Annotated in this window: 58 protein-coding genes and 1 pseudogene (2 of these 59 cut by a window edge); 22 read left to right on the top strand and 37 right to left on the bottom strand. The window is 32.4% G+C overall.

Annotated elements, in window-relative coordinates; all coding sequences use genetic code 11:
* Together J2W48_RS14030 and J2W48_RS14025 are read right to left on the bottom strand one after the other, a co-directional pair.
* Positions 1 to 501 (bottom strand): annotated as a pseudogene (locus tag J2W48_RS14030) (DUF2400 domain-containing protein) (its annotated part extends 6 nt beyond the left edge of the window); the annotation flags it as partial.
* Positions 502 to 610: 109 nt separating this feature from the next.
* Positions 611 to 1,276 carry an ABC transporter ATP-binding protein gene (locus J2W48_RS14025; protein ID WP_310282265.1) on the bottom strand — a complete coding sequence of 222 codons (666 nt, stop codon included), beginning with the start codon at positions 1,274 to 1,276 and terminating at the stop codon, positions 611 to 613.
* 172 nt (positions 1,277 to 1,448) lie between these two features.
* Here J2W48_RS14025 and J2W48_RS14020 point away from each other — a divergent pair, with 172 nt between their 5' ends.
* Positions 1,449 to 1,739: a hypothetical protein gene (locus tag J2W48_RS14020; protein ID WP_310282264.1), complete on the top strand. Its 291-nt coding sequence runs from the start codon at positions 1,449 to 1,451 to the stop codon at positions 1,737 to 1,739.
* Between the two features lie 243 nt (positions 1,740 to 1,982).
* Here the strand turns inward: J2W48_RS14020 and J2W48_RS14015 are convergent, their stop codons facing one another.
* The 7 genes from J2W48_RS14015 to J2W48_RS13985 form a co-directional block, all read right to left on the bottom strand.
* Entirely contained in the window at positions 1,983 to 4,754 is a 2,772-nt protein-coding gene (locus J2W48_RS14015) for a T9SS type A sorting domain-containing protein (RefSeq protein WP_310282263.1), read from the bottom strand.
* A gap of 301 nt (positions 4,755 to 5,055) precedes the next feature.
* Positions 5,056 to 5,358, bottom strand: a complete 303-nt coding sequence (locus tag J2W48_RS14010; protein WP_310282262.1) for a DUF6787 family protein — start codon at positions 5,356 to 5,358, stop codon at positions 5,056 to 5,058.
* A gap of 32 nt (positions 5,359 to 5,390) precedes the next feature.
* Complete coding sequence (locus J2W48_RS14005; RefSeq protein WP_310282261.1) at positions 5,391 to 5,822, bottom strand: DUF6146 family protein; 432 nt, start codon at positions 5,820 to 5,822, stop codon at positions 5,391 to 5,393.
* A gap of 196 nt (positions 5,823 to 6,018) precedes the next feature.
* Positions 6,019 to 6,585 (bottom strand): DUF937 domain-containing protein, encoded by a 567-nt coding sequence (locus J2W48_RS14000; RefSeq protein ID WP_310282260.1) that lies wholly within the window; start codon positions 6,583 to 6,585, stop codon positions 6,019 to 6,021.
* 101 nt (positions 6,586 to 6,686) lie between these two features.
* The gene (locus J2W48_RS13995) at positions 6,687 to 7,637 is read right to left on the bottom strand and encodes a D-2-hydroxyacid dehydrogenase (RefSeq protein ID WP_310282259.1); all 951 of its coding nucleotides are present in this window, start codon (positions 7,635 to 7,637) and stop codon (positions 6,687 to 6,689) included.
* A 265-nt stretch (positions 7,638 to 7,902) separates the two neighbouring features.
* Entirely contained in the window at positions 7,903 to 8,973 is a 1,071-nt protein-coding gene (gene serC / locus J2W48_RS13990) for a 3-phosphoserine/phosphohydroxythreonine transaminase (protein WP_310282258.1), read from the bottom strand.
* A gap of 94 nt (positions 8,974 to 9,067) precedes the next feature.
* Positions 9,068 to 10,138: an acyl-CoA reductase gene (locus J2W48_RS13985; RefSeq protein ID WP_310282257.1), complete on the bottom strand. Its 1,071-nt coding sequence runs from the start codon at positions 10,136 to 10,138 to the stop codon at positions 9,068 to 9,070.
* A 158-nt stretch (positions 10,139 to 10,296) separates the two neighbouring features.
* On the opposite strand from J2W48_RS13985, the gene J2W48_RS13980 reads away from it, so the two are divergent.
* From J2W48_RS13980 to J2W48_RS13970, 3 genes are all read left to right on the top strand, one after another.
* Positions 10,297 to 10,647: a 4Fe-4S dicluster domain-containing protein gene (locus tag J2W48_RS13980; RefSeq protein WP_310282256.1), complete on the top strand. Its 351-nt coding sequence runs from the start codon at positions 10,297 to 10,299 to the stop codon at positions 10,645 to 10,647.
* A gap of 170 nt (positions 10,648 to 10,817) precedes the next feature.
* Positions 10,818 to 11,972, top strand: coding sequence for a hypothetical protein (locus tag J2W48_RS13975; protein ID WP_310282255.1), 1,155 nt, complete (start codon positions 10,818 to 10,820; stop codon positions 11,970 to 11,972).
* Between the two features lie 183 nt (positions 11,973 to 12,155).
* Complete coding sequence (locus tag J2W48_RS13970) at positions 12,156 to 13,679, top strand: leucine-rich repeat protein (protein ID WP_310282254.1); 1,524 nt, start codon at positions 12,156 to 12,158, stop codon at positions 13,677 to 13,679.
* Positions 13,680 to 13,736: 57 nt separating this feature from the next.
* On the opposite strand, the gene J2W48_RS13965 is transcribed toward J2W48_RS13970, so the two are convergent.
* Positions 13,737 to 16,439, bottom strand: a complete 2,703-nt coding sequence (locus J2W48_RS13965) for a TonB-dependent receptor (RefSeq protein ID WP_310282253.1) — start codon at positions 16,437 to 16,439, stop codon at positions 13,737 to 13,739.
* A gap of 291 nt (positions 16,440 to 16,730) precedes the next feature.
* On the opposite strand from J2W48_RS13965, the gene ychF reads away from it, so the two are divergent.
* From ychF to J2W48_RS13945, 4 genes are all read left to right on the top strand, one after another.
* Positions 16,731 to 17,825, top strand: coding sequence for a redox-regulated ATPase YchF (gene ychF / locus J2W48_RS13960; RefSeq protein ID WP_310282252.1), 1,095 nt, complete (start codon positions 16,731 to 16,733; stop codon positions 17,823 to 17,825).
* A gap of 287 nt (positions 17,826 to 18,112) precedes the next feature.
* Entirely contained in the window at positions 18,113 to 18,790 is a 678-nt protein-coding gene (locus tag J2W48_RS13955) for a TIGR02117 family protein (protein WP_310282251.1), read from the top strand.
* A gap of 7 nt (positions 18,791 to 18,797) precedes the next feature.
* A complete protein-coding gene (locus J2W48_RS13950; RefSeq protein WP_310282250.1) occupies positions 18,798 to 19,469 on the top strand; it encodes a hypothetical protein in 672 nt (223 codons plus the stop codon).
* Positions 19,470 to 19,580: 111 nt separating this feature from the next.
* A complete protein-coding gene (locus J2W48_RS13945) occupies positions 19,581 to 20,495 on the top strand; it encodes a YihY/virulence factor BrkB family protein (protein ID WP_310282249.1) in 915 nt (304 codons plus the stop codon).
* Between the two features lie 53 nt (positions 20,496 to 20,548).
* On the opposite strand, the gene J2W48_RS13940 is transcribed toward J2W48_RS13945, so the two are convergent.
* The 9 genes from J2W48_RS13940 to murQ all read right to left on the bottom strand — a co-directional run bounded on the left by J2W48_RS13940 (position 20,549) and on the right by murQ (position 27,187).
* A complete protein-coding gene (locus J2W48_RS13940) occupies positions 20,549 to 21,175 on the bottom strand; it encodes a 3'-5' exonuclease (RefSeq protein ID WP_310282248.1) in 627 nt (208 codons plus the stop codon).
* 1 nt (position 21,176) lies between these two features.
* Complete coding sequence (locus J2W48_RS13935; RefSeq protein WP_310282247.1) at positions 21,177 to 23,096, bottom strand: DUF294 nucleotidyltransferase-like domain-containing protein; 1,920 nt, start codon at positions 23,094 to 23,096, stop codon at positions 21,177 to 21,179.
* A 90-nt stretch (positions 23,097 to 23,186) separates the two neighbouring features.
* Positions 23,187 to 23,957, bottom strand: a complete 771-nt coding sequence (locus J2W48_RS13930; protein WP_310282246.1) for a TerC family protein — start codon at positions 23,955 to 23,957, stop codon at positions 23,187 to 23,189.
* Positions 23,958 to 23,984: 27 nt separating this feature from the next.
* Positions 23,985 to 24,356 (bottom strand): DNA topoisomerase IV, encoded by a 372-nt coding sequence (locus J2W48_RS13925; protein WP_310282245.1) that lies wholly within the window; start codon positions 24,354 to 24,356, stop codon positions 23,985 to 23,987.
* A 291-nt stretch (positions 24,357 to 24,647) separates the two neighbouring features.
* Positions 24,648 to 25,223, bottom strand: a complete 576-nt coding sequence (locus tag J2W48_RS13920; RefSeq protein WP_310282244.1) for a DUF1572 family protein — start codon at positions 25,221 to 25,223, stop codon at positions 24,648 to 24,650.
* A 2-nt stretch (positions 25,224 to 25,225) separates the two neighbouring features.
* Positions 25,226 to 25,798 (bottom strand): pentapeptide repeat-containing protein, encoded by a 573-nt coding sequence (locus tag J2W48_RS13915; protein WP_310282243.1) that lies wholly within the window; start codon positions 25,796 to 25,798, stop codon positions 25,226 to 25,228.
* Positions 25,786 to 26,019 (bottom strand): hypothetical protein, encoded by a 234-nt coding sequence (locus J2W48_RS13910; RefSeq protein ID WP_310282242.1) that lies wholly within the window; start codon positions 26,017 to 26,019, stop codon positions 25,786 to 25,788. Before J2W48_RS13910 ends, J2W48_RS13915 begins: the two co-directional genes overlap by 13 nt.
* Positions 26,020 to 26,046: 27 nt before the next feature.
* Positions 26,047 to 26,268, bottom strand: coding sequence for a DUF6095 family protein (locus J2W48_RS13905; RefSeq protein WP_310282241.1), 222 nt, complete (start codon positions 26,266 to 26,268; stop codon positions 26,047 to 26,049).
* Between the two features lie 106 nt (positions 26,269 to 26,374).
* Positions 26,375 to 27,187 (bottom strand): N-acetylmuramic acid 6-phosphate etherase, encoded by an 813-nt coding sequence (gene murQ, locus J2W48_RS13900; RefSeq protein ID WP_310282240.1) that lies wholly within the window; start codon positions 27,185 to 27,187, stop codon positions 26,375 to 26,377.
* A gap of 104 nt (positions 27,188 to 27,291) precedes the next feature.
* On the opposite strand from murQ, the gene J2W48_RS13895 reads away from it, so the two are divergent.
* Positions 27,292 to 28,434, top strand: a complete 1,143-nt coding sequence (locus tag J2W48_RS13895; RefSeq protein ID WP_310282239.1) for a helix-turn-helix domain-containing protein — start codon at positions 27,292 to 27,294, stop codon at positions 28,432 to 28,434.
* Between the two features lie 156 nt (positions 28,435 to 28,590).
* Complete coding sequence (locus J2W48_RS13890) at positions 28,591 to 30,975, top strand: TonB-dependent receptor (protein ID WP_310282238.1); 2,385 nt, start codon at positions 28,591 to 28,593, stop codon at positions 30,973 to 30,975.
* A gap of 159 nt (positions 30,976 to 31,134) precedes the next feature.
* On the opposite strand, the gene J2W48_RS13885 is transcribed toward J2W48_RS13890, so the two are convergent.
* A complete protein-coding gene (locus J2W48_RS13885) occupies positions 31,135 to 31,803 on the bottom strand; it encodes a ZIP family metal transporter (protein WP_310282237.1) in 669 nt (222 codons plus the stop codon).
* A gap of 15 nt (positions 31,804 to 31,818) precedes the next feature.
* Entirely contained in the window at positions 31,819 to 32,583 is a 765-nt protein-coding gene (locus J2W48_RS13880) for a class I SAM-dependent methyltransferase (protein WP_310282236.1), read from the bottom strand.
* A gap of 154 nt (positions 32,584 to 32,737) precedes the next feature.
* On the opposite strand from J2W48_RS13880, the gene J2W48_RS13875 reads away from it, so the two are divergent.
* The 3 genes from J2W48_RS13875 (at position 32,738) to J2W48_RS13865 (ending at position 34,942) form a co-directional block, all read left to right on the top strand.
* Complete coding sequence (locus J2W48_RS13875) at positions 32,738 to 33,901, top strand: THUMP domain-containing class I SAM-dependent RNA methyltransferase (protein ID WP_310282235.1); 1,164 nt, start codon at positions 32,738 to 32,740, stop codon at positions 33,899 to 33,901.
* 90 nt (positions 33,902 to 33,991) lie between these two features.
* The gene (locus tag J2W48_RS13870) at positions 33,992 to 34,228 is read left to right on the top strand and encodes a hypothetical protein (RefSeq protein WP_310282234.1); all 237 of its coding nucleotides are present in this window, start codon (positions 33,992 to 33,994) and stop codon (positions 34,226 to 34,228) included.
* A gap of 18 nt (positions 34,229 to 34,246) precedes the next feature.
* The gene (locus J2W48_RS13865) at positions 34,247 to 34,942 is read left to right on the top strand and encodes an aspartate/glutamate racemase family protein (RefSeq protein ID WP_310282233.1); all 696 of its coding nucleotides are present in this window, start codon (positions 34,247 to 34,249) and stop codon (positions 34,940 to 34,942) included.
* A 67-nt stretch (positions 34,943 to 35,009) separates the two neighbouring features.
* On the opposite strand, the gene J2W48_RS13860 is transcribed toward J2W48_RS13865, so the two are convergent.
* The 3 genes from J2W48_RS13860 to rlmD are packed head-to-tail and all read right to left on the bottom strand — an operon-like array spanning position 35,010 to position 37,752.
* On the bottom strand, positions 35,010 to 35,819 hold the full coding sequence (locus J2W48_RS13860; RefSeq protein ID WP_310282232.1) for a DUF6048 family protein: 810 nt from the start codon (positions 35,817 to 35,819) through the stop codon (positions 35,010 to 35,012).
* Entirely contained in the window at positions 35,791 to 36,327 is a 537-nt protein-coding gene (locus J2W48_RS13855) for a DUF6452 family protein (RefSeq protein WP_310282231.1), read from the bottom strand. Before J2W48_RS13855 ends, J2W48_RS13860 begins: the two co-directional genes overlap by 29 nt.
* Positions 36,328 to 36,339: 12 nt before the next feature.
* A complete protein-coding gene (rlmD, locus tag J2W48_RS13850; protein ID WP_310282230.1) occupies positions 36,340 to 37,752 on the bottom strand; it encodes a 23S rRNA (uracil(1939)-C(5))-methyltransferase RlmD in 1,413 nt (470 codons plus the stop codon).
* Positions 37,753 to 37,943: 191 nt separating this feature from the next.
* Between rlmD and J2W48_RS13845 the strand changes: the two genes are divergently transcribed.
* Positions 37,944 to 38,957, top strand: a complete 1,014-nt coding sequence (locus J2W48_RS13845) for a sensor histidine kinase (protein ID WP_310282229.1) — start codon at positions 37,944 to 37,946, stop codon at positions 38,955 to 38,957.
* A 150-nt stretch (positions 38,958 to 39,107) separates the two neighbouring features.
* On the opposite strand, the gene J2W48_RS13840 is transcribed toward J2W48_RS13845, so the two are convergent.
* The 4 genes from J2W48_RS13840 to J2W48_RS13825 form a co-directional block, all read right to left on the bottom strand.
* On the bottom strand, positions 39,108 to 39,548 hold the full coding sequence (locus tag J2W48_RS13840; RefSeq protein WP_310282228.1) for a hypothetical protein: 441 nt from the start codon (positions 39,546 to 39,548) through the stop codon (positions 39,108 to 39,110).
* A gap of 123 nt (positions 39,549 to 39,671) precedes the next feature.
* Positions 39,672 to 40,658: an aldo/keto reductase gene (locus tag J2W48_RS13835; RefSeq protein WP_310282226.1), complete on the bottom strand. Its 987-nt coding sequence runs from the start codon at positions 40,656 to 40,658 to the stop codon at positions 39,672 to 39,674.
* Between the two features lie 181 nt (positions 40,659 to 40,839).
* Positions 40,840 to 41,727, bottom strand: a complete 888-nt coding sequence (gene cysM, locus J2W48_RS13830) for a cysteine synthase CysM (RefSeq protein ID WP_310282225.1) — start codon at positions 41,725 to 41,727, stop codon at positions 40,840 to 40,842.
* Positions 41,728 to 41,730: 3 nt separating this feature from the next.
* A complete protein-coding gene (locus tag J2W48_RS13825; RefSeq protein WP_310282224.1) occupies positions 41,731 to 42,522 on the bottom strand; it encodes a serine O-acetyltransferase in 792 nt (263 codons plus the stop codon).
* Positions 42,523 to 42,716: 194 nt separating this feature from the next.
* Between J2W48_RS13825 and J2W48_RS13820 the strand changes: the two genes are divergently transcribed.
* Positions 42,717 to 43,418: a DUF1003 domain-containing protein gene (locus tag J2W48_RS13820; RefSeq protein ID WP_310282223.1), complete on the top strand. Its 702-nt coding sequence runs from the start codon at positions 42,717 to 42,719 to the stop codon at positions 43,416 to 43,418.
* A 16-nt stretch (positions 43,419 to 43,434) separates the two neighbouring features.
* Here the strand turns inward: J2W48_RS13820 and J2W48_RS13815 are convergent, their stop codons facing one another.
* On the bottom strand, positions 43,435 to 43,719 hold the full coding sequence (locus tag J2W48_RS13815) for a DUF2752 domain-containing protein (protein WP_310282222.1): 285 nt from the start codon (positions 43,717 to 43,719) through the stop codon (positions 43,435 to 43,437).
* 105 nt (positions 43,720 to 43,824) lie between these two features.
* Here J2W48_RS13815 and J2W48_RS13810 point away from each other — a divergent pair, with 105 nt between their 5' ends.
* Both J2W48_RS13810 and J2W48_RS13805 read left to right on the top strand, forming a co-directional pair.
* Positions 43,825 to 44,010 carry a hypothetical protein gene (locus J2W48_RS13810; protein ID WP_310282221.1) on the top strand — a complete coding sequence of 62 codons (186 nt, stop codon included), beginning with the start codon at positions 43,825 to 43,827 and terminating at the stop codon, positions 44,008 to 44,010.
* Positions 44,000 to 44,551, top strand: coding sequence for a Smr/MutS family protein (locus J2W48_RS13805; RefSeq protein WP_310282220.1), 552 nt, complete (start codon positions 44,000 to 44,002; stop codon positions 44,549 to 44,551). Before J2W48_RS13810 ends, J2W48_RS13805 begins: the two co-directional genes overlap by 11 nt.
* A 132-nt stretch (positions 44,552 to 44,683) precedes the next feature.
* Here J2W48_RS13805 and J2W48_RS13800 read toward each other — a convergent pair whose 3' ends face one another.
* Positions 44,684 to 45,649, bottom strand: coding sequence for a hypothetical protein (locus J2W48_RS13800; protein ID WP_310282219.1), 966 nt, complete (start codon positions 45,647 to 45,649; stop codon positions 44,684 to 44,686).
* Positions 45,650 to 45,735: 86 nt separating this feature from the next.
* Between J2W48_RS13800 and J2W48_RS13795 the strand changes: the two genes are divergently transcribed.
* Positions 45,736 to 46,860: a cysteine desulfurase family protein gene (locus J2W48_RS13795; RefSeq protein WP_310282218.1), complete on the top strand. Its 1,125-nt coding sequence runs from the start codon at positions 45,736 to 45,738 to the stop codon at positions 46,858 to 46,860.
* Between the two features lie 52 nt (positions 46,861 to 46,912).
* Here J2W48_RS13795 and J2W48_RS13790 read toward each other — a convergent pair whose 3' ends face one another.
* From J2W48_RS13790 to J2W48_RS13780, 3 genes are all read right to left on the bottom strand, one after another.
* Positions 46,913 to 47,473, bottom strand: a complete 561-nt coding sequence (locus tag J2W48_RS13790) for an L-threonylcarbamoyladenylate synthase (protein ID WP_310282217.1) — start codon at positions 47,471 to 47,473, stop codon at positions 46,913 to 46,915.
* A 32-nt stretch (positions 47,474 to 47,505) separates the two neighbouring features.
* Positions 47,506 to 47,829 carry a hypothetical protein gene (locus J2W48_RS13785; RefSeq protein ID WP_310282216.1) on the bottom strand — a complete coding sequence of 108 codons (324 nt, stop codon included), beginning with the start codon at positions 47,827 to 47,829 and terminating at the stop codon, positions 47,506 to 47,508.
* 133 nt (positions 47,830 to 47,962) lie between these two features.
* Positions 47,963 to 48,394, bottom strand: coding sequence for a hypothetical protein (locus tag J2W48_RS13780; RefSeq protein ID WP_310282215.1), 432 nt, complete (start codon positions 48,392 to 48,394; stop codon positions 47,963 to 47,965).
* A 25-nt stretch (positions 48,395 to 48,419) separates the two neighbouring features.
* Between J2W48_RS13780 and J2W48_RS13775 the strand changes: the two genes are divergently transcribed.
* Positions 48,420 to 49,616: a glycosyltransferase gene (locus J2W48_RS13775; protein WP_310282214.1), complete on the top strand. Its 1,197-nt coding sequence runs from the start codon at positions 48,420 to 48,422 to the stop codon at positions 49,614 to 49,616.
* A gap of 24 nt (positions 49,617 to 49,640) precedes the next feature.
* Entirely contained in the window at positions 49,641 to 50,855 is a 1,215-nt protein-coding gene (locus J2W48_RS13770; protein WP_310282213.1) for a glycosyltransferase, read from the top strand.
* A gap of 4 nt (positions 50,856 to 50,859) precedes the next feature.
* Here J2W48_RS13770 and J2W48_RS13765 read toward each other — a convergent pair whose 3' ends face one another.
* Entirely contained in the window at positions 50,860 to 51,819 is a 960-nt protein-coding gene (locus tag J2W48_RS13765) for a WaaS/CpsH family glycosyltransferase (protein ID WP_310282212.1), read from the bottom strand.
* A gap of 249 nt (positions 51,820 to 52,068) precedes the next feature.
* On the opposite strand from J2W48_RS13765, the gene J2W48_RS13760 reads away from it, so the two are divergent.
* The gene (locus tag J2W48_RS13760; protein WP_310282211.1) at positions 52,069 to 52,953 is read left to right on the top strand and encodes a hypothetical protein; all 885 of its coding nucleotides are present in this window, start codon (positions 52,069 to 52,071) and stop codon (positions 52,951 to 52,953) included.
* Here J2W48_RS13760 and J2W48_RS13755 read toward each other — a convergent pair.
* A complete protein-coding gene (locus tag J2W48_RS13755) occupies positions 52,950 to 54,026 on the bottom strand; it encodes a glycosyltransferase family 4 protein (RefSeq protein WP_310282210.1) in 1,077 nt (358 codons plus the stop codon). The genes J2W48_RS13760 and J2W48_RS13755 overlap by 4 nt on opposite strands.
* A 78-nt stretch (positions 54,027 to 54,104) precedes the next feature.
* Between J2W48_RS13755 and J2W48_RS13750 the strand changes: the two genes are divergently transcribed.
* Positions 54,105 to 54,872: a lipopolysaccharide kinase InaA family protein gene (locus J2W48_RS13750; protein WP_310282209.1), complete on the top strand. Its 768-nt coding sequence runs from the start codon at positions 54,105 to 54,107 to the stop codon at positions 54,870 to 54,872.
* Between the two features lie 314 nt (positions 54,873 to 55,186).
* On the opposite strand, the gene J2W48_RS13745 is transcribed toward J2W48_RS13750, so the two are convergent.
* Together J2W48_RS13745 and J2W48_RS13740 are read right to left on the bottom strand one after the other, a co-directional pair.
* Positions 55,187 to 56,257 carry a glycosyltransferase family 9 protein gene (locus J2W48_RS13745; protein ID WP_310282208.1) on the bottom strand — a complete coding sequence of 357 codons (1,071 nt, stop codon included), beginning with the start codon at positions 56,255 to 56,257 and terminating at the stop codon, positions 55,187 to 55,189.
* A 139-nt stretch (positions 56,258 to 56,396) separates the two neighbouring features.
* Positions 56,397 to 57,671: the 3' portion of an LTA synthase family protein gene (locus J2W48_RS13740; protein ID WP_310282207.1), read on the bottom strand. Its footprint extends 231 nt past the window's final position; the window shows 1,275 of its 1,506 coding nt (coding positions 232-1,506); its start codon lies beyond the right edge, outside the window; it ends in the stop codon at positions 56,397 to 56,399.

The raw sequence follows: 57,671 nt of genomic DNA, 5'->3' as shown, positions 1-57,671 counted from the left end.
AATTCTTTTTGCGGCAGAGTTATTTAAAGGATCTGAAATATGTTTTTGGGTTCTGGGTAAATGATCGATTTCAAAAAATATTTTTTTAAACTCATGAATGCTGTTCTGAATACTGTTGTTTTGCTGGTTTTTTGAAAAGACAGCTTCTAAACCAGCGTGATTTTTGTAAATATGTTGCAAACCTTTTATAAATCCGGTAAAATCTTTACCGTTGAAGGTACGATGTACAAAATTTTCTAATCGCTCCAGATCTCCATCAGAATGTGACATCACAAAATCATAAGGTGTGTTGCCCATCAGATTCACCATCTGATGTGAGTTTTTGATAATCATTTTGCGATTTCCCCAGGCAATGGTAGCGCTTAAAAATCCGGCAATTTCGATATCTTCTTTTTGGGAGAATAAATGGGGAATCTGAACAGGGTCACTTTCAATAAAATCGAGATTATTGTATTGATTGACTTTTTCTTCGAGAAATTCTTTGAGTTCTGTTTTATTCATAATTCAAATAAAGTGCTTGTTATCCATAAAGTGCCAGCCCGGATGGAAGTGGCATCCTTTTGGGGCGGGGTTTGCCCTAAAAGATATAACGGACAGCCGGAAATAGCTCCTAATTACTAATTAGACCATCGACCATTATTAACTTTCTGTCTGCCATATTAGCAAGTTCTTCATTATGTGTTACAATGACAAAAGTCTGTCCAAATTCGTCACGAAGCTGAAAGAATAATTGGTGCAAATTTTCGGCAGAATGAGTGTCCAGGTTTCCGGAAGGTTCGTCGGCAAAAATTACATCAGGTTTATTGATCAATGCCCTGGCTACGGCAACACGCTGTTGTTCTCCTCCTGAAAGTTCATTGGGTTTATGATTTATTCTGTGGGATAAACCTAAATAATCTAATAATTTTTTGGCCTCGGCTTCAGTTTCAAATGGTTTTTTACCTGCGATATAAGCGGGAATACAAATGTTTTCAAGAGCTGTAAATTCAGGCAGAAGTTGATGAAACTGGAAAATAAATCCTAAATTCAGGTTTCTGAATTTTGATAAGGCTTTATCATTAAGGCCTAAAATATTTTCTCCGTTTATAGTCAGAGAAGTTTCTGAACCTGATTTTGAAGGTTTGTCTAATGTTCCTAATATTTGCAATAGAGTTGTTTTTCCGGCACCTGAAGCACCAACTATCGAAACAATTTCTCCTTTTTTTATATGTAAATCAACTCCTTTTAAAACTTCAAGCTGATCGTAGAATTTATGTATGTTTTTTGCGTGTATCATTAAAAACTGTTTTTACAAAGAAACAAAGATTCTGTCGATATTGAAATGCGTTGTAACAGAAATTTATGACGTAAGCAACAAATGGAAATTAAGCAACAAATTTAACTAATGGAATAATTTTTGTTTGTGATTTCTTTTATACCTTTTCGGATAATATCTAAATATTTTTAAAATGCAAGACGTTAGAGTAATGAATGATGACAGGGTTAAAAAACTGCTTTTGGGTTTGCTTTTTGACGGAATTGGAATGGTTTCGTTTAGTATTCCGCTGTTGGGAGAGTTTTCAGACGTGATTTGGGCGCCTATTGCCGCATTTTTAATGACTAGAATGTATAAAGGCAGGGTAGGGCGTGTTGCCAGTATCCTGACTTTTATAGAAGAGATTATTCCTTTTACAGATATTATTCCGTCGTTTACAATTACATGGATTTATACGTATTATTTTCAGAAGGAAAACGATTAGGTTACAAAGTTATAGTTAGGGTGAATGAGGAAAATTAAAAGTTTATGGGGCTCAGACAGAGTTTACAATTATGTTCTTTAGTCAATTTTTCTAGCTTCTAAAAAATATTAGCCACAAATTACACGAATTAATTAGTGAAAAATTTGTGGCTAATGAATAGTGTTACAACCTTAAAGACTTTCAGTCTGCCAACCAAATCATGGACTGAAAGTTCATAATGGTTTAGTTATAATCATAAAAGTTCTATTGTACTATAATCTTTTTTATGCGCAATACTTCTTTAGTTTCTGGATCTGAAACTTTTAATATAAAGACCCCCTTAGATTTTAAATTGATGTTTTCCTGAGTTTTTCCGCTAATATTTCTCTTAATTACTTCTTTACCTAAAACATCAAATATTTTAAGTTCTGCATCGCTGCCATCGTTTTCCATCAAAATAGAAAAAGAACCATTATTTGGGACAGGCCAGACTTTAAAAGATGTATCTTCTTTGATTGGTTTTTCTATTGATAATGCAGAGCTGTATCCGCTAACAATATTAATCTTACGGGTCATTGTTCCGCCTTCATTATCTGTAACGGTAAAATCAAAAGAACATAAACCGGTTGCTGTTGGTGTAAATTCGACTACATCCGAATTAAGTGTAGTGTTTCCGTTAACAATATTAGATAAAGAATAATTCACACCACTTGTAAATCCTCTTGAAAGTCTCTGGATATTAATATTTATTTTATTTCCGGTTGGAGAATCATAATGAGGCTGAGACATCCATTGTAGATATTTATCTAAATTAGTATATCCATCCAGGTCGGTATCTGCATTAGAATCTGAGAAATCGCCTGTACCTGAATTTGTATTTGTCCCGATGATAGTTTCCCACCAATTAGGTAATCCGTCCTGATCGGTATCCCAATTTACATCTCTGGTTATTTCAGGATAAGATTCGTAACCTCCCACATCAGATTCATTATCCGGAAATCCGGGTTTATTGGTTACACTTCCTTTGTAAGTATAGGTTCCGTTTAATGTTTCTGTAATGATTCTTTGGTCATGTTCATCAAGTTCAGGTTGTATGCATCCTACATCAGAAAGTACAATTTTATAGGCATTTACTGCCGATTGTGTTGTCACGTATGAAGGAAAAAAAGGTGTATTTACAAAATTTTCGAATGTAACAGGAACTCCTGTAATTCTTCTTCCATTTACTTGGTTACTTTCATTAAAATACCCAGGCATTACGTTACCATTAAAATAACATTGTTGTGTCCCTGTTCCCTTTCCTTCATTATCAGCGCTAAAAGCAATAAATATTTTTGAACCGGCTCCGGGTTTATAATAATTATTTACAAAATTGACTTCTTTGGTTCCGCCATCAGTAGTTCTGGAGCCCCAATTGTAAACTACATTATTAGTAATATCCATTTTGCCTGCATAAGCACCGCTACCGTCTAATCCACCACCTAAACTCCAATTTCTCCCATAGCAATGAGCCAAAAGATTGTGATGAAAACTTCCAATATCACCGCCTATAGTTGCTGCATAGCCATGTTCAGTTCCGGCTGGATAATTTTTATGCCCTGCTGCGTTTAATGCTTCTGATATTAATGTTCTTTGTAATGTGATATTCTTTCCGGAACGTGAACTAAAAGCTTCGTCAATAGTCCAACTGATCGAGCAATGGTCAATTATACTGTTATCGGCACCAGTTAAACCCATTCCATCAAACGTTTCACCTCCTCCTAATCTCACTCTTATGTTTTGAATAATAACATCATTTCCAGTAATTCCAAAAGGTGCTGTACGTATACAAATTCCTTTCCCGGGGGCAGTTTGACCAGCTATTGTTACATAAGGCTGATTTAAAACCAAACGAGAGTTAAGCTGGATAATTCCGGATGTATTGAAAACGATGGTTCTTGGACCAATATCATTGGTAACAGCTTCACGTAAACTTCCAGGACCGCTATCATTCAAATTGGTTACGGCTACTATTTTTCCGCCTCTTCCTCCACGGGCAAAACGTCCATAGCCTTCTGCTTCAGGAAAAGCAAGTTGTGCAGGTCGAAAACGCCAGGTATTACCTTTTATCACCTCATTATCTGCTAAAACTTCATCGATTCTCCAATAGTAAGTTGTTCTGGTATATAATCCATTTACCTGATACGAAACATTTGTTTGAATTTGATTGCCTTTGTACTCCGGCGATGAAGTTCCGGCAGCTTCCAGGGCCACTATATCAGTACCAAAATAAACATTGTGTGATATGGCATTGATTGCTGAAGTCCATGTCAATATTTTACTGCCTGAACTTAATTCTACATGTTCGTCATTATGTTTGGGTACCGGATTTGTTGCCTGATTAAAAATATTAGGTGTATTTAATTCAAACCCATTCAGCATAATGTTTTTAATATTTTCCGTACCTGAAGTTTCGGCAGCAAATACAATCACCACATCTGTATTTGCAGTTGCCTGAAACGTCAGATAAGCTGATTTTGCATCGGCTGTTTTTAAAGCTCTGACACTCGGAATCAGATTATCAACTATTTTATTGCCATCTATAAAAATATCAATTGGACTAAAATTATTACCTGTAGGGCTGTCTACAGCATTTAAAAAAGTTAACAGGGTATGAGTACCTGTTTCTAAACCACTAATTCTTACTTCTATTTGACCACCTTCATTTGCAGTACCATTTTTTACAGTAACTCCATCAGAAACCAATCTGGCATAATATGGTAATGAAATTCCAGATTTGTACCAATTGGTTCCTAATACCTCTCCTTTATCACCAATTCGTGTTAGTGTAAATGTAACTCCGTTTTCTGTTCTGCTGGCAGTATTTGTGGTAATTACCCAAGGGACATATCCAGATTCACTTACTTCTGCCGATTGTCTTCCTGATTGGTCAAAATCAATTTTTACTACTGGATTTTGAGCAAAAATATTTGTCGTTGTCATTGCAAGGCAGACTATTGCCATTACAAGTGAGAATTTCATAGAATTGTTAAACATTTTTTATAGGTTTGGTTAGTTAAGTTAATTAAGGTGAAATTTTTACTTGTAAAGATTAAGAAACCTTAAAATAAAACTGTCCTGTACCATCCTGTTTCAGTAATGTTATTGGTAATTAATTTTGATTATTTTTTAGTATAATTCAAATTTATTCTTAAAAAAAAATATATTAACTGCAAAGATTTGTTTTTTTTGATATTTATTGTTTTAGTGTTGATAGTGAGGAAGGAAAGGGGTAGCTGTTTAAAAATTTAAAATTCCCGTGTGCATCCCTTAAGGCTTAATTAAAAAAAAGGAGAATTTAATCTTTAAAAAAAAATCCTAATCCCATACTTTTAAGCATTTTCTTTTCAAAGTTCCAGAAAAAGCGGAATTGCCCAAATAAGGTTCCAATAGCAACCAGCAAGATTTGATAAATGGGAAAAATGACCAATAATCGAATTAAAGTAAACCAGCCGCCAAAATCCGCTTTAGTTATATTTAATAATTCACAAAAAGGTTTAGATAACCACGCAGATGCCGATCCAGTGATGGCAAATACAATAAATATTATAACAAGTTGAAAATTTGAGGTAATTCCCCAGCGTTGTTTTAATCGGTTCATTTTAATTTATAGAAGTTACAAATATAATAACATTATCGTATTGGTACATAACCAGCCAACTTTTGTTTGTATGTATTTTGAAAATAAACCATGTAATTGTAGATCAGGTAATTTACCTCGTATCCATAATTAATGCTGGAATTATAGTCAATTGTCATTTCATATAAATTAGGGTTGTAACGCTGAGGCTGTAAAACACGGTTATTCCATTCTGTAACGTAAAATTGATTTTTATTTTCTAAATATGTTTGGGGATAATAATTTCTGGGTAATGCCTGCGAAGCAAGCCAGAAACTAAACCCATTGTCGATAATAATGACTTCGTATTCTAATGAATCATTTGCAATTCTTACGGTGTCATTAACAGCCATATTTTGTTTAATGTCTGCATTTATTGTTTTTTGTGATGTTGAACACGCAATTATAGTAAACAATACAATTAATATGTAAAGACAATTTTTCATGGTTTGAAATTTTGAATTTTAAATTTACAAAAAAATGTGCGGTCACATTTATTATTTAACATTTGTCGTAACGAAGAATTTTATTCTTCATTATATTCTTCAAATTCAATAAAAGAAAAAGCTATTTACATTTAAGTAAACAGCTTTTTAATGTTTAATAAATTTTAGATTAATGAACTCAGAAAGCTATATAAAGTTATTTTTTACTTTTAAATAATTTACCAATAAATCCTGATATTCCGCCACTACTCTTAGCAATTACCACAACGTCTGTTACATCTACCTTTCCATCAGCATTCTGATCTAAACCAAATTGCATCCCGTATTTAGAAATCGTATCCATAATACCGGATGCCTGGCCACTATTTCCTGAAATAGCACCAATAATATCCGAGATTTCAAAACTCTTATCATTTGGATCTTTTGCTTTATTCACCAGTGAGTTCAATATTTGTGGTATCATATCTGAAGCTATCCCTGAGGAATCAGCAGTACTCAATCCAAATTTTTCTCCCAGGCTTCCTGTTAATTGCTGTGTTATTTCCTGTATAACCGGATTAGAATTATCTATTGGAGAAGCTCCGTTAAATAAGTTTGACAATTGCTCCGTACCTCCTTCTGAAGCTATTTTTTGCAAAGTAGAAAAAATAGAATTGCTTGTCTCGTTTATAACACCGTCATTATGTTCGTTAGGTACGGTATTATTATTAACAACAGCTGTATTTCCGTACTGTTGCACTAATTGAGTTAATTGTTCCAACATGATTAAAGGATTTAGATTTAAACTCAAATTTAGTTAAAAAAATAAAGGGATTTATTAAACGATGTTAATAAATCCCTTTTAAAATATTTATTTACAGCTAATTAGCTTAATAAAGTAATGATTTGTGATGCTAATTCAGTACCAATCCTGTCCTGTGCCTCACCTGTAGCAGCTCCAATATGTGGGGTCAGCGAAATTTTAGTATGCATTAAGATTGCCATTTCTGGTTTTGGTTCACTTTCAAACACGTCTAAGCCTGCAAAAGAAACTTTTCCTGAATCTAAAGCTTTTATCAGCGCCACTTCATCAATAACACCTCCACGGGCACAGTTTACGATTCCAACACCGTCTTTCATGATTTCAAATTCTTTCTCGCTAATGATATAACCATTCTGAGCAGGAACGTGAAGTGTAATAAAATCAGATTCTTTTAGTAGTGATTCAAATGATTGAGGAACAATAGTCGTTGTAATAGACTGCCCATCAAAAAACTCTACTTTTACATCTACTGACGGAATAAAACTATCGGCAGCAATTACTTTCATCCCTAAACCAAGGGCCATTTTTGCAGTAGCCTGACCAATACGGCCAATACCAACGATACCAAGAGTTTTTCCTCTTAATTCAGTACCATTTGCGTATGCTTTTTTCAAACCGTCAAAGTTTGAATCTCCCTCAAGAGGCATATTTCTGTTAGAATCGTGTAAAAAACGAACACCAGAAAGTAAGTGTCCAAACACTAATTCCGCAACTGATTCAGATGATGAAGCAGGTGTGTTGATTACATGAATTCCTTTACTTTTTGCGTAGTCAACATCAATATTGTCCATACCAACACCGCCACGGCCAATAATTTTAAGTCCCGGACAGGCATCAATAATATCTTTACGAACTTTGGTAGCACTACGAACCAAAACTACGTCTACATTGTTTTCGTTTACAAAATTGGCTACTTGTTCCTGTGCTACTTTTGTAGTTATAACTTCAAATCCACCTTTCTCTAAAGCTAGAATTCCACTTTTAGAAATTCCATCATTGGCTAATACTTTCATTTTAGTTTATTTGTTTTTTGGTTATTTTTTAATCGTTTAAATTAAAAATAACGTGAATGATATTAATTTTTCTTTTTTCTTTAGAAGCTAATCTCCCGCTATCCATTACAAACGAAGTTCACTGAACTCCAATTTAAATAAATATTTAGTGAAGTGATCTTTTATTTTTTTAAAGGAAAAAAATAAAAGGATTTCCATTTCTATCGGGGCTAGGGCTCCAGTATTTAATTGATGTTTTCTGAAAACCAGAAACTGCGACTGAAAATTAAATTTTAGTTTCCAATGCTTTCATTACATCCACTAAAACCTGAACACTTTCGATAGGCATTGCGTTATAAACAGAAGCTCTGTAGCCCCCAACTGAACGGTGACCCGGTAATCCTGAAACACCGGCTTCTTTCCATAATTTATCAAATGCTTCAGTATGGTCAGGGTTTGTCAGCAAGAAAGTCACATTCATGTTTGAACGATCTTCTACCGCTGCAGCACCTTTAAATAATGGGTTTCTGTCGATTTCAGTATATAATAAAGCAGCTTTTGCGTCATTTAATTTTTCAACGGCTGCAACTCCGCCTTTTGCTTTAATCCATTGCATAGTTAGTAACGAAACATAAACTGCAAAAACAGGAGGTGTATTGTACATGCTTTCTGCTTTGATATGTTTGGCATAGTCTAACATGCTAGGAATCGCTCTTCCGTTTTTTCCTAAAATTTCTTCTTTAACAACTACCAGAGTAGTTCCTGCAGGACCCATATTCTTTTGAGCTCCGGCATAGATTAAATCAAATTTAGAAAAATCTAAATCGCGGGAAAAAATATCAGAACTCATATCGCAAACAACTGGAATTTTAGTTGCAGGGAAGTCTTTTAGTTGAGTTCCAAAAATGGTATTGTTACTTGTACAGTGGAAATAATCAGCATCAGCCGGTATTTCGTATCCTTTTGGAATATGGTTGTAATTTTCTTCTTTTGAAGAAGCTACAATAACGGTTTCTCCAAAAAACTTAGCTTCTTTTATGGCGGCAGTTGCCCAGGTTCCTGAATCTAAATAAGCTGCTTTTCCGTTTTCTTTCATCAGGTTGTAAGGGGCCATTAAGAATGCGGTACTAGCTCCGCCTTGTAAAAACAATGCCTGATATCCTTTGCCGGTAAGCCCTAATAATTCTAAAGCTAATGAACGGGCTTCGTCCATAACAGCAACGAAATCTTTACTTCGGTGCGAAATTTCGAGAATTGATAATCCGGAATTGTTAAAATCTAAAACTGCTTTTGATGCTTTTTCAAAAACTTCCTGAGGTAAAATACTTGGTCCTGCGCTGTAGTTGTGTTTTTTCATGGTATAGTTAATAGTCCAAATTTTAAAAACGCAAATTTCGGGAATAGGACTCGAAAAAGCGTTAAATTATTCGCAATAATTATAAATTTTTAACCTATGTTATTAACAAAAACGATATAGTATCTACATTGTCTGCATAATCCCATAATTTGGGAACTTGCGTTTTACCAAATGGAATACTGTTTTTTATCAAATTATTGCTCGCGATACACTGAATTTGCTCAGCATCAGCATCAAGTCGGTTTTGCAAATCTTCTATGTTTTCATAAAATTCATAAAAAACACTCGAAATAGGGGAGGCGTAGCTGGAATCTTCTTTTATGGTCAAAAAGCCATTGTCAAGTAATTTAAAATTACTCATTAAAAAAACAGCTTTGTTGTAATCATAATTGTTAGCATACTTTTCGTAATAAATAACATCCTGATATTTGAAAATCGCTTCAAAAAAAGAATCAAATTTATAGCCTTTCGGAACAAAAAGTTTTGAAACGTTTCGGCATCCTAAACCAAAATATCTAAAAATATCCTCACCTAAAGCTTCTAAATCTTCTTTAGTTTCCTGTCCGTTTAAAACAGCCACAGAGTTTCTGTTTTTGCGAATAATTGACGGCTTATCTTTAAAATAATATTCAAAATAACGTGCCGTATTGTTGCTTCCGGTAGCAATTACAGTATCAAAGTTCTCAAGTTTTCCTTCCACGAAAGTGATTTTATCTTTTAGGCTTTCATCAACAAAAAATAAATATTTGGCTAAGAAAGGTAGTAAATGCTGGTCATTTGATGAGGTTTTGATCAAGGCTTTATTTCCAGTAATCAAAACCGATAAAAAATCATGAAATCCAACCAAAGGAATATTACCTGCGAGAATTAAAGCTACTGTTTTTTCGCTTTTATCTTTTTGAGAAAACTCAGTTGAATAGTTAGAAAGCCACTTGTCAAGATTTTCTTCGGTTAAGGCGTCTGCCCAGGATTTTATAGCAAAATACACTTGTTCAGGCGTATACCAGCCATTATGTGATTGCGAAAGCTGTATTAATTTTATGAAATCATCAAAAAACAAATCATTGCCTAAAACCGATTCATTTTTAGTGTTTTCCTCTTCAGAAAACTGACTTAAAAACCGACCTAGTGCTATAAAAGATTGTTTTTTTTCGTTTTGTAACATAAGTAATTTGTTTATGAAAGGTTTTGATTGTAATTTTGCACAAAAATAAGGATAAATAAGTCGAAAGTCAAAAGTCATCAAGTCAAAAGATTGAAATGGCTTTTTTAAAATTTTTGACTTGAAGACTTTAAGACTTTTAACTTTAAGACTAAGAACAAATGGCAATAATTATAACAGACGAATGCATAAACTGTGGGGCTTGTGAACCAGAGTGCCCAAATACAGCAATTTATGAAGGAGCTGATGATTGGAGATACAAAGACGGAACAAAACTTACTGGAAAAGTAATTTTACCAGACGGAACTGAGGTTGATTCAGATGATGCTCAAACACCAATTTCGGATGAAGTATATTATATTGTACCTGGAAAATGTACAGAATGTAAAGGTTTTCATGACGAACCTCAATGTGCTGCAGTATGTCCTGTTGATTGTTGTGTTCCGGATGATAACCATGTTGAAGATGAAGAAACCTTGTTGAACAGACAAGCGTTTTTACATGGTGAATAACTAAAAAAATATTTCTGTTAATAATAAATCCTGAGTTTAAGCTCAGGATTTTTTTTTGATGGTTTGTGTTAGTTATCTGTATTGTTCTGATATTTAATGATTTGTTGTTATTAATTTAATTTTATGACAATATTTTTAATACTTTAGTCGAAAATTTCTAATCATAGCCTATGAAAGGACTCATATTTTTATTTCTTGGATTCTTTAATTTTGGTGTTTTTGCCCAAAACACAGAGTATTCTATTGTTGTAAAAGATATAGAAACCCAGTTGCCTGTTGAAAATGCAACAGTATTTATAATGAAAACCAAACAAACCTTAATAAGTAATAGAGAGGGAAAAGTAACTTTTATCCTGAATGGGGCTTCAAATATTCAGGTTTCAGAGACAAATTATGAAAATATAACGCTCCGTTGGGCATCTTTAAAAGAAAATGAATTTGTAGTTTATCTAAAAAACAGAGACAATAAATTAGATGAAATTGTATTATCAAAAGAAAACCCACAAAAAATACTTCAGAAAATTGTTTCTAATTCGGTAAAAAAGCTAACAGATTCTTACAGGCTTAAAGTATATGTACGAGAATTTTTTATGCTTGATAATAAATATTCATACTATAATGACGGACTAGTTAATTTTCAGTTCTCAGGAAAGGGCCCCACTACACTTTTGGTTGAACAAAACAGGGCGTACGGATTACTGGAAGCAGATGTCAGTGCCGATTTAAGGGGATATGATTTGAATAATATCATGCATAATTATTCTGATTTAAAATATTTTGAACCACTTTTAGAGCCAAAAGCAAAAAAAGAATATGACTTCATGATAAGGGGACATGCTAAAAACAAGGATTATTACGTCATGACTATTACTCCCTTGGATAAAGTTAAAGAAGCTGTGGATAATTTTGAAGTTATTTACGATCCTGAAAAGAAACTTATAGTCGAATTTACAATTGACATAACACCGCAAAACCTTGATAAAATTGAAGAAAAAACAAGTGTAAATTCTAAAAACATCACAAGATCATTTGTAAAAGTAGATTATAGATTAGATGGTGAGGATTATTATTTATTGAGTTCAAATGAGGAAATTGCTTATAATCTTATTTTAAAAGGTGAAATGAAAAAAATTCAGGTTCGAAACAGTTTTACGACAACAAATTTTAACAGACAAAACTTTACGTATAAAGAAAGTGATGTTTTTAAAGAGAAATCTCTTTTTAATAAAAAAAACAAAGTTCTGACTAATTACTGGGATATTTCCGGTTTTACTGCCACTGATGAAGAAAAAGCAATTGTAAGTTCATTAGAGTTTAAGTTGTAGTTTTTTATGACGACAATTTTTAAATGATTTTCATGTAGATGATGAGAGTAAATAGGATACAAGTCTGTAGAAACTCATCAGCTTAAATATACCTATTTATAGTGATTTTTTTATTCCTTCGAATAATTAGTTTTGTCTCGTTTTAATTAAAGAACGATGAATTTAAACTAAAAGAAAAACACTATGGAATTTAATTTTAAGAAATGTATATTTTTAATACTTGCTTCACTATTACTATCTTGTAGTAACGATGACGATATTGATCCTGCAAATACTGCAGATTTAAGCATTGTGGTGGCGGCCAGTACAAATAGTCCGATAGCAAATACCAATTTAACATTTACGCTTATAGCAACTAATAGAGGACCACTAAATGCAACAGATGTTATAGTAGAAAATGAGATTTTTTCAGGATACATATTTGTTAGTGCTGAATCTTCTTTGGGATCTTACAATGATGAAACAGGTATTTGGATTATAGGTGATTTGGAAAACGGGGCAACTGCTATGTTAATTATCAAGGTAAAAGTGAATGAGACAGGTGAATACAATAATAAAGCAACGATCTCGGGAGAACAGACGGATATTATGATGGCTAATAATGTTTTAACAAGTATGATTAGCCTGAAGCCACTTACAAATGACCTTTTATTTACGTATAAAATATCAGAAGGATCAAATCCGGAAGTAACAATTACCGGATTATCTCAGCTTTGGAAGGATTTATCATTTCCTTCAAAATACGATTTGATTATACCGGAAAGCATTGAAGGTTATCCTGTTACGGTAATTGGTGACAATGCATTTCAAAGTAAAAGTGACCTGCTTAGTATAGTCATTCCAAATGGTATTAAAAGTATAGGTTCATATGCATTTGCATATTGTTATAAATTAGCAAGTATAAATATACCAGATAAAGTTACCTATATTGGCAGTTATGCATTTTCTTATTGCCAGAGTTTAAAAACGATTACAATTCCTAATGGTACTGCAAAACTTGAGTCTGGTGTTTTTGATAAGTGTTCAGGCTTAACAAATATTATTTTGCCTGATAATCTTGAGACAATTGACTACTATTTGTTCAATGGCTGTACAAGTTTAGTCAATATAAGCATTCCAAATACAGTTGAATACATTGGGTATGGCGCTTTTGAGAGCTGTACTAATTTAGCAAGTGTGGCAATACCTAATAATTTGAATTACATAGATGCTGTTGCTTTTAAAAATTGTCCTGCTTTAACTTATTTTACAATTGAATCTAATTCTCATTTTAGTGTAATAGATGGTGTCTTATATGACAAAAACGTTAATACCTTAATCAATTATCCAAATGGAAAAACAGGATCTTTCTCTATACCGGAAAGTGTTACAAAAGTGGGTCAGGCATCTTTTGCATACAGTGGAGGGTTAACAAGTATTTCTATTCCTAATAGTGTTGTTACAATTGAAGCAAATGCTTTTGAATACTGTAAGTTATTAACAAGTGTTACTATTCCAAGTAGTGTAAAAACTATTAGTTCATACGCTTTTAGTAATAATACAGGTTTGACAAGTGTAATAATGAATCCGATTGTTCCACCTACTACACAACAGCCTTTCTATAATTGTAAAAACCTTAAAGTGATAAAGGTGCCTGGCAATAGTTTAGAATTTTATAAACAAACTGAACGATGGTCTGTCTACAAAGATATTTTTGAAGTTCAATAAACTAAAAAAAATCCTGAGCTACAAAAAGTTCAGGATTTTTTTACTTATGTTTAAATTTTAAAAATTAAGTCCAAGTCTCGCATAGTAATAAGCTCCGCTAAAACCCATTTGCACGGCATCCCAATAACCTCCTGCTTCAACCCAGTCGTCTTGCTGATCAGGGTAAATATTTAGCAAATTATTGGCTCCAATACTTATTTTTGTTGATTTTGAAAGTTTAAAGCCTAATGTTAAATCAGTAACTATTTTGGCTCCATAGGTATCTGTAGCAGCTCTCTTTTGATTTGCGAATAACTGTTCATCCGTTTCAGAAGGGTCTAGTCTGTAATCTTCAGGATTTTCATCCATTTGATAATCGAGTAATTTTACTTCACTAAATCGTGTAAATGCCAATCCTGCATCAAACCATTTTCTGGCATAATTCAGGTTTAGGGCAAATTTACTTTCCGGTGCAGAAGCTAATAAAAAGGCTTTGTCACGTTCTCCAAAGAATGTTTTTTCATCTAAGTCGGCATTTTTTACCTTATCGATTTTCATATTGTTAATGTTGCCTAATAGAGTTGCCCCAAATCTATTTTCTCCTATCGTCTTTTTCCAAGTAAAGACCAAATCAAGTCCCGTAGTTTTTGTATCTACACCATTTACAAAAAATTGTGCTTTATCAACGCCAAGGTTAAATTGTGTTGCATCAAAATAACCGGTTAATACAATCCTGTCTTTTACATTGATCATATATCCATCAACAGTTGCGGTAAAATCACCAAAATTAGCTGTAAATCCTAATGAGGCATTTATCGCTTTTTCTTCGTTTAAATCCTCAATACCAAATGCCTTGGTTACCGGACTGTTGTTTGGTGAAAGTAATACTTCTGTTGCGCCACCTGAACTAAAGTTTGTAAAACGTAAGTTGTAATAAATTTGGGCTAATGATGGTGCACGGAAACCGGTACTTACAGAACCTCTTAAATTAATGTTGTCAGTAATTTTAAGTCTTGAAGCTAATTTTCCGTTTATGGTACTGCCAAAATCGCTGTAGTTTTCAAAACGAACAGCACCACTTACCATTAAAGCTTCTGAAATATCTAACTCAGCATCAGTATATAAAGAAAAATTGCTTCTGCTTTCATTTACTTCATTGGCAGGACTGTATCCGGGAAAACCTTGTGAACCACCAGGTCTTGGCTCACCAGAAACAGGGTCAATCGGTGCGCTTTGGGTTGTTGGATCTGTAATTGGGACTCCATTGGTATCATACGTAGCATAAGAACCTTCTTCACCTGCAAAGATTTTAAATTTTTCCATTCTGAATTCTGCCCCAAAAGCTAAATTTAATCCACTAAGTATACCTTCATAATTTTTTGAAATATCAAAATTAGTAGTGTTCTGAAGCAAGCTGTGTCCACCTGCATCAAATTCTGTTGGAGAATTTTCCTCAAGAGAAGCATTTATAGTTCCCTCGATATTATAATGAAATTTATTTTGTCCCAAGGTATTGCTCAAATCCAGTTTCCATCCACCGCTAGTTTCTGTTCTAATTCCGGCGGCAATAGAATTGTCATTTATTTTTGATGTAATTCTTGGAGTGTATCCACCGGGATAAATGGATTCTACTACTCTTTCTCCATCATTTCTTGTAAAAGCATAAGCATCAGTATCTCTGAAATTGCTTCCGCCAAAAGCATAAATTTCTGTTTTATCATCAATTGGAACAGCTAAATTTACAAGTAAATTGATTCCTTGAATTTCAGCTTCTCCAAATCCCTTTCTAAAATCAAAACCAGGTCGTAATGTTTTATTTTTATTCAAAAATTCACCAGTAATATTAGCGTAGCCACCTTTCGTTCCAATACCAACCCCATAATTGGTCCCTACTTTTATTGACCCGCCGTCAAAGGCCTGGTCTTTTCCAAAAGTATTTCCATTACCATTTTTGTCTAATCTATAGCCATCTGTATTAGCCGTTCCTTCCGGAAAATCGCCTCGGGCATTGGTATTAAAAGCACCATAAGTTACAAATCCGGTAAATTCATCAACATTGTCATTCAATACAATATTAATTACCCCTGCAATGGCGTCAGAACCATATTGTGCTGCTGCACCATCTCTTAATATTTCAATTCTTTTGATAGAAGAAGCCGGAATTGCATTCAAATCTGTTCCGGTATTTCCTCTACCACGAGTTCCGAATAAATTAATAAGTGACGATTGGTGTCTTCTTTTCCCGTTGATTAAAACCAAAGTCTGGTCAGGTCCCATACCTCGTAAAGAAGCAGGATCTACGTGATCGGCCCCATCAGAACCTGATTGCTTAGTGGCGTTGAAAGAAGGAGCTACATATTGTAATAATTCATTGATTTCCAGTTTTCCGCTTTGCGTTGTTACCTCTTTAACGTTAATTATATCTATAGGAACTGCCGAATTTACTACGGTTCTTTTAGCATTTCTGGAACCCACTATAACTACGTCATTAAGAAGCTGGCCACCGCTTTCGTCTAAAGTAATGTCAATTTTATTGTTATTGGCTGTTTTTTCAATTGTACCATAACCAACATAACTAAATACTAAAGTAGCGCCGTTTTTCACTTTAATTATATAACTACCTTCAAAATCGGTAGAGACTCCGTTTGTTGTTCCTTTTTCAACAATGTTTACGCCAGGCAGTGGTGTACCTGTTTTATCTGTGACGACACCCGAAACTTCCGTTTGAGCAAAAAGAAATGCTGAATTCAGCAGAAATAAAAATAATGCAATCTTTCTCATGTTGTTGTATTTTTTTGGTTTGTTTTTTGTTGGTTATTTTTATAAAATTAATATTTTTTAACAAAAACATAACAAAAAGTTTAAAAATTTTTAAGATTAACCTTTAAATTGTATTAATGCACATTTTTACTTCGGTTAAGAGCTATTATATCTTATATTTGCAAAATTTTAAAGCCAAAAATTATCATTTTGGCAGAAACAAAAAAAACGTAAATTATAATCCATTAAATTTCAAGAGTTAATGGCAGACCTGATTAATTCAGTGTCAAATAAAACAAATATTATCTACAGATGAAAGCAGGAATTGTAGGATTACCAAATGTTGGAAAATCAACATTATTTAATTGTTTATCTAATGCAAAAGCGCAGAGTGCCAACTTTCCGTTTTGTACAATCGAACCTAATATTGGTGTTGTAAATGTTCCGGATCCGAGAATCAACAAGTTGGAAGAATTGGTAAAACCAGAGCGTGTACAAATGGCAACAGTTGATATTGTTGATATTGCAGGTTTGGTAAAAGGGGCAAGCAAAGGGGAAGGCCTTGGAAATCAGTTTTTAGGAAACATCAGAGAGTGTAATGCTATTATTCACGTTTTGCGTTGTTTTGACAATGATAATATTGTTCACGTTGACGGAAATGTAAATCCGATTCGTGACAAAGAAACGATTGATATCGAATTACAGTTAAAAGATTTAGAAACCGTTGAAAAACGTTTGGAAAAAGTAAATCGTGCAGCCAAAACAGGAAATAAGGAAGCCCAAACTGAAAAAGCACTTTTAGACAGAATAAGAGAGTCATTATTACAAGCCAAATCCGCTCGTACTATTGTTCCTCAAAATAATGATGAAGAAGTTTTAATGGAGTCATTTCAGTTAATTACTGCAAAACCGGTTTTATACGTTTGTAATGTTGACGAAAACTCAGCTGTAAACGGAAATAAATATGTAGATCAGGTTCGTGAATTGGTAAAAGACGAAGATGCAGAAGTTATTATACTTTCAGTAGGAGCAGAGGCTGATATCACCGAATTAGAAAGCTACGAAGAGCGTCAGGTTTTCCTTGAAGATATGGGATTAACTGAGCCGGGTGCGTCAGTTTTGATCCGTGCAGCTTATAAATTATTGAAACAGCAAACTTATTTTACCGCTGGTGTAAAAGAAGTTCGTGCCTGGACTATCAACATTGGTTCAACAGCGCCTCAGGCAGCCGGAGTGATCCATACTGATTTCGAAAAAGGATTCATTCGTGCCGAAGTTATCTCTTACGAAGATTACGTTCAATACGGTTCTGAAGCAAAAGCAAAAGAAGCAGGAAAATTCAAAGTCGAAGGAAAAGAGTATGTGGTAAAAGATGGTGATGTAATGCATTTCCGTTTTAACGTGTAATTTTTTTTAGAGAATAGAATATAGAATAAAGAAAATAGACTTGAACTGCTGGAGAAATTCAGCAGTTTTTTATGTGAAAAATAATCTGCAGAATCTGCGTGAAACAAAAAAGACAAATCAAAAAATCCGTTTAAATCCGCGTTTTCGCCGTAGCGAATCAGTATCATCCTCGTGCTGTTTTTTAATGCGCTGAATCTAAAATAAAACAAAATTCAACATTTAAAATTTTTTGGCTTAAAAATTGGTTACAGAAAATCAACCAATAACTAAATCTAAAACTAATCAAAATGCTAAAAAAAACGTTTAAATTTTTAGGCTGGACACTTCTCGGAATTTTGAGTTTTCTTGTTCTTTATGTAATTTCAGTTTATCTTATTTCTAAAATCACGGTCAATTCAGATCTTGCAAAAATTGAAGAGGAAGATGCAATTCCAATTTATATTCTCTCAAACGGCGTTCATACCGATATTGTCGTTCCCATACAAAATGATATCAAAGACTGGCGAAGCCAAATCCAATTTAATCAAACTAAGTCAAAAGATTCCCTGATGAATTTCATAGCCTTTGGCTGGGGCGACAAAGGCTTTTATCTTGACACGCCTGAATGGTCAGATTTAAAAGCAAGTACGGCATTGAAAGCTACATTTGGTATAAGTTCATCCGCCATGCACACCACATTTTTCAAACAATTGAAAGAGGGTGATGACTGCAAACGCATTTTAATTTCAAAAGATAACTATCAAAAATTAGTCACTTTTATTTCAGAAAGTTTTAGTGATCCAATACATCCCCAATGGATTGAAGGCCACAGCTACGGAAAAAAAGATGCTTTTTATGAAGCAAAAGGAAGTTACAGTCTTTTTTATACCTGTAATACCTGGGCAAACAGCGCTTTAAAAGCAGCAAACCAAAAAGCAAGTTTATGGACGGTTTATGATAAAGGGATTTTTTGTCATTATAAATAATTGAGCTATGAAAAAAGTGATTTTCATTTTAATAATAATGGCATTAATTATTTCTTGTAGAAAAGCAGATGTATGTGCTGACTGTTTGACTTTTTATTTTGAAAAGCCACAGCCAGATAATGATTCAGAGTTAGATCATTTTCCTAATAAATTTAGAGGATTGTATATGAATCAGGATTCTATTTTTATCCGAATTCAGGAAGATAGAATTTTGAGAGAACAGTTTTATAAAAATACAGTTCATAAACTCGCTTTAGATTCGTTAAAAGGAGAATATGATATTATCGATGGAACATTAGTTATTAAGGATTTTAAAGCGAAATATGATTTGAAGCCAAAAGGAGATTCGATAGAATTAATTCAAAAATTTATTGACACCTTATTTAGATTTTCATATAATGAAAAGGCAAAAAGAATAGATGGTCAATTAGTTTTAAGCAGGAGAGATTCACTATTTTGGGAAGTCGAATTCGTTTCTATAACTAAGAATAAAATAAAATTCAGAAATATGAATTATCGTGAAGATCTAAAAAATCTTGATTCAATGACAGCGATTAAAAGTAAAATGTTAGATTCTCTTTCCTATTTAATTAGACCAACCAGAAGCGAATTTAAAAAAATACTTAAAATTAAAAAGTCAGGATTCGATCAGGAATATATAAAAGTTGCAAAATTGTAATTTTAATTACAAAATATAACATGGAAAAAATGTAAAATGTTTTCAAAATATGAAATATAAAAAAATTCATTTTAGCTTAAATTTGGAAAGAATATATAAATTTTGAAACCCGTGCAAAAACGAAATATCTTATCCAAATCGTGGTACTTGCTAAAAAGAACATTTTTAGAATTTATAGAAGATGACGCTATAAAATTAAGTGCAGCCTTATCGTACTATACTATTTTTGCATTACCACCATTATTAATCATTATCATAACCATTTGTGGTTTCTTTTTTGGAGAAGATGCTGTTACGGGTCAGCTATATGGACAAATAAATGAGCTGGTAGGAAATGATGCAGCCAAACAAATTCAGGAAGCCATTAAAAATGTACAGCTTTCAGACAGTAATGTTTTTGTTACTATTTTTGGTATCATTATGTTGCTGATAGGGGCATCAGGGGTTTTTGCTGAGATTCAGAGTTCGATTAATTACATTTGGGGATTACGTGCGAAGCCCAATAAAGGCTTTAAGAAATTTGTTCAAAACAGGCTAATGTCATTTTCAATGATAGTTTCAGTAGGTTTTTTAATGTTGGTCAGTTTAATGTTAAATGCTGTTTTGGATATCCTGAATGCCCGATTAAAAATCTACTTTCCGGAAAGTACAATCTACTTTTTTTATATTATCAATATATTAATTGTATTGGCAAGTATTACACTTCTTTTCGCTATTATTTTTAGAACATTACCAGATGGAAACATAAAATGGAAAGATGCTTTTATTGGTGCCGGATGTACATCTGTTCTTTTTATGATTGGTAAATTTGGTATTGGTTTTTATCTGGGTAATTCAACCATAGGATCTGTTTATGGTGCTGCAGGATCTGTGATTATAATTTTGGTTTGGGTTTATTATTCGGCCATCATCTTATATTTTGGAGCCGAATTTACTAAAGTTTATGCCAGAAGTTATGGAGGAAATATTTCTCCAAATGCTTATTCTGTAGAAATTAAAAAAGAAATTTTTGAAATTAGTGAATAACTTTTGAGGAAGAAACTTCTACAAATATTGCATATATTTCAAAATATTGAAAACTATTTAAACAACTGATTCAGATTAATCTCTTTTTTCTCCCGGAGCTTCTTTACAATTTTCAAAAATGCAATGGCTGTAATATAGGCATCGCCCAACGCGGTATGACGGTCTTTTTTAGAAATATCAAACTTATCTGCCAGATCATCTAACGTGTAATGATCCTTGCGTTCAAAGAGATGTGACTTGATTAAGGTTCTTTTGTATAAAACTCCGGTATCCAGTGCCTTGTTTTTTAATTCAGGCAAGCCATTTCTTTCCAAAGCACGATTGATCATCGTAATGTCAAAATTTGCATGATGCGCTATAATAATAGCATCGCCCAAAAAAACTGAAAATTGTTGTAAAGCTTCCAATTCAGAAGGACGCTTCATAACAAAATCTTTTAAAATTCCATGAATCTGTGCAGTTGACTTATCATAATGATCCTGTTCTATATAAACTTCAAAACTATTCTGAATTGAAATAATATTGTTTTGTAAAACCAAAGCTCCAATACACAAAATCCGATCATTTATATAATCGAAACCTGTCGTTTCGGTATCCAGGACTACAAAACGTGTTTCTTCGATAGTTATATTTTCATCGAAAAAATCCTCTTCCTTTTTCCAAAAGTTCAATAAACCCATTTTATACAATATTAGAAACATTAAAACGTACCGAAATTAATTCCTGAAGTTCTTTAATGGTTTTGAAAGTTCTTTTTAGTTTTATCTTTTCCATTTTCGAAAGTGATTCCAAAGCAATAAACTGTCCGGAATCATGATGCAAGAGCCCTTGTTTGGTTCTGAATTTTAATAAAGCCTTAAACGAGTATGAACATGATAAATAAAGCTCACTATTTTGAGGCTCTAATTCGGCCAATTTTTCAAAACGTTCTGCCGTATTGCTAATGGATTTCACGGAGTGAGACAAAATTAAAACCCGTGCGGCATCCGTAAGCGGCATTAATGCCCTTCTTTTAATATCAAACTGATCTTTGTTGGCACCGTCCTGCTCCACCAGAAATTGCCTGAAAAAACCAGTAGGAGATGGGCTTTGCAAAGCGCCACTAACCAAATGGACATAAAAAATAGGGTTGGTCTTTACGTTTTCAAAAATCGATTCAGATAATTGATCGACAATTTCGGCATCACCATATTTCAGGCTGTAATCAAAAAAGATAAAAGATAAAAGCACTTCGTTTTTACCCGGATTGTTAATCCAATAAGCGATCTGGTTTTTCCATTCATCAAGGCTCATACACCATTTTGGGTTGGATGCCATCATTTCGGCAGGACAATATTCGTAACCAATAGTAAAAAGCCCTTTGTTGATATAGGTGGCTAGTTTTATAAAATAAGCTTTGGTTTCATCTCTAAAAACTTCAGAAACATTTTCATATACAATGGCATTATCCTGATCTGTATGCAACATTTGTTCATCCCGGCCCTGACTTCCCAAAGCCAGCCAGGCAAATTTTGCTGGAGGAGCACTATTCATTTTTTCCAGCGAAATATCAATAACACGGGTTACACAGGCATCATTTAATTCGGTTATGATTTTTGTAATCAGGGTAATCGGAATATTTTGATCTAAATACCCTTGCAGTAATTGCATGATTCGGGCTCTAATAGGCTTGATTTCCTTAACTTTTGTTGTTCTTTTTAAAGCCTTAATTAAAACCGCAGGATTATTTCCCAGCGAGACCATAAGATCATGTTTGGATAAAATACCAACCGCTTTTGTATTGACAGTTCCGTCTTTCGTAAGGCATAAATAACTGATATTGCTTTTCATCATCGCCATTTGTGCCTCGGTAACGGTCATTTTTTTAGAATACGTAATAACCGGCGATGACATAATGGTTTCCGCAGTAGTGGTAATAGGATAATCTCCGGAAACGATTTTGTTTCGTAAATCCTTGTCGGTAATAATACCGATGGGAAGCATCTCATCCACAATTAAAATAGCACCTACTTTTTTCTTCGTCAATATTTTAGCAATCTCTTTAGCTGTTGTAGACCGACTGCAAGTCACGATTTTCTTGGAATATTTTACAGGTTGTAAATCAAATAATTCCTTGTCAGAATTAGCCGTCTCCTGCGCTATGATTTCACCATATAAATTATTTTTATGAACTTCAGAATAAGGGTTTTTGGTATTGGATGCATAGCTTTCAATAAGGAAGTTGCCAATCTTTTTGTTTTCTAAGGCATATGGCTTAAAAACAGCTATTGGAATTGCATATAATATACTTTCTTCATACGTAATGGCCTCCATAACATAATTTTCCTGAGCAAGAAGCGGTCTGAGTCCAAAAATATCCCCTTCGTCACACATATCGAGAATAACATTTTTTTGATTTTTCTTAAGGGCGACTGCACCTTTATGAACCACGTAAAATGAATCATGCGTTTTTTCATTCTCTGTAAAGATTACCGAATCTTTTTCCTTGTATATGATCGAAATTTGTTCGGATAATTTTTCCAGGTCTTTTTGATGCAAAAGATTAAAAGGAGGAAAGTGCTTTAAGAAGTCAGCAACTCTATGTGAAATGGTATTTTTCATACGTTTTATTTGGGCTCTAATTTAAAGAAACAGATTTATTTTTTTAGATAAACATAAAAAAAGCTCCTTTGGAGCTTTATGCGAATTAGATTACTGTTTTTTTCGAACTCTCATATTAACGAATTCTACAGCCAAAGAAAAGGAAATCGCAAAATACAAATACCCTTTTGGAACTGCCCCGATATGTTCACCTATAAGAATAGCATTAGATAAATGCATACTTTCCGTAATTAACATGAAACCAATTAAGATTAAAAACGAAAGTCCTAATATTTGTATCGAAGGGTTTTTGTTGACAAAATTACCAACCGGAACCGCAAATAACATCATAACCGCTACAGAAATTACAACAGCCGTAATCATAATAGTTAAAGCTCCTTCTACACCATTGGTCATACCAACAGCCGTTAAAATTGAATCTACAGAAAAAATTAAATCAATTAACAGGATTTGCACAATCACATTCGAAAAACTGTTTTTTGCAGACGTTTTTAATGTTTTTTCTTCTTCGCCTTTATGATCTACTTTTTCTCTAATTTCCTTGGTGCTTTTATAAATTAAAAACAGTCCTCCTAAAAATAAAATTATCGCCTGTCCCGTGAAACTTCCATTTAACCATCCCCAGTGAATACTAAAAATTATGGCCTTCATAGCAATTAAATAAGAGACTCCCATCAATAGCGCAATACGCATGAACATGGCTAAAAATAAACCAATTCGTGTTGCTTTTTTGCGATTTTCTTCAGGCAGTTTTCCGGTAACAATCGAAATAAAAATAATGTTGTCAATCCCTAAAATAATTTCAAGAAAAGTCAGTGTCAATAAGGCAATCCAGGCATCAGGATTCAAAAATACTTCCATTTTTTGAGCTTTATGTTTTTATCTAATTCAATCGGTTTTTATTACCGTTCCTCGTTGTTTTTCTTCTGATCCCACCATTCCAAATTCAAAAGTGTATGAGTCTTTTGAAGTATTCAGGATTTTCATCCCAATTGCTTTTTCCTCGGCCCGGTTTTTAGGATGCTTTTTTTGCAATATATACTCACAATCACTTACCCAGCGTACTGTTGAGGTATCTGTTTTTCCATTGTAAGTTTCAATTTCGATATCATCTTTGCGTTCAAAAAAGGTTGTTTTTTTTACACCATCAACTTCATATTCAAATTTGAATTTCCCGTTTTTGAAATCCTTGCAATTGCGCTCCGCCTCATAACATGACATTAGTAATAGTAGTGGGAGGAGTAATAGTAATTTTTTCATCTTTAATGTTAAGTTGTTTTTTTAGGAGCTTAATCCTGCTTTTCGTTACAATCTTTTGTTCCGCTAAAGAAGCGTCACAAAAGGATTTTTACTTCAATCAGGGCTAGGCAGCTGTTTTCATGTCACCCTGGGATATTTTATTATGTAAGTAAAAATCAATCAATTTGATTGCAGATTTTTGATTAACGATTCTTGATTTTAGATGTGCGAATCCCTAAAAAAATTGTATGCTTTTATTTTCTAACATCAAATCTGAAATCAAAATTCGTTGATCTGCATTCAAAAATCTTTTTATTTCAATTTTTCTAATTCATCATCCGTAAAGTTCTTAATTTCTTTTTCCTTGGCAAACTTTTCAGCATTATAATTTCCGGATTTATTTTTCGGAATTGACAGACTTTCCCAAGGACTGTTTTTTAATTGTTTAGCATAAAAAACAATCTGCCCAACATGATACGGATAATGTGCCAGCTGACGATTAATAGCTTCAATAACGGTATGACCTTCATTGCGAATATAAATAATATCCGAAAGCTGTTCCGGTTGTAAACTTTCTAGAGTATCTAAAAAGCATTTCCATCCTTTATTCCAAACTTCTAAAACGGATTCTTTCGATTGCAGGTCATTTTCGAATTCAGCATCACGATTGCGCCATTCTTTTTCTCCGTCAGAAGTCAGGAAATCTGTCCAGCGCGAAAGCATATTGCCAGAAATGTGTTTTATAATGGTGGCAATACAGTTGGTGTCTTCGTTTACAGATACAAAAAGCTGTTCCTGTTCTAATTGATCCATTGACTTTTCGCCCAGCATTTTATAATACAAAAATTGTTTTTTAACACTTTCTAAATAAGATATATGAGCTTCCATAATTATACAATTTTAATATCGTATTTATCTAAAAGCCCTACGATTCCCTGAGTTGAAAATTGTGCTTTCCGCATCGGGTTAAATTCAGGATCAATTTTGTAATTGTAAGCCGTTCTAAAATCTACTGCAGCCAATTGGGTATCATTAAAAATAGCACCATCCAAATCACAATTATCAAAAACCGAACTGGTTAAATTGACTCCTATAAAAGTAACTTCTCTCACAGAGCAATTGATAAATTTCGTTTTTGGCATTTTTTTATTCGAAAAAATAGCATAATCCAAAGCACTTTCGTCAAAATAAACCTGAAACAAAAAGTCGTCACATTCGTTAAATGCGATTCCCAGAAGTTTACAATTTTTGAAAGTCACATTCTTTAAACTCGTTCCTGATAGACTGGTCATCGACAAATTGCAGTCGATAAATTCACAGTCTAAGAAAGTATTGTAGGCAAAATTACTGTTAGAAAAATCACAGTTTTTAAATACACAATCCTCGAACTCCCGATTGTTTATTTTTTTATCAATGTAAATGACTTTCTCGAAGGTTTTCTGAATGTGAATTAGGCTTTCCATGAATGTTTTTTAGCAATTTCTTTGGCTTCATCTTCAGTATAAAAATTTCCTTTTTTAATATTATCTAAGGTATTTTCAATATCTAAATTGTAAGCAGTATCCGAGTCAACATTTGAGTTGTTGATGGATTGTAAAAGATGTTTCAATTTTTCGATAAAAGAAGGATCTTTTACTTTATCAATTTCCTGATGAATCCAATTTAATTCAGCTTGAATATACATAATTAAGAATTTTAGTAAAAATACAAATTAGTCATTAAACAAACCTTTCATAATGATTTTCAATCCGTAAAAAATTAAAAACATAGCACTTAAACAAGCCACAATTCCAGTTCCTAAAACCAAATAATGCCAGTTGGTATGCTGATTCATAAAGGCATTATAAATCAACGAAGGTCCTATGAATAAAAGAGGAAGAGAGCCAGATAAATATTTAACTCCTTTTCCTAATAATTCTTTATTTGTTGCCATGTTTTAATTTTGTTTCAGGTTTATCACAGTTTTGTCATTTCTCCTCACATCGAAATAACAAACTTTATGTTATAAAAAAGTCATCTTACATTTTAGAGAAAACCTTTTACTTTAAATAATTATCTACAGCATTTCTCACGCTTCCGTATTTTTTCAATAATTCAGAAGCTTGTTCGTATGAAACCGGAATTTCTCCCATAATCATTTTGACGCCGCGATCTACCAGTTTGATGTTGCTCAACTGCATATCGACCATTTTATTTCCTTTTACTTTCCCGAGTTGAATCATTGATGCTGTCGAAATCATATTCAGAACTAATTTTTGGGCAGTTCCGGCTTTCATTCTCGAACTTCCGGTAACAAATTCCGGCCCCACAACCACTTCAATAGGAAACTGTGCCGTTAAAGCTAGTGGACTTCCAGCATTGTTGGTAATACAGCCCGTTAGGATACTATTTTGATTGCAGGTTTCTAAGCCGCCAATTACATAAGGAGTTGTTCCTGAAGCAGCAATTCCGATGACGACATCATTTACACCAATATTATTCGCCTGTAAATCGATCCAGGCTTGTGTTGCATTATCTTCGGCGTTTTCTACGGCCCGGCGGATTGCAGTATCTCCACCTGCAATAATTCCGTTTACCAAATCAAAAGGAACCCCAAAAGTAGGAGGACATTCTGAGGCATCAACAACGCCTAAACGTCCTGAAGTCCCTGCACCTATATAAAATATTCGTCCGCCTAATTTTAGTCTGGCTACAACTTGAGCTATTAAAGCTTCAATTTGTGGCAATGCTTTTTCTACAGCATCCGGAACGGTTTTGTCTTCGTTATTAATATTGGTAAGCAATTCATGAACCGACATTTTTTCTAAATGTTCGTATTTTGATGCTTGTTCTGTGGTTTTAGTAAATGTCATTTTATATGTAAATTGGACCAGTTCAAAATTACTGTTTTTTATTGCAATTTTTAGAACCTTTTTGCAAGAACTAAAATATTATATTTGTTAAATATTAAAGATAAATGGATAGATTAAGCTTGTTGCAGGGGATTGCACGTATCTCGGTTTTTGTGTCTTTATTGATGGCCTTTTTTTTATTTACTGTTAAAACCGAAAATAAATTGGCGAACCGTTTATTTGCATGGTTCTTTATCGTCTCTGCTATAGACCTTAGCGGTTTTTTTGTTTTTGATTACATTCAGGGTTATCTCAATTTAGTGATTTTTAGATGGACAATCTGTTTGTTGGCAATGCCATTGTTTTACCTTTATGTACTATCAGTTTGTTATTCTGATTTTAAATTAAAACGGAAGCATTTAGTGCATTTACTTCCTATAATTGTAGTCAATTTGGTTTTTCTTCCCAGATTTTATCTGGCCAGTAATGCCGGTATGAAACTTTTATCCGGGGATCTTGATCATATGCCTGAAATATACTTAATCCAGGCTTTAATTGAATTTCAGTATGTGTTTTATATCGTGAGTGTATTTTTAATTTTGAAGAAATATAGAGAGATTTATCTGGAAAACTATACCAATTCGTGTACTTTGACTTATAAGTATCTTTTTCAGATGACCACTGTTTTTCTTATCGCACACTGTCTAGTGGCATTAAAAAATTTATTGCGTTATAGCGATTACAGACAAACATTTCTTTGGTTAAATGTAGTAGTAGGAAGTGTAGCTTTATTTATTACCTGTTGGTTAGTAATGAAAGCATTGAATCATCCCGAACTTTTTAGGGGAATCAACTCTAAATTACAATTGGCAAAAGATATTCTGCCTAAAGATGAAGAAAAATCACAAACAACCAATGTTCAGGATGATGCGATTTCCAGTCAGATTTCTACATTGAAACAATATATGGCAGAAAAAGAACCTTTTCTCGATCCGTCGCTTACCATACAGGAACTCGCCAATCAGATTGATATTCCGGTTCGGGATTTATCAGTTTTGATTAATCATTATATGGATCAGCACTTTTTTGATTTTGTGAATGAATACCGCATTCAAAAAGCAATGAATATTTTGAAGGATCAATCCAAAAGCCAGCTTACGGTTTTGGAAATTTTATATGAAGTCGGTTTTAATTCAAAATCTTCATTTAATACCTCTTTCAAAAAATACACTAATTTAACACCTACAGCTTATAGAAATGCTTCATAATAAGCGATTTGTAAAAAGTCATACTTCAGGCCAATAAAAGTCGAACTGATTTCTTCAATAGAAATTGGTTCGACTTTTTTTTGTCGGTCGAATTCCGAAAATTTCTAAGGCAACTTTGCTTCAAATTAATCGAAACAAGTTTAAAAATTAGAAATCATGAAAAAAGCAAGCTTCCTTATCTTTTTATTATTGCCTTTATTTTGTTTAGCACAATCATTTAAATTAAAAGGAAAAATATCCAGCGAAACAACTGCATTAGAATGGACAGATATTTCAATATCAAATTCAGAAGGAAAAATCATTGATGGAACTACAACTAATAAAGAGGGTAGTTTTGAAGTTAATCTTAAAAAAGGCTCGTACAAAATAGGAATCAGTCTTTTGGGATATACAGAATCTGAAAAGGAAATTTCTATAGAAGCAGACACTGATTTAGGAACAATCATTTTAAAAGAAATCACGACCAGTCTAACAGAGGTTGTCATTCAATCTAAAAAGAAAACCATCGAACAAAGAACAGATCGTTTGGTCTATAATCTTGAAAATAACGTTACAACGGTTGGTGGTGATGCTTTGAGCGCCATTAATACGGCACCTGGAGTTGTAGTGCAGAATAACACCATTAATATATTAGGAAAAGGAACTTCCCGTGTTATGATAGACGGAAGAATGATTGAATTAGTTGGTGAAGAACTAAATAATTTCTTGAAATCAATATCAGCAAGTGATATTAAAAACATTGAAATTATCAGTAATCCGCCGGCTAAATATGAGGCTGAAGGAACCGGCGGATTAATTAATATTATCATGAAAAAAGGTGTCCGGGATTCCTGGAAAAATACAACCACAGCTTCTTACGATCAAAATAAATATGGTATTTATACTTTAAGAGATAACTTCTTTTATAATAAAAACAAGTCTAGATTTTCGGCTAGTGTTAATGCAAAAACTGGTTATTTAAATGCAACAGATGATTTAAAAATGTATTTTCCTGATGGACTTTCGCATATGAAAAGCACAACAAAGGTAAAAACCGAAAATCTTTCCGGTAAATTGGCGTTAGATTATGATCTTTCTGAATGTACGACTATTGGTTTTCAATATTTAAACGACAGCAATAATCCTGATTTTAAATCGGATATCAGAATTGATAAGTATACTACTCAAAATGAATTGGATAATGTTACTTTGAATAACAGTTTTACCGATAAAGGATCTGGAAACCAAACTTATAATATGCATTTGATTACCAAACTAGATTCCTTAAAACGAAAATTATCTTTTGATGTGGATTATTTTGATTACCATTCAAAATTTGACAGAAATTTTATTGCCAATAATTATGAGCCAGATATGACTTTTGTAGATGTAAATCAGTCGGGAAGAAATATTTCGAATCAGGATATTAACAACAGGAGTTTTAAGGCCGATATGGAACATCCGCTTCAAGTGTTAAATTTATCTTACGGGGCAAAAATGAGTTTTACAAATAGTATTAGTGATGTACTTTACTACAATACGATTACAGGAATCCCGGAATTAGATACTAACCAATCCAACCGATTTAAATACACTGAAAATAATCAGGCTATTTATGTTAATGCAGATAAAAAACTAAATGAAAAATGGAATTTTCAAATGGGACTGAGATTGGAGAATACCCAAACTAACGGATTTTCTGAAACAATGAATCAGGAAACAGAAAACAATTATTTGAAATTATTTCCAACATTGTATGTTTCTTATAAGAAAAACGAAAATAATAGTTTCAGTTTAAATTACGGAAAAAGAATCAACAGACCTCGTTTCGACCTGCTGAATCCGTTTAGAATTTATATCAACAGTAATAGTTATTCTGAGGGAAATCCGTTTTTAAAACCTTCGTTTAGTGATGATTTTGAATTTGCTCATTCGTATAAAGAAATATTGAGAACCAGCGTTTTTGTCAATGCAATCACAAACGGCTACGGCGTTTTGTTTACCTCAAACCCGGAAACAAATACCCAGATTGTAACGCGTGAGAATTATTTTAAAAACTTAAATTATGGAATAGGGGAAACTTATTCGGTAAGTTTCGCTGATTGGTGGTCAAGCGAAAATTCATTGTATTTTTTAGGAGCAAAAACAGAGTTTATTACAGCTATTAATGCTATGCCATCAAACAGTCTACAAATTGATTTTTCGACAAACAATACTTTTGTATTAGGGAGAACATCAAAACTGCAGATTGATTTTAGTTACAGTTCGCCTTTTAAAAGTGGTTTGTATGAAGTAGGGTATGCATCTAGTTTTGACATTGGTTTTAAACAGGATTTGTTTAATAATACCATGCAAATTGCATTTTTGGCAAATGATATTTTTAATACGTCTTATTTAAAAGATTTCACTTCGGTTGTAAATGGAATAAAACAGGTATATAACCAGAGGGAAAGTAATCGATTTGTGCGTTTGTCTGTAGTTTATAATTTCGGAAATAAAAAGATCAATGTGAAGGAGCGTGCTTTTGGAAATCAGGAAGAGAAAAAGAGAACGGGGAATTAAATTAGATAATTGGGTCAATTAGATAATTGAAAGAGAAGAAGAATAAGTGTTTAAAACCTGTTAGGTTTACCTTTTTTATCATCGTCAAATTTATACCTAACAGGTTGAAAAACCTGTTAGGAAATCTAAACGTCTTTTGTAAATGTGGTCACGCCCTGATTATAATAAAAATGCCAATAAAATTCCAAGGACAATCATGGAAACTTTGGCAACATTAAATTTGTGCCCTTCGCTGCTTTCGAAAATTATAGTCGATGAAATGTGAAATAATATTCCGATTACAATGGCAGTTATTTCAGTATAATACTTGTTTAAAACAGGCAAATATTCTGAAGCAACCGTTCCAAGCGGAGTCATAATTGCAAAAGTAAGCATGAAAGCAAAAATGGCTTTTTTGTTCAGACTGGCATTGATGAAAAAGGTGGTTAGAATCACAGCAATTGGTAAATGATGAATGGCGATTCCGATGGCTAAACCGTGATGATGGCTAACAGGAAAACCTTCTAAAAAGGCGTGTATGCACAAACTGATGAAAAGCAGCCACGGAATCTGAGACATTTTAGCATGCCCGTGTACGTGCCCGTGTTCAGCTCCTTTAGAGAAAAATTCCAATATGATCTGGAATAAGATTCCGATCATGATGAACAAGCCAATTTTATGATTGTGCGACTGATAAACTTCCGGCAAAAGGTGCATTACAGTTAACGACAACAGGAAAGACCCGCTAAAAGCAAGTAATAATTTGAGATTGGTTTTGTTTTTTGGTTTTAAAAACAAAGCTACAAGATATCCTAAAAGTACAGAAAATAAGGGTAATAAATAATTCATTTGTTGAGTACCAAATTATTTAAAAATCATAATTAATCGCTCGCTTTCGGTTTTGTGGAATTTTTTCAGCTTATAATCGCCAAAAATATCCAACAGAAAAATACCGGCTTCGACCATTAATTCTTCGAAATCTTTTAAAGTCAATGCCTTTACTTTTTCGGTAAAATGATATTGATGTCCTTGATCTTCAAAGTCTATTTCTTTAAAAATATGCCCATCCTGAACATATCTTTTGATTTTAAAATCGATTCCGTCTACAGATTTCACTTCTTCAGGAACCAAAGTTTCAATTACCTGAGCAACATTCATAAAATCGATTACCGCAAAACCATATTCGGATAAACTTTCTTTGATGGCTTTTAAAGTAGTCAAATTATCATCGTCGTTTTCGAAATAACCAAAACTGGTAAAGAGATTGAAAATAGCATCGAATTTTTCCTCGAAAGGTTCACGCATATCATGCACTTTAAAATGCAAAGTTTCATTGCTGTTTTTACTCGCTTCAGTAATACTGTTTTCAGATAAATCAGCACCTAATACATTGAATCCTAATTGATTTAAGTAAATAGAATGGCGCCCTTTTCCACAGGCGAGATCCAGAACTTTTGCTTTTTCTGGCAGGTTTAGATAATGCGTTAAATTATCCATAAAAATCTGGGCTTCCCGGTAATTCCGATCTTTGTAGAGAATGTGATAATACGGGGTATCAAACCATGAAGTAAACCAGTTTTTAGTGTTACGTTCCTGATTTGGTGTTGATGAGTTGGGTGCTTCAGACATTTATTCTATTTCAATTAATTCAAAGTCCGGCAAATTTAGTGTATTTTTGCCGAAAAATAACTATTTCGTGACTATACCTATTATAGTTGTGCATTAAGAAAGTTTTTATTGCAGATTTATTTTTGTTTAAATCTGTTTTAATTCAAATATAAAAATGGAAGAAAATTTTAGAATGATAGCCAAATGTTTTTTTGGTTTTGAAGAAATACTGGAAAAAGAATTAAAGGATCTTGGAGCTCAGGATGTTGAAAAGGGAGTGAGAATGGTAAGTTTTAAAGGAGATAAAGGTTTTATGTACAAAGCCAATTTGTCGTTGCGTACCGCTCTTAAAGTTTTAAAACCAATTTATTCATTCAGAGCGAATAATGAGCAGGCATTATACAAAGGAATTTCAGGTGTAAACTGGTCAAAATTGCTAAATGCCAATCAGACTTTTGTAATTGATGCAACGGTACATTCGACTTATTTTAATCACTCTGAGTTTGTTTCTCAAAAATGTAAAGATGCTATTGTCGATCAGTTTAGAGAAAGGACAGGACAGAGACCAAGTATTGATAAAGCTTTTCCGGATTTACGGATCAACGTACATATTGATAAAGACCAGGTTTCGGTTGCTTTGGATACTTCGGGAAATTCATTGCATCAGCGTGGTTACAGAACAGCTACGAATATTGCGCCAATCAATGAAGTTCTGGCAGCAGGAATCTTATTGTTATCAGGCTGGGAAGGTCAGACTCATTTTTTGGACCCAATGTGTGGTTCAGGAACTTTTTTAGCAGAAGCCGCTATGATTGCCTGTAATATTCCGGCAAACATCAACAGAAAAGAATTTGCTTTTGAAAAATGGAAAGACTGGGATAATGACTTGTTCGATCAGATTGTAAACAGCCTGATGAAAAAAACAAAAGAATTTCATTATACAATTAAAGGTTTTGATAAAGCGCCAAGTGCCGTTCAAAAAGCCAAGGATAATATCAAAAATGCTAATCTGGAAGATTATATAACAATCGAAGAAAACAACTTTTTTGATACTGAAAAAGCGGTTGAAGGTAAATTACATATGGTTTTCAATCCACCGTATGATGAACGTCTGGATATTCATATGGAAGAATTCTACAAGAATATTGGAGATACACTTAAGAAAAGTTACCCGGGAACGAATGCATGGTTTATTACGGCAAATCTTGAAGCCTTGAAATTTGTGGGATTAAAACCTTCCAGAAAAATCAAACTTTTCAATGCAAGTCTTGAAGCACGTTTGGTAAAATACGAAATGTACGAAGGAAGCAAGAGAACGAAATTTCAGGTTTCTGAATAGTTTAAATTAGTTACAAAGAGGCAAAGGTTAAAAGAGAAAAAACTTTGTTGCTTTGAGCCTTTGTAACTTTGAACCTTTAAAAAGAAAAAAATGACAAAATTACAAGTAAGAGCTTTTTTATATCAGTTAGGATGTTTTGCGATCCTATTTATTTTAGGAAGATTTATTGTGGCAAACTATACACAATTAACAGGACTTTGGATTCCGATGACTTCTTTTATCGTAGCTACTTTGATTTCGCCTAAATTTCAGGCGGTAAAAACCAAAGATGGAGAAAAGCTTTTTATGAAATGGATTTTTATAAAAGGGATAAGGGAAATTGGGTAATTATTTTTAAGCAGTATTATGAAAAAAATTGGACTTATTGGTGGTATAAGCTGGGTTTCGACCTCCGATTATTACAAACTTATAAATCTTGGGATAAATGAGAAACTTGGAGGTTTGAACTTCTCTGAATGTTTGGTTTATTCATTTAATTATGCAGATATTAAAAAAAACAATGATGCCAACGATTGGGATTCTACTTTTAAAATGCTTTTAAAAGGATGTGAATTTTTAAAATCGGGCGGGGCAGAAGCTATTGTTTTATGTGCCAATACGATGCATCTAATCGCAGACAAACTTCAAAAAGAAATCGACCTGCCTATTATTCATATTGCAGCTGTAACGGCTGTTGAAATTCAGAAAAAAGAAATCAGAAAAGTTGGTTTGTTGGGAACAAAATTCACGATGGAACTAGATTTTTTTAAAGATAAATTGGCTGATAAAGGAATTGAAACAATTATCCCAATTAGCGAAAATGATAAAGATTTTATTCATTACACCATTTTTGAAGAATTAGGAAGAAATCTTGTAACGGATGAAACCAAAAAGCGTTATTTAGAAATCGCAAATGAATTGATTAAAAATGGCGCCGAAGGAATTGTTTTAGGATGCACCGAAATTCCGTTAGTGATAAAGGCAGATGATTTATCGGTTCCTGTTTTTGATACGACTTTAATTCATGCAAATTCCGCGATTGATTTTCAGTTGTCATTCTGAGAAAATTCCCCCGAATTAAAGAATTACTTAAATTCCTTTAATTCGAGGTTTATTCTGTGGATAAAAACTATTTTTCAGGAGTTTCTTTTATTTTAGGAAGAACTTTCTTTTTATAGATCGGAATAAAATATGAGACGGTATAATTGAATCCTACACCGAAACTTCCGTTATACGTTCGGTTGAAACCCGGGATGTAAAGATTATCAAAGCCGTCCGGTTTTTTGTTTGCTACTAAAACTTTTAGTTGAACGCCAAAACCAACAAACACATTATTAAAAACTTGTGCTTTTAGTCCTAAAGCAACTTCTCCCCATGCTGCGGTTAAACCAGTATATTTTTCACCCTCTGTGATGGTAGGTTTTTCTCCCCAATACGGATTTGAATTGTAAATTTTATAACTATTTAATTCCTGACTAAAAGTACTAAAACCACCACGAAGCCCTATTGTAATCAGGTTTTCCATGTCAAGCCAGTTTTCATAGGTATTATAATCAAAACCAGCTTTTATATATGTCCCTGTTGCGGTCGAATTTAATCGGTCATCATCAGTAGTTTTATCCTCAATACCCAATTCGGCAGCCAGATAATATTTTTTTGTCAGTCGAAAATCACCTGTAAATTCTACACCTTTATAATCTTTATCATAAAAACCACGGGTTAATTTATACAAATCTACACCAACACGTAAACCGTAGCGATTAGTTTTTACAGGAATGCTATCGGTTGTTATCGCTTGAACAGTTTTTTCTGATGTAACTTTTAGTTTTTCGGAACTAATTTTTTTCGTTACTGTATCTGTTTGTATTTCCTGTGCCTGGACCAAAAACATCGAACACAATAAACAAATACTAAAAATATACTTTGACATGTGTTTCATTTTCAAATTCAATGTTAGGATTTTGTACTTGAATCTCTTCCATCCAGAATCCATCACTACCGGGGTCTGTCTTCTCAAATGGAGTTTGGATATCTAATTTATATATTGTTTTAAAACCACAGGCTCTGGAAACATAGACATTTTGTCTGGTATAATTGAATTTTATCTGATCAGTATTGGTAAGGGCGGGATTAGTGCTTCCTGAGTTTAATATAAAGCTGAAAGTTACGGTATCTTCATCCGTTTTTAAAGGAATAGCAATAGAATCACTACTGGTTAAATATTTATTCTCATCTATGCCATTTTTATTAAAAACTACCCCATCCGTCTGACCTTCGCCAATGACTTTCAATCTGGTTACACTTTTCCTGACAGATGGAGTCTTGAACTCATAAAAAGTAATAATCAACCGTGGAGTAGTTGGTGTATTGCCATCGCAAATGTCATCTTTTTCACAACTTGATAAACCAAATGCAAAGAGTAATAAAAAATACAGTATTTTTTTCATTTATAATTTGTGTTATCGAAGTTCTAAAAGTACAACATTTTCGACATGATGCGTTTGTGGAAACATATCAACAGGGCGAACACGTGTAACTTTATATTTTTCATCCATTAAAGCTAGATCGCGAGCCTGCGTAGCCGAGTTACAACTAACATAAACCACTTTTTCAGGAGCAATTTTTAAAATCTGCTCGATAACGTCTTTATGCATTCCGTCTCTCGGAGGATCTGTAATAATAACATCAGGTTTTCCGTGCTGCTCAATAAAAGTTTCATTAAAAACGACTTTCATATCTCCAACAAAAAACTCACAATTGGTAATATTATTGCGTTCTGCATTGGCTTTCGCATCTAAAATTGCTTCGGGAACACTTTCTACACCAATTACTTTTTTGGCTTTTTTAGAAACGAACTGGGCAATAGTCCCAGTTCCTGTGTATAAATCATAAACAGTTTCGTGACCTGAAAGACCCGCAAAATCACGGGTTATTTTGTATAATTCGTAAGCCTGATCTGAGTTGGTCTGGTAAAAAGATTTGGCGTTAATGCTAAATTTTAAACCTTCCATTTCTTCCAATATGTAATCTCTTCCTTTGTATAACTTTATATTTTGATCATAAATAGTATCGTTTTGTTTTGAATTTACTACATATTGCAACGAAGTAATTTGTGGAAATTTTTCGTATAGATGATCCAAAAGCAATTCGCGATTGGCTTTATCATTTTCGAAAAACTGAATCAAAACCATAATCTCTCCGGTAGAAGCCGTACGAATCATAAAAGTTCTTAATAAGCCGGAATGTTCTCTTGGATTAAAGAAAGTTAAGTTATGCTCGTTTGCAAAATCCCTAATTTCGTTTCGAATGGCATTTGAAGGATCTTCCTGTAAATGACATTTGGTAATGTCAAGAATTTTATCCCACATTTTAGGAATATGAAAGCCTAGCGCATTGCGATTTCCTAAATCTTCGGTACTGTCAATTTCTTTTTCTGTTAACCAACGGCTGTTTGAAAAAGAAAATTCCATTTTATTTCTGTAAAAAAACTGCTTTTCAGACCCCAGAATATCCTCGAATTCAGGAAGTTCAATTTTTCCAATTCTCTGTAAATGATTTTTAACTTCGTTCTGTTTGTAATACAACTGCTGGCTGTATTTCATATTTTGCCATTTGCAGCCTCCGCAAACACCAAAATGCTGACAAATTGGATCAATTCGGTGTTCTGATAATTCATGAAATTTAACTGCTTTTCCCTCGTAATATGCTTTACGTTTTTTAAATGTCTGTACATCAACTACGTCTCCCGGAACTACATTCGGGATAAAGATTACTTTTCCGTCTGGCGCTTTGGCTACTGATACGCCTTTAGCTCCGGCATCAAGAACCTGTATTTGATGAAAGACAACCTTGTCTGTATTTTTTCTTCCCATAGCGCAAAAATAAGGGTTTGTAAACTTTTATAAATTTAATTTTGAAAATATTTTATCAAATTCTTTAATTTATTGATTTGATTGCCTTTATAAGTTAACTTTGTTTTATACGGAATCCCTAAAAATCTGCATTTAACCTGGAATTGTTATGTCTTATGAAGTTGTACCACACACTATCAAAGATTAGTTTTTTGAAAAAAAGCTATGCTTTTAAATTTTTATTTGTTGCTTTTATTGGGGTTCATATTCCTTTAATCGGGATTTTGTTTTTTGTCCTGTATGCTAAAAATACTATTTCATCTGATTCGATTTTAATTTTTGCTTTGATTATGACTTTGGCTGCCACTTTGCTAACATTGGTGGTGTTAAATAAATTGATGCAACCGATCTTGCTAGCTTCAAAATCCCTAAATGAATATCGCAGGGACAGAATCCTGTCAAAACTTCCTACTGAATATATTGATGAAGCCGGTTTATTAATGCGTAATATTCAGGAATCTATTTATGAGACTGAAAATTTCATTAATGAAAAACAGGATTTGGTTTACATGCTTTCTCATGATTTGAAAAATTTTGCAGGGAATCCTAAAGGGCTGGCCCAATTAATTATCGATGAGAATCCACCGGAACCAGTTAAAGATCTTGCCGGGTTAATTTGCCAGTCAACTGATTTACAATTTAGATATATAGATAACTTTATTAAACTGCTTAAAGAGCAAGATGATATTTTGAATATCAATCAGGAGACTAAAACGATTTTATTATCAGCAATTTTGCCTTTTATTACAGAGCAGGTTAAACAGCGTTTAATAGATAAAAATATAAAACTGGATTTGGATGTTGCGGTATCAGAAGTCAAGCTTAGGATAGATGAAGGCTTATTGGTTCAGGTAATAGTAAATTTAGTTAGTAATGCCATAAAATTCTCTTACTTTGATAGTGTAATTCAAATCAGGGTTTTTAATGAAAACACCAATTTGGTAATTACTGTTTCGGATAATGGAATGGGTTTCAATCAAAATCAAATTGATGAAATTTTCAGGAAATTCACTAAGATGAGCAAATTAGGAACGGCTAACGAAACATCTACAGGAATTGGCTTGTATTTGTGTAAAAAAATTGTAGAAAAAAGTGGCGGAAAATTGACCGCAAGAAGTGAAGGGAAAAATAAAGGAGCAGAGTTTAAAATTGTTTTTGAAATGTGATTTTATTGCCAGTTATTGATTTGTAATTTCTTTATTTTTTCAATGACAGATTTATCATATTTGGTTTTACCATCGCCTGTTACTGTTTAACAAATGTAAAGGGTTTAATATAAGAAAAGTGTAGTTTTTTTGGGTTAAAAAACTAAAAATTCATTTCTTTTTAATGATTTCATAATTGACAATCGTAAAGAAATAAAAACACAAATCAGCTGAAATTTTCCCAAGAATAATTCCAAAAAAGTAATTACCACACAGTATCGGCATCCAATACATACAAAACGGACGAATAAATAAAAAATCTAAAAAAGCAGGATAACCAAATTCTAAAACTAGGTTTTTTAGAAGTTTGAAAATTTCTGAATAAGAAGTTCTTTTGTTTAAGAGTTTATTCTGCTTTGATAATTTTTTATAGGAGGAAAATAAAATAACGCTGTAAAAAGCCAGATATTCTGCAAACGTAATTAAATAAGCTGTGGTTAATCCGCTGTAGATTTTACTAAAATAAGAGGTAGAAAGTGCAGCACTTGTACTCGCTAACTCAGCATATTTATACCGATTGAACCATTCTTTAAAATTTGATTTTGTAAACATTTTTATAAGGTTCTGAGGTTTTAAGTCGTAAAGGTACTAAGATGGAAGTGTTTAAATAGCTTTAAACGATGCTTAGTTAAAAGCTTAGTGACTCAGAAACTTAGAACCTCAGAATCTCAAGAATTACCATAGCTGATGTACGGAAGGTTTGATATATTCTTCGTAAATTTTATTCATAGCCAAAATTTTCTCCTGACTTAATTTTGGTAAATCATAAACGGATAAATTCGAATGCACATGACTTTCTTTTGAAGCACCGGGAATAATACAACTGATATCTTCAAAACTTAAAATCCATTGCAGGGCGTATGGAGCCAGATTTGAAGCTTCTGGAAATAATGATTTCAATTCCTCAACAGCTTTAAGTCCTAACTCGTAATCAATTCCAGAAAAAGTTTCACCCTTATCGAATGCATCTCCGTTACGATTAAAATTGCGGTGATCATCTGCCTCAAAGGTAGTTTTTGAATCAAACTTGCCTGTCAGGAGGCCACTTGCTAAAGGAACTCGGGCAATAATTCCGACATCTTTCTTTCTGGCTTCAGAGAAAAATAATTGAGAAGGACGCTGGCGAAACAAATTAAAAATAATCTGAACAGTCGATACATTAGAATATTCAATTGCTTTCAGCGCTTCTTCGACTTTTTCAACACTTACACCCAAATTCAAAATTTTGCCCTGATCTTTTAATCGGTCAAACATTTCAAACATCTCTGGTCGGTAAAAAACTTCAGTAGGAGGACAGTGCAACTGAATTAGATCTAAAGTTTCTAATCTCATTCTTTTTAAACTGTCTTCAATATATTTTTGAAGTACTTTTGGCTGATAGCCTTCACTAACATGCGGATTTATATGCCGGCCGCATTTTGTAGCCACATAAATACGTTCTGATCGTGAACGAACTACACGTCCAACAGCAGTTTCACTTAAACCATTCTCATAAACATCGGCAGTGTCAATAAAATTCACACCATTATCAATGGCAGTATTTAAAAGTTCGTCTGCCATTGTATCATTAAAAGCAGATCCCCATTTTCCTCCAACCTGCCAGGTGCCAAGTGAGATTTCAGATATATTAAAATTGGTTTTGCCTAGTTTACGGTAGTCCATTTTTTTGTTTTTAAGTTACAAAGGTTTAGAGATTCAAAGGTTCAAAGGTTCAGAGGTTCAGAGGTTCAGAGGTTTCCTGTAGAGGCGCACAGCAGTGCGTCTTTTTTGAGGGTTTTAAGGTTTTTTGTGCTTCAGTTTTATAAAACTTTGTACTCTCTACCTTTGTAGCTTTGCGCCTTTTTTAGTCAAATAAATCAGAAGAAAGATAACGATCTCCGCGATCGCAAATAACAGCTACGATAATGCCAGATTCTAATTGTTCGGCTATTTTTAAAGCAACGGCAACAGATCCTCCACTGCTCATTCCGGCAAAAACGCCTTCTTCTAGCGCTAATCTTTTAGTCATTTGTCTTGCTTCTTCTTCGCTTATATCAATTACAGTATCTACTTTTGAAGCATCAAAAATTTTCGGTAAATATTCCTTCGGCCATTTACGGATTCCCGGAATTTGCGATCCGTCGCTTGGTTGTGCGCCTATGATTTGTATAGCCGGATTTTTTTCTTTCAAATAAGTCGAAGTTCCTATAATGGTTCCTGTTGTTCCCATTGCCGAAACGAAATGCGTTACGGTTCCTTCAGTATCATTCCAGATTTCCGGACCAGTGGTTTTGTAGTGTGCTTTCCAGTTGTCATCATTTGCAAACTGATTTAACATGATGTAACCGCCTTCTGCCACTTTTTTGTCGGCATAGTCACGTGAACCAATAATTCCTTCACTGGCAGGTGTTAAAATCACTGTAGCGCCATAAGCACGCATCGTTTGTGTTCGTTCTTTGGTAGAATCTTCCGGTAACACCAATTCTATTTCTATTTGAAACAATTGTGCAATCATCGCCAAAGCAATTCCGGTATTGCCACTTGTTGCTTCAATTAATTTATCTCCTTTTTGAATGTCGCCTCTTTCCAGTGCTGATGCAATCATGTTATATGCCGCTCTGTCCTTTACGCTTCCACCGGGATTATTTCCTTCGAGTTTCAGTAAAAGTTTTACGTTTTTATTTTTAACCAAATTGACAGTTTCCATCAATGGAGTATTCCCAATTAGGTTTAGCAATTTCTGTGGCCTCATTTTTTATTTTATTTCTTTAATTTTCACTTCAGTTGTTGTCGTATTCATAACAATAGAACCAGCAGGAATAGATTTGGTTACCCATGCATTTCCACCTATAATACTATTTTTACCAATAATAGTTCCGCCCCCCAAAATAGTGGCATTTGCATAGATGCAAACATTTTTCTCTACCGTAGGATGACGTTTTGCGTTTTTCATTTCTTTGCTCACACTTAAAGCTCCTAATGTAACTCCTTGATAGATTTTGACATGTTTTTCGATTACAGTAGTCTCTCCAATAACAATTCCGGTAGCGTGATCAATAAAAAAAGGAGAAGCAATTGTAGCACCTGCATGAATATCTGTTCCGGTAATTCTATGTGCATATTCACTCATTAATCTGGAGAACAGTAATAAATCAAGAAGATATAATTCATGGCTTAATCTGTAAATGGCAATAGCGTAAAAACCGGGATATCCCAAATAGACTTCATCAATACTGTTTGATGCAGGATCATTTTCTAAGATATATTTTGCGTCCTGATTTAGCTTTTCTAAAACGCCGGGCAATTTTTCCAGAAAGCGATCCCAAATAGATTCGCATAAATTTTCCGGTTTTTTGCAAGCTAAAACAGCAATTTCTTTAAAGCGTATTTCGAGTTCATCGATGCTTTCATTTAACGGAGCATTCGAATCAAAAAGGGTATAAAAAAGCTTCTCGGTAAAATCTTCAGTTTTAGTCTTGATTCCGTAATTTATATTTAAATGGCTTTTTAAAGCTTTTATGTTTTGTATGATAAGATCTTTTGACACAATTATAAAAATTGAATGAATAAATTTTGAAAGGCTAAAAGTAAGGTGTTTTTTGTAAATACAGGTACTAATTACTTAAAGAAATTTTGTTTTGAGAATTGTATTTGTGATAAATAAAAGAATTTTACTGCTCAATAATTTATATGATTCTTAAGAAGTTAAATGCGTAAATTAGCCAGTAAAATATCTTAAAAATGAAAAACAATTCGACTTTTAAAAGCTCTGTTTCTAACCTGTCTTTTCCTGTAAAAGAAAAAGTTTCAGGAAAATCTATTCACAATCCCATTTTAGGGCTTATAATTCAAGATCATCCTTCTTTTTGTGATACCGATTTTATTGCTGTAAAAGAATTAAATGTATACCGTCAAAAATACATTTCGAATTATTTATCTACAGAAATTGGTGCGCTTTCTGATCTTGAAAAAAGCGTTATTGAATCTTTAAAAGAAGATAAATCTATTGTTAGTATTGTTGAAGATGAAGAAGAGGCGAGAAGTTTTGGTCAAAAAATAGCCGATAAAGTGGCTGATTTTGGCGGAAGCTGGACTTTTATTATTTCGTTTTTGTTTTTTATTGTAATCTGGATTGCCTCAAATGTTTATATTTTGGTGAATAAAGGTTTCGACCCGTATCCGTTTATTTTGTTGAATTTGATTTTATCCTGTATCGCAGCGTTGCAGGCACCGGTAATTATGATGAGCCAAAATCGTCAGGAAGAAAAAGACAGAACCCGTGCCAAAAAAGATTATATGATTAACCTGAAATCAGAATTAGAAATCAGAATGATCCATGATAAAATTGATCATTTGATTATGCACCAGCAACAAGAATTAATCGAAATTCAGAAAGTGCAAATCGAAATGATGAACGATATTCTGGATCAGATTAAGAAATAATTTTGGTTATAGAAAATCAAAAATAAAAGTGTTTGAAGTAATATCCGCCCACCATAAATAATCCATTTATGGCAGCCGAAACCCACAGCATTTTTTGATAATTTTTTGATTTGTTCAGAAGATATAAAACTCCAAACCCGAAAAATAAAAGAGTAGAATAGAGTGCAGGATACATCTTAAAAGCGGTAAAAAAATCGCCTTGAAAAAGTAAGAATAAAGCGCGTTGAAAACCACAGCCCAGACACTCAATCCCGAACAGTGTTTTAAATAAACAAGGCAGCATGTATTCTTCCATATTCATAGGAATTGTTTTTTACAATTTTACGAAAAATTACTGAATAACATTTCAAGAGGTGAGAACTATTATTTTAAAGTTTCATACTTTTGAATTCTTATACTTAAAAAAATGAAAGCATTTAAAATTATAATAATGATTCTTGCCATTTCGGTTGCGTTATATGAGCAGGTTTCAGCAGAGAAAAATATCTACATTATGATAATTGCGATTGCAGTTTTCATGTATGGAATGATGCAGTTGAGTGCAAAAACACCAAGTAAAAATCAAGAAAAAGAAGAACAGGATGTTGACTAAAGGAGATAAGGTTTCTGTTTTGGATGAAGCCATAAACGGTGTAGTAGTTTCAGTGAAAGATAAAGAAGTTTTAATCGAAACTGAAGACGGATTCATGATGACATTTCTTGTCAATGAGTTGCTTAAAATTCATGATTCCAGTAATTTAATGAATTCTATTAAAAGAATTAATATAGATGAAATTTCAAAAGAGAAAACAGAACCAAAACCAAGGAGTTTTGTAAAAGAAAAGAAAGACAAGCGCGAAATCGCAGCTCCGGAATTTGATTTACACATCGAAAAACTGGTCCCGAACAAAAGAGGAATGTCAAATTATGATATCCTGACTTTGCAAACTGATACGGCAAAAAGACACATTGAATTTGCGATTCGAAACCGCATTCCGAAAATTGTTTTTATTCACGGAGTTGGAGAAGGAATTCTAAAAGCCGAACTTGATTTTTTATTAGGACGCTACGAAGGAATAGATTTTCAGGATGCCAATTATCAGAAATATGGCCTGGGTGCAACTGAAGTTTATTTTAGGCAAAACAATAAATAAGTATTAATTCGTTTCTTTAAACCCAATAAAAGTTAAGCATAAAAAAGCAACTGTTTTTTTACTGTTTTTAATTTAGAAAAAGTAAAAAAACAGTTGCTTTTTTTGTAAGAATTATTTTTTAATTGTAAGCTGTTATGGAGATGTAATTAGTTCCCAGGATTTGAAATTATTTCCAAGTAAAAAGCTAACATTTCCTTTAACAAGTTTTACGTTTTTAAATGTAATAATGTGTTTAAAACTTCCTGCAAGAGTTGAAGTTTCAACTTGTATTGTGCCACTTTCAGCAATCCATGTTTCTCTGACAGTTGGAGTAGTTGGAGTTGGGGTTACGCAAAAATAATTGTTGGTAATAGTACCATTACTATACACTTTAAAAGTGACTTTATTAGTAGTAGGAGTTATGTTTTGAATTATTGGCGCACCTGCAGGAGTTGGTGTATTAGCGATTAAAGCCGGGTCAGGATTATCTATTGTAAATGATTCCGATCCATTAGTATTATACACTTGTTTTGATTCGCTGCATTGCAAAGCAGATTCGTCAAAAACCAAGGATAAGGTTTCGGTATCTTCTAGTGCTGTTGTAAAGTCTCCAAAAGTAAATGAAGGCCCTATTTGTTCACCTGAGGGTTTAGAATAGGTTACATTTTTTAATTGAATGTTGTGTGTATAACCAGATATTCTGGTACTGTTATCTGTTGTGTTTGAAGTATAGTTTGCGTTTGTTGAAATAAGAATTGTTCCTCCTGTAGCAAACCATTCGTTATTTACATTAGGACTTACAGGTCTGATGGCATCACAAATATTGGCTGAGGTAACAGTGCCGTCGTAAGCCCTGTAAACTAATTTAAATAAACTGTTATCAATATTAAATTCTTCCGGAATCCCATTTTCAGTTATTTCATTTTTAAGTACGTCATCAGGTATTTGCAACAACAAACTTTCCTGATTTTTTAACTTATAAATTAGTTTATAATTCTCCGTGCCTGTACAGCTTACAGCGGTTGCATCGTCAAAATTAAATGTTTCAATTGTTAGATCTCCATCATCGCAACCGTTAAGCAACAGTGCAAATAATAACAGGCATGTATATTTTTTCATCATTTTTATATTTGCCTCAAAAATAGTGAAAAATTTGGCAAATGTTATTTAAGAATAGACAATTGATATTTCATAACTTTGCCATAATGAAAAAAGTATATCTCGATAACGCCTCTACAACCGCCATTCGTCCTGAAGTTATTCAGGAAATGACCAGAATTATGACAGAAGATTTTGGTAATCCATCTTCTACACACAGTTTTGGACGAAATGCTAAAACTATTCTGGAACTTTCAAGAAAAAGTATTGCCAAACATTTAAATTGTTCTGCACAGGAGATTATTTTCACTTCCGGTGGAACGGAAGCTAATAATTGGATACTTCGTTCTGCTATTAAAGATTTAAAGATTGAACGCATTATTACCACAAAAATTGAGCATCATGCCGTTTTGCACACTGTTTTAGTTTTACAATCTGAGCTTAATATTCAGGTTGAGTATGTTAAAATAAATCAGGATGGCAGTGTTGATTTGACTCATTTATCCAATTTATTGTCAGATGAGATAAAGACAATAGTCAGTTTAATGCATGTAAATAATGAAACAGGTACTGTTTTAGATTTGGATAGGGTAAGTACTATTTGTAAACAATATGGTGTTTTATTTCATTCAGATACCGTGCAGTCAGTTGGGAAAACGGAGATTGATTTACAAAAGACCTCTGTTGATTTTATTGTCGCAAGTGCACATAAATTTCATGGTCCCAAAGGAGTTGGTTTTGCTTTTGTTAGAAAAAATTCAGGTTTACAACCGTTGATTTTTGGAGGCGAACAGGAAAAAGGCCTTCGTGCAGGTACTGAAGCAGTTCATCAGATAGCCGGAATGACAAAAGCTTTATCCATTTCTTATGAAAATTTAGAAGAAGAAAGAAGCTATATAACCGGTTTGAAAAGGTATCTTATTGACCAGCTTGAGATTTATTTTCCGGGATTCAGAATTAATGGTAAAACGGAAGATTTTTACAATATAATCAATGTAATCCTGCCTTTTTCGCCAGATAAAACAGCAATGCTATTGTTTAGTCTGGATATGAAAGGAATTGCCGTTTCCAGAGGAAGCGCCTGTCAATCCGGAAGTATCAAACCTTCACATGTTTTGAAAGAAATGCTTTCGGAGACTGATATAAAATTACCAAATCTCCGAATTTCCTTTAGTCATTATAACACAAAAGAGGATATTGACTGGTTGATTGAGAGTTTAAAAGTTGTTTAGTTTCCAAGTAACAGTTTTTAGGGCAATTATAGCCGCACTCTGATGTCTGAAATTATTTCCGAATCACTTTTACCTGCGAATCATTTGTCAGTTTTATAATTGTTGAGGGTTTCCCGGCAACTTTGTCCTGATTTAGTTTTACCACATAATCAACACCTTTAATGATTTCAGGATTGATGTCTTTAAAGGCGATCGGAGTTGGCTGGCCGGAGATATTAGCCGAAGTAGAAACTAATGGCTTCTTCATACGTTCTAATAATTTAAAGCAAAAAGGCTCTTTTACTAAACGGATTCCCAAAGAATTATCAGCAGCAATAATGTTAGGTGCTACATTTCGGGGCTGATCTAAAATTAATGTCGTTGGTTTTTCAGATAAATCTAAAATTTGCCAGGCGACTTCAGGGATATTTTTAAAGACATTATACATCATTTTCTCCCCATTCATCAACACAATCATACTTTGTGTTTCGGCACGCTGTTTAAGTTTGTATATTTTAGCAACTGCTTCAGGATTTGTAGCATCACAACCAATTCCCCAAACGGTATCTGTTGGGTAAAGAATGATTCCGCCTTCCTTAATTACTTCGTATGCGTTGATTATTTCTTCGTTCATGATATTCTAGTATAAAATTTAAATTTGTGTTTCTATTTTGTATGATTAAAAGCATTTTTAATCTTTGAAAGCACAAGTTTTACTTTTCTTTTTTTTAGGTTTAAGTATTTGATCATTTTAATTTTGCTGTCCCAGTTGCTCTGAAAAATTACGCCCAGATACACTTTTTTTAATTTTTCGACATTATAAAATTTTTTTTCTATTGCAAATTGGCTTTTAAAATGGTAAACTTTAAAAAAACCTTCTATTGGATAAATCGGGATAAGATTTGTCTTTAAAAGATATTCGCCATAAATTACAGTTTCTGATGGTGGGGTTTCCATATCTATTTCATTCATAAAATCTTCAAAAGACATTTTTTTTGAAGCCAGGAATGTTTCATTAAAATCTTTCCAGACTAAGCACGACCATAAATAAGGAGATGGTCCGTAATCCCAAAATTTAGTATGATTGTTACCTATTAATTTCCGTGTTACAGTTAATGCATTTTTAAAAAAAAACGGTATCTGAATTTAATTTTATGTTATTAATCATTTCTAAAAAAGATTTAGCTTCATGAATTATCGTATAAGGAACATCAGCACTAAACAAAAAATCAGTTTTTCTAAAAGAGGTTATAAATTCACTATCAGAATCAATGCAAAAATAGTTTTTGGAAATATTTAATCTGTAAAATTTACTCTTTATAATCTGTTGATACCTCCAGGCATCTGTTATACTGCAATTATAAATATCAGAATCTTTAAGAAGGTTTAGGCTTGGATCATCGTTATTATTTACAAAGTAATCATAATCAGCGTCGTTTATGGCAACATAAACCGGAATCCTGTCAACATTAAATTTGTTTATGGAACTTATTAATTTTTTATATGCTGGATAATCCTGTTTGTATGTTTTTATTAAAATAACTATATCTGTCATATTGTTCTTAAAAGGATCGTTTGAAATGTCAAAAATAGTTTATTTTTGGAGTTTAAAATATTTACTTCAAATGAAAATTTTGTATTTCTACCCTGAAAATCCCTTGTCTTTTAATCAGGGAAACAATTCAAGGGCATTATCATTGCTTCACTATTTCAAAAGCCGTAGTATTCATATTGATCTTGTTGGAGAAAAATCTGATGAATTTGGCTATGATTTAATTGATGAATTGATGACTCAAAATTTAATTAAACAGGGATTTTTACTCGAAAAATTTAATAAGAATAAAAATAGGATTAAGTATTATTTTACTTATTCTTTTCCCAGACAGTTAAATAATAAGCTTAAAGATTTTGACCGGACAAAATTTGGATACAAAGAACAATTTTCAAAAATAGTCAGTGACAATCAATACGATATTATCATTATTTCATACGTCTATTGGTCTCCACTTTTGAATCAGGTTACTAAAAATCCAAAAACAAAATGGATTGTTGATACGCATGATTTTTTGACGTCGCAATTTCAGGATAACAAAAAGTTTGTTTTGGACAGGTATTTTAAAACTGAAATCAAATTGATGAAAAAATTTGATAGTGTCTGGGTGATTTCGAATGAAGAGAAATATCTTTTTTCTCAATTTATTAAAAGTCCCATAAGTTTGATCACGCACAGTTTGCCTGATAATACTGAGTCTTCTTCGAAAGCAGAAAAAACCATAGATGTAGTATATGTAGCAAGCGAAAACTTTCACAATGTAAAATCGGCAGAGTGGTTTTTTAAAGAAGTTTACCCTAAACTAGCGGAGAATATAAAAATAACGGTGGTAGGAAAAATCAATAAACACATTCCTAAATTTAAAAATGTAGAGAGTTTATTTTTTGTAAAAGATTTAGATGATGTGTATAAAAAAACTAAAATCACCATTTGTCCAATGTTGTCAGGAACAGGCTTAAAAGTGAAGGTAGTAGAGTCATTATCGCACGGAATTCCGGTAGTTTGCACAGAAAAAGGTGTTTATGGTTTATTAAACAAAACAAATAATGGCTGTTTGTCAACAAATAATCCTTTGCTTTTTGCTAATTATATTAATAAACTTTTAGCCGATCAGGATTTCTATATCAAAAATCAATCTGAAGGCAAAAAATTTTTTAACGATAATTTTGATATTCAGCAAACCTATAAAGTGTTAGATAACATATTTTTAGGTAGACAAATTTAAATTCATTATAATAAATCAATACAAATGTTTAAGTCAATAAAGTTATATTTTAAGTTAAGATTGCTGGCTAAAAAGCTTAAGAAACAAAACAAGTATCTTGATTTTACAGGGAACTTAAAATACGAAACGAATGTTATTATAGTAGATACTAAAATTCCTGAATTTGATAAAGATTCTGGTTCCAGACGATTATCAGAAATTATAAAGCTTTTAATTGAGAACAATACAGGCGTTTTTTTGTTGGCAGATTTTAAGGAATATCGCTTTAAAACAGAGTATATTCAATATTTCCGTAGCTTGGGAGTTGTAGTTTATGAACCCAGCGTAGATAATTTTGGAAAACTGATTACTAAAACTGACTTCATCAAACAGGTGATTCCTTTTACAAATTTTGTCTGGCTGCACCGTCCGGAAATTTTTGAAAAATATTATCCAATTATCAGGAAAAACAGCTCTTCTGTAAAAGTGTTTTTTGATATGGTCGATTTTCATTATTTAAGATTCAAAAGAGAATCAGAATTGACACAAAATCCTGCTATCATGAAAATGGCTCTTAAATATTTAAAATTAGAATTGGAGAATTGCAAAAAAGCAGATAAAATTATTGTTATTTCTGATGTTGAAAAAAAATTGCTAAAAGAATACTTTGATCAGGATTCTAAAGTGATCAGCATCGGAAACATCCATCAATATTTGCAAAATGATCATCCGGTTTTGTTTGAAGATCGTAAAGATTTATTATTTATAGGAGGTTTTGATCACAAGCCAAATGTAGATGCGGTACATTATTTAGCAGAAGAAATTATGCCTTTGTTATGGAAATCAAGACCTGAGATTTCAATTTCAATTATAGGGAGTAATGCTCCTGGATCTATACTAAAACTACATTCTGAAAAATTTAAAATTATGGGATACGTAAAAGACGTGGCTCCTTATTTTTTAAATTCCAAAATTTTTGTTGCTCCCTTGCGCTACGGAGCAGGAATTAAAGGTAAAATAGGACAAGGGTTAGAGTTTGGCCTACCGCTGGTTACAACAAATATTGGCGCAGAAGGTTTTGATTTTGATCAAAATACCGACATTGTTATTGGAAACACGAGCAAGGAAATAGTAAACAACATAATCTTACTTTATGAAAATAAAGAGGTTTGGAACAAAGTAAACTTAGATTCCCAAAAAGTAATTGCACCTTTTTCTATTCATTTCATTGAACAGAAAATACTAAGCCTGATGAAATAGTTCTTTATAATTTAAAAACAGTTTTTACCCAATTTTCAATAGTATATTTGTAATAAACAGCCTCGTTTAATGGTTTATAAGGTGTGTTTAAAAAATCAGGACTTATATTGATTTCCTCATTTTCATCCAGTACTAAAATATTATTCGGATTGTAAAAATCATACTCCGTAATTGATTTATTTGTGGTTATGATTTTCCTTTGCATCGCCAATGCTTCAAATATTCTAAAACTTAATCCGTTATGATCTTTTCTTATCAAATCCAGGTAAACATTTGAATTTTCTAATTCATTCATTAAAGTATCAATAAAAATAGGTTTATCTGTATAGATTATATTTTCATTGCAATTTTTTGGTTTTCTTTTTCCAATTATAATAAATTTAAATTGAATTGCGTTTTGAGATAAATAGTTTGCAATTTTATTTAATGAATGGAATCGTTCATCTATTGATAAAATAATGAATATTGTATTGTTTGTTTTTGAAAGAGGCTGAATTGCTCTCTTTTCTAAATAGATATAATTTGTAATAAAATTGAAGCCAAATTTTTTACAGTCCCTGGCATCAAAAGAATAAATAGTATCAAAAATTTTGTCTTTTAATAAGTGGTCTACCGGAAATCGTGTACAGCTATCGTAGATATAGGCAATATAGTTTTTAGTATATTTTTTTATCTCAAGATGCGTCTGTTTCGTTAACCGGTCGGGTCTTATAACTAAAATATGGTTCTGAGGACCTAATTTTTCGAGACGGCTTAAGATGTCTTTTTCTAATTCAATTTTTTTTATATTTTTTTTAAAGAATATTTTATTTAAGAAATTAGTTAACTTACTAAAAAAAGAGGGATAACGATATTTATATTTAGAGATGTCAATGTGGTGGGCTTCGATATTATTGCGTTTTAATTCAAGTACAATATTTTGATCAAAAGAGAAAAAGTCAAAACTGATTAAACAAATTTTCATGATAGGAGATTATTTTGGAAAGCTTACAGCTATAATTTGGGGATGTACTAATGAAAGAAAATTTTAAAATTTATTTTTCGATATATTGTCTGTAGGGTTGAATTTGAATTTGATTCGAAAAAAAAGCATCAAAAAAAAATATATGACGCAACCAATTTAAATCAGATATATCTACTAAATATATATTATTGTTTTTTAACAAAAATAGAGATTAAATACTAAATTGCAACGAATTTTATATTGAAGTTAATGATAGGAAAGATACAGGTAGGATATTTAGTTTCATATGATTATGAGCTGCTAAAAAATTCAATACCAACAATTTATAATGAAGCCGATACTGTTTTTCTGGCAATTGACAGCAATAGAAAAACATGGAAAGGCCAAACTATAGAAATCAACGATAATTTTTTTAAATGGCTCAACAAATTTGATACACAAAAAAAGATCGTTCTGTTTGAAGAAGAGTTTTATATAGAGGGACTTTCTGCGATGGAATGTGAAATTCGCGAACGAAAAATGCTGGCTCATAAAATGGGGATTGGCAACTGGCTAATTCAACTTGATTCTGATGAGTATTTTTATGACTTTGGGAAATTTGTTTCCTTCCTGAAATTAAAAAATAAGTTTCTCATAAATCCGGAGAATAAGATAGTTCAGATATGTGGCTTTAAAATTAATCTATATAAATATGTAGATGAAGGTGTTTTGTATGTCGATAAATTAGACAAGTTTATGATTGCAACAAACTATCCAAATTACAAAATAGGAAGACATGCTAAATGCCGATCCATTTATACGGATTCTGTAGCATTACATGATTGTTTGTCACGTTCAAGAGAAGATTTAGTTCAAAAAATTGACAATTGGGGGCATAATGATGAGATAAATAAAAATGAATTTATGCGTAAATGGGATTCGGTTTCAATATCTAATTATAAGCAGATTTGCGGTTTTTTCTATTTAGATCCAATGCATTGGAAAACATTAGAATTCATGAAAGGAGACTCCTTAAAGGAATTGTTAGCCAATTTTAAATTAACTAATAAAATCAATATTGGAAAATTCTTTTTATTAAGAAAGAATTTTGGACAATGGTTTAAGTTTCTTATGAAAAAAAAAGTTAAAGCTTAAAACAAAATTTGCTTATATACTTCTAAATAATCTGCGGCTGCAATTTTCCAATCGAAACTTGCGGCTCTTTTTTTCATAAGAGTTTCTATCTCGTTTTTATTTGTATTGAAATGATCTAAACCGTCAAAAAGTATATTTTTCATATATTCAGGATCAAAATTACTCCAATAATTTGCGATATCTCCGCCTATTTCCGGCAATGAAGTTTTATCTGACAAAAAGACAGGTTTTCCAAAACTCATAGCCTCTATTGGTGGCAATCCAAAGCCTTCTCTTATCGATGGAAAAAGAAAAGCAACACAATTTTTCATATAATACTGTTTCCCCTGATCACTCACTTTTCCGGTTAAAAAAACCTGATTTTCCAGACCGTTTTCATCAATTAGTTTTCTAATTACCTGACCGTATTTTTTGGTATTATTTCCCGAAATAATTAAATTATAATCTTTTATTAATTTCATCATATTTACAATCGAAACATAGTTCTTTCGCTCGATAAAATCTCCAATTGTATAAAAGAAAGGCTTGTCTACAGGAACATTGCTTATAAAGTTAGAAGTGTCTTTTAAAGCAGATATTGGATTCCCATTGTAAATGATATATTCAGGAACGTCCGGAACCTTAAAATAATCATGTGTTTGTTTTTTGGCAAACTCAGAAATATAAGTAATAGCATTTGCTCTGCTTAATTTTTCAATAAATAAGCGATTGCGTTTGTGATTCATATCAGAAGATATTTCTTCAACAAAATTTACATCATGTATAGTTAGCAGATATTTGGTTTTTGTTCGAGGTTCTAATTTAGAATTTTGATTAACAGAATGCCACAAATTAAATTTATCCATAGGTCTAAAAGGCTTATATCTATGAAACGATCTGTATTTATGATATTCGAATTTATTGCCAAATTCATTTTTAAGTAAATCTGGTTTTCCGGAATTTAAATGAAGTTCAAGATTTTCAAAAGATAGATGTTGTAAACCTTTAATAAGTTCATAATTAAAAGTACCAAGCCCGGTAGCTCTATTATTTATATTGTGTGTTTCTAAAAATACACTTTTCTTATTCGACATTTTTTTTTAACGAAAATACAATAATAATTTGAAGTCTAAAATTCTATATGTATTTTTGTTCATTCATAAAATCAACTGATGAATTTTAAAGTAAATCCCATTTTTGAAAATAGTAAAGTGTCAATTATTGATCAAATTAGAAATTTTAATAATTCAGGAACACTTTTTGGTAATGGCGATCGAAATAAGATAAAATTATTTGTTATAGATCAAAAAACGGTTAACGTTAAATCGTTTAAAATTCCTAATATCATTAATAAGATTGCTTATAGGTATTTTCGAAAATCAAAAGCAAACCGGTCATTTGAATATGCTACAATTCTATTGGAAAAAGGAATTGGAACACCTGAACCAATTGCTTATTTTGAAAACTATAATCTGATTGGTTTGAAAGATAGTTATTATATAAGTGAACATCTAATAACTGAACTGACTTATAGGGAACTTGTTGAAATTCCTGATTACCCTGATCATGAAAGGATTTTAAGACAGTTTACACAATTTACTTTTGATCTTCATGAAAAAGGAGTAGAGTTTTTAGATCATTCGCCCGGCAATACTCTAATAAAAAAGGTTGGTAATGATAAATACGAATTTTTTCTGGTGGATTTAAATCGAATGAATTTTCATGACAAAATGAGTTTTGAGCAACGTATGAATAATTTCAGACGCTTAACTCCTAAATTAGAAATGATTAGGTTGATGAGTAATGAGTATTCAAAATATTATACAGATAAGAGTGAAGCTGATATTTTTGAAACAATGTGGCTTGCAACTACTAACTTTCAGGAAGAATTTGCAAGAAAGAAAAGGTTGAAAAAGAAACTTAAATTTTGGAAGCCTTAATTAACTTTCTTCCGTAATTTTTTAAGCTCCTGAAAAAGAATTATTAGTCAGCATCAATAAAAATAATCCAGGAATGTGTAGCTAAACTAAACTCATAGCAAAGTTTCTTTGAGCTGCAAAATCATCAAATACTCGCTGTACAATTTTAACGTTGGTAAATGTTGAAGCATTTCTGTTGTTTTATCAGTGCTAAAAGAATCTACAACGATAATTTCATCGGCGAAAGTCAAATTTTCGAGAACAGCCTTTATGTTTTTTCCTCGTTATAAGTAATGAGTATAGCTGTAATTAGTTGCTTGTTTTGCAAAAACATTTTAATTTTCGCTAAGATTTTGCTTTAAAAACAATTCGATTTTATTCTTAAAATATTCAGGTTTAAATGCTTCATATAATGATATAGCATCTTTTTTGAGTGTTTTTTCAGTTTTTCCGTCAAATAAATCCGAATGGAAATCATTCAAATGCACTGAGAGATGTTGAGTCCCATCTTCAAAAGTGGCCCAGATTTTCTTTTCTATCCAAGGAGAAAAAATTATAAAAGAGGGTTTTTTGAGAGCTTTGGCCATATTTATTGCACCGCCATCATTCCCAATTATCAAATCGCACTGATTCATAATTGCTATAAAAGAGCGTAAATCCTTTCCTAGCAAATCAAAATATATTTTTTCCTGAGTAGAGGGTTTACAGGCGTTAAAGACAGTTTTTGCTTGTTCAAGTTGTTTTGGAAAGTAATTAAAAAGGATATTAACATTTGCATTTGCAGCGATATAATCAACCACTTCTGCCATATATTGTAGTGGATAAGTCTTGAGTTTTTCGCTTCCCAAAATGCTTATCATTATTGTTTTTCGTTCTTTTTTTATTTGGTGTTTTTTAAATAATGCAGCGGCTTCATTGTTTTCTTTTTCAGTAACAAATAATTTTGGAACAGGGTCTGTTTTGATCGTTAAATTTAATGGTTCTAATAAGGAAAGTCTTCTCTCAATCGCTAAGCCTAAATTGGTTTTTGGATAGTCTTCCAACGGAACATTATCAGTGTACAGGAAATTTCTCCCTGGTTTTTTATAAGATATTTTTCTTTTGGAATTACTCATAAATACTAAAATCCAACTTTCTAATTTAGAATAGGCATCAATTAGTAAATTATAATTTTCTTTTCTAATTTTTAATCCAAGATTGAAAAGTTCTTTTTTGCTATTACGGTGTTTTTCTTCAAATAAAATGATGTTATCTATACTGGGATTATTTAGTAAAACAGGAGTTGTTGAAGTATAAACCAAATAATCTATTTGTGCATCAGGATAAGCAATACGCAAATTATTGCATAAAATACTGCTTATCAAAACGTCACCAATCATTTTTTGTTGAATTACAAGTATTTTCATTAGAAAAAAAATAATTAAGTTGAGAGATTACAAAATTGAAACAAAAAAATCAAATTTTCTTCATTTCATTAAACGGAATTTGGATTTTATAAATTAATTTCAAAGTTTACTATGGTAGATAATCAATCTGTAATAATTGTTAATTTGCTAATTTATCATTGATAACACGATCATTAAAAGTTTGTATGTAGGCTTTTAAGAAGTTTTCCATTTTTTGAGTTTTGGATTTATTTTTTAGCATTAAATTTGTTTTAAGTAAAACATCTTTTTTCCAATTATATAATCCAATTCCCTGATTATTTGCAAATGCAAGATAATATTCGTCTTGTATGTAATGATATATTCCTTGTAGATAATATACCACAAAATTTTCTTTGGATTTATAACTTTTTCCAAAACTAATCATGTCTGTCTTTATGTTTAAATAATCTAAAATACTTGGCATGATATCGATTTGTTGGAAGTTTTTGTCATTTATACCTACCAAGTCTGGATTTGAAGGATCGAAAAATAATATGGGAATACTAAATTTACCAATATTTGTTTTATCTATAGCCAGATCTCCTCCTGACGAAGTATGATCTGATGAAATAACAAATAAGGTGTTTTTGTACCAGTCTTGTTTTTTAGCGTTATCAAAAAACTTTCGTAAAGCAAAATCAGAATAGGCAATACTTTCTTGGATTTCAGTAGTTCCCTTAGGGAATTTGCCTTTGTATTTTTCAGGAATTATATAAGGATTATGTGATGATATGGTAAATAATGAACTAAAAAAAGGCTGCTTAAATGTGGTTAGCTTAGTAGCGTAAAATTGCAGAAACTCTTCATCAAAAATTCCCCATCTACCGTCAAAGGCTTCATTTCCGTTATATTGATCTTTTCCAAAGTATAGATCAAAACCGGCTACTTTTGCATATTGATCAAAATTTTGACTTCCATTAAAAGCGCCATGAAAGAAAGAAGTATTATATCCCTCTTTTTTCAAAATTTTAGGTAAGCCATTTATTTTATTTAAAGAATAACTTGATGAAATAAAAGAATTGTTCATTAAACTAGGAATGCTTGATAGAATAGATGGAACTGCATCAATAGATACTTTTCCATTGGCAAAACCATTTTTGAAATAATAGGATTTAGTGATAAGCGAATCTAAAAATGGAGTTTGTCCCCGTCCAACATTTTCATCTCCAAAGCTCTCTAAAATTAATATTACTACATTTTTTTTAATAATAGGGTTTGATGGATTTAAAGAAATAGAAGGATTATAAATCGAAATTAATTCTTTATCATCAAAGTAATGAATTTTGTCAATATCTTCTTTTTTTGCAATCGTTTTTAGTATGCAAAAAGGCGTGTTTAACACTAATGCAGAATTACTTAATGTACCATATTTAATAGCGTCAACAATTTTAAT

This window comes from Flavobacterium piscis, assembly GCF_031457575.1.
In the GTDB taxonomy this organism is placed as follows: Bacteria; Bacteroidota; Bacteroidia; order Flavobacteriales; family Flavobacteriaceae; genus Flavobacterium; species Flavobacterium piscis_A.
This window is presented reverse-complemented; position numbering and strand designations above follow the sequence as displayed.

Excerpts from the sequence above, each read along its gene's own strand:
- J2W48_RS14025 (WP_310282265.1), bottom strand. The coding sequence starts at position 1,276 with ATGATACACGCAAAAAACATACATAAATTCTACGATCAGCTTGAAGTT.
- J2W48_RS14005 (WP_310282261.1), bottom strand. The coding sequence starts at position 5,822 with ATGAAAAATTGTCTTTACATATTAATTGTATTGTTTACTATAATTGCG.
- J2W48_RS13885 (WP_310282237.1), bottom strand. The coding sequence starts at position 31,803 with ATGAATTATTTATTACCCTTATTTTCTGTACTTTTAGGATATCTTGTA.
- J2W48_RS13925 (WP_310282245.1), bottom strand. The coding sequence starts at position 24,356 with ATGAAAAAATTACTATTACTCCTCCCACTACTATTACTAATGTCATGT.
- J2W48_RS13745 (WP_310282208.1), bottom strand. The coding sequence starts at position 56,257 with ATGAAAATACTTGTAATTCAACAAAAAATGATTGGTGACGTTTTGATA.
- J2W48_RS13860 (WP_310282232.1), bottom strand. The coding sequence starts at position 35,819 with ATGAAACACATGTCAAAGTATATTTTTAGTATTTGTTTATTGTGTTCG.
- J2W48_RS14020 (WP_310282264.1), top strand. The coding sequence starts at position 1,449 with ATGCAAGACGTTAGAGTAATGAATGATGACAGGGTTAAAAAACTGCTT.
- J2W48_RS13835 (WP_310282226.1), bottom strand. The coding sequence starts at position 40,658 with ATGGACTACCGTAAACTAGGCAAAACCAATTTTAATATATCTGAAATC.
- J2W48_RS13755 (WP_310282210.1), bottom strand. The coding sequence starts at position 54,026 with ATGTCGAATAAGAAAAGTGTATTTTTAGAAACACACAATATAAATAAT.
- J2W48_RS13930 (WP_310282246.1), bottom strand. The coding sequence starts at position 23,957 with ATGGAAGTATTTTTGAATCCTGATGCCTGGATTGCCTTATTGACACTG.
- J2W48_RS13880 (WP_310282236.1), bottom strand. The coding sequence starts at position 32,583 with ATGTCTGAAGCACCCAACTCATCAACACCAAATCAGGAACGTAACACT.
- J2W48_RS13955 (WP_310282251.1), top strand. The coding sequence starts at position 18,113 with ATGCTAAAAAAAACGTTTAAATTTTTAGGCTGGACACTTCTCGGAATT.
- J2W48_RS13800 (WP_310282219.1), bottom strand. The coding sequence starts at position 45,649 with ATGAAAAAATATACATGCCTGTTATTATTTGCACTGTTGCTTAACGGT.
- J2W48_RS13815 (WP_310282222.1), bottom strand. The coding sequence starts at position 43,719 with ATGAATATGGAAGAATACATGCTGCCTTGTTTATTTAAAACACTGTTC.
- serC (WP_310282258.1), bottom strand. The coding sequence starts at position 8,973 with ATGAAAAAACACAACTACAGCGCAGGACCAAGTATTTTACCTCAGGAA.
- J2W48_RS13770 (WP_310282213.1), top strand. The coding sequence starts at position 49,641 with ATGTTTAAGTCAATAAAGTTATATTTTAAGTTAAGATTGCTGGCTAAA.
- J2W48_RS13750 (WP_310282209.1), top strand. The coding sequence starts at position 54,105 with ATGAATTTTAAAGTAAATCCCATTTTTGAAAATAGTAAAGTGTCAATT.
- J2W48_RS13855 (WP_310282231.1), bottom strand. The coding sequence starts at position 36,327 with ATGAAAAAAATACTGTATTTTTTATTACTCTTTGCATTTGGTTTATCA.
- J2W48_RS13775 (WP_310282214.1), top strand. The coding sequence starts at position 48,420 with ATGTCAAAAATAGTTTATTTTTGGAGTTTAAAATATTTACTTCAAATG.
- J2W48_RS13995 (WP_310282259.1), bottom strand. The coding sequence starts at position 7,637 with ATGAAAGTATTAGCCAATGATGGAATTTCTAAAAGTGGAATTCTAGCT.
- cysM (WP_310282225.1), bottom strand. The coding sequence starts at position 41,727 with ATGAGGCCACAGAAATTGCTAAACCTAATTGGGAATACTCCATTGATG.
- J2W48_RS13895 (WP_310282239.1), top strand. The coding sequence starts at position 27,292 with ATGGATAGATTAAGCTTGTTGCAGGGGATTGCACGTATCTCGGTTTTT.
- J2W48_RS13765 (WP_310282212.1), bottom strand. The coding sequence starts at position 51,819 with ATGAAAATTTGTTTAATCAGTTTTGACTTTTTCTCTTTTGATCAAAAT.
- J2W48_RS13865 (WP_310282233.1), top strand. The coding sequence starts at position 34,247 with ATGAAAAAAATTGGACTTATTGGTGGTATAAGCTGGGTTTCGACCTCC.
- J2W48_RS13950 (WP_310282250.1), top strand. The coding sequence starts at position 18,798 with ATGAAAAAAGTGATTTTCATTTTAATAATAATGGCATTAATTATTTCT.
- J2W48_RS13980 (WP_310282256.1), top strand. The coding sequence starts at position 10,297 with ATGGCAATAATTATAACAGACGAATGCATAAACTGTGGGGCTTGTGAA.
- J2W48_RS13915 (WP_310282243.1), bottom strand. The coding sequence starts at position 25,798 with ATGGAAAGCCTAATTCACATTCAGAAAACCTTCGAGAAAGTCATTTAC.
- J2W48_RS13790 (WP_310282217.1), bottom strand. The coding sequence starts at position 47,473 with ATGAACGAAGAAATAATCAACGCATACGAAGTAATTAAGGAAGGCGGA.
- J2W48_RS13935 (WP_310282247.1), bottom strand. The coding sequence starts at position 23,096 with ATGAAAAATACCATTTCACATAGAGTTGCTGACTTCTTAAAGCACTTT.
- J2W48_RS13985 (WP_310282257.1), bottom strand. The coding sequence starts at position 10,138 with ATGTTACAAAACGAAAAAAAACAATCTTTTATAGCACTAGGTCGGTTT.
- J2W48_RS13810 (WP_310282221.1), top strand. The coding sequence starts at position 43,825 with ATGAAAGCATTTAAAATTATAATAATGATTCTTGCCATTTCGGTTGCG.
- J2W48_RS13920 (WP_310282244.1), bottom strand. The coding sequence starts at position 25,223 with ATGGAAGCTCATATATCTTATTTAGAAAGTGTTAAAAAACAATTTTTG.
- J2W48_RS14010 (WP_310282262.1), bottom strand. The coding sequence starts at position 5,358 with ATGAACCGATTAAAACAACGCTGGGGAATTACCTCAAATTTTCAACTT.
- rlmD (WP_310282230.1), bottom strand. The coding sequence starts at position 37,752 with ATGGGAAGAAAAAATACAGACAAGGTTGTCTTTCATCAAATACAGGTT.
- J2W48_RS13870 (WP_310282234.1), top strand. The coding sequence starts at position 33,992 with ATGACAAAATTACAAGTAAGAGCTTTTTTATATCAGTTAGGATGTTTT.
- J2W48_RS13875 (WP_310282235.1), top strand. The coding sequence starts at position 32,738 with ATGGAAGAAAATTTTAGAATGATAGCCAAATGTTTTTTTGGTTTTGAA.
- J2W48_RS13890 (WP_310282238.1), top strand. The coding sequence starts at position 28,591 with ATGAAAAAAGCAAGCTTCCTTATCTTTTTATTATTGCCTTTATTTTGT.
- J2W48_RS13820 (WP_310282223.1), top strand. The coding sequence starts at position 42,717 with ATGAAAAACAATTCGACTTTTAAAAGCTCTGTTTCTAACCTGTCTTTT.
- J2W48_RS13785 (WP_310282216.1), bottom strand. The coding sequence starts at position 47,829 with ATGTCTTTTGAAGATTTTATGAATGAAATAGATATGGAAACCCCACCA.
- J2W48_RS13795 (WP_310282218.1), top strand. The coding sequence starts at position 45,736 with ATGAAAAAAGTATATCTCGATAACGCCTCTACAACCGCCATTCGTCCT.
- J2W48_RS13805 (WP_310282220.1), top strand. The coding sequence starts at position 44,000 with ATGTTGACTAAAGGAGATAAGGTTTCTGTTTTGGATGAAGCCATAAAC.
- J2W48_RS13965 (WP_310282253.1), bottom strand. The coding sequence starts at position 16,439 with ATGAGAAAGATTGCATTATTTTTATTTCTGCTGAATTCAGCATTTCTT.
- J2W48_RS13905 (WP_310282241.1), bottom strand. The coding sequence starts at position 26,268 with ATGGCAACAAATAAAGAATTATTAGGAAAAGGAGTTAAATATTTATCT.
- J2W48_RS13975 (WP_310282255.1), top strand. The coding sequence starts at position 10,818 with ATGAAAGGACTCATATTTTTATTTCTTGGATTCTTTAATTTTGGTGTT.
- J2W48_RS13970 (WP_310282254.1), top strand. The coding sequence starts at position 12,156 with ATGGAATTTAATTTTAAGAAATGTATATTTTTAATACTTGCTTCACTA.
- J2W48_RS14015 (WP_310282263.1), bottom strand. The coding sequence starts at position 4,754 with ATGTTTAACAATTCTATGAAATTCTCACTTGTAATGGCAATAGTCTGC.
- J2W48_RS13780 (WP_310282215.1), bottom strand. The coding sequence starts at position 48,394 with ATGACAGATATAGTTATTTTAATAAAAACATACAAACAGGATTATCCA.
- J2W48_RS13910 (WP_310282242.1), bottom strand. The coding sequence starts at position 26,019 with ATGTATATTCAAGCTGAATTAAATTGGATTCATCAGGAAATTGATAAA.
- J2W48_RS13760 (WP_310282211.1), top strand. The coding sequence starts at position 52,069 with ATGATAGGAAAGATACAGGTAGGATATTTAGTTTCATATGATTATGAG.
- ychF (WP_310282252.1), top strand. The coding sequence starts at position 16,731 with ATGAAAGCAGGAATTGTAGGATTACCAAATGTTGGAAAATCAACATTA.
- J2W48_RS14000 (WP_310282260.1), bottom strand. The coding sequence starts at position 6,585 with ATGTTGGAACAATTAACTCAATTAGTGCAACAGTACGGAAATACAGCT.
- J2W48_RS13840 (WP_310282228.1), bottom strand. The coding sequence starts at position 39,548 with ATGTTTACAAAATCAAATTTTAAAGAATGGTTCAATCGGTATAAATAT.
- murQ (WP_310282240.1), bottom strand. The coding sequence starts at position 27,187 with ATGACATTTACTAAAACCACAGAACAAGCATCAAAATACGAACATTTA.
- J2W48_RS13940 (WP_310282248.1), bottom strand. The coding sequence starts at position 21,175 with ATGGGTTTATTGAACTTTTGGAAAAAGGAAGAGGATTTTTTCGATGAA.